The 57,671-nt window shown below is 34.5% G+C and carries 43 protein-coding genes (2 of these 43 cut by a window edge); 25 read left to right on the top strand and 18 right to left on the bottom strand.

The annotated features are described in order from the left end of the window. The 8 genes from PL77_RS04510 to PL77_RS04545 all read left to right on the top strand — a co-directional run. A protein-coding gene (locus PL77_RS04510) for a mechanosensitive ion channel family protein (RefSeq protein WP_044202207.1) crosses the window boundary here: on the top strand, positions 1–1,040 show its 3' portion. 571 nt of this gene lie to the left of the window's left edge; the window shows 1,040 of its 1,611 coding nt (coding positions 572–1,611); its start codon lies off the left edge, out of view; its stop codon occupies positions 1,038–1,040. A 105-nt stretch (positions 1,041–1,145) separates the two neighbouring features. After that, a complete protein-coding gene (locus PL77_RS04515) occupies positions 1,146–2,765 on the top strand; it encodes a mechanosensitive ion channel family protein (RefSeq protein ID WP_044202209.1) in 1,620 nt (539 codons plus the stop codon). A 2-nt stretch (positions 2,766–2,767) separates the two neighbouring features. Continuing rightward, entirely contained in the window at positions 2,768–6,430 is a 3,663-nt protein-coding gene (locus PL77_RS04520; protein ID WP_044202211.1) for a PAS domain-containing hybrid sensor histidine kinase/response regulator, read from the top strand. A 136-nt stretch (positions 6,431–6,566) separates the two neighbouring features. Next, entirely contained in the window at positions 6,567–6,986 is a 420-nt protein-coding gene (locus PL77_RS04525; protein ID WP_044202213.1) for a hypothetical protein, read from the top strand. A 40-nt stretch (positions 6,987–7,026) separates the two neighbouring features. Further along, a complete protein-coding gene (locus PL77_RS04530; protein WP_044202215.1) occupies positions 7,027–7,617 on the top strand; it encodes a penicillin-binding protein activator LpoB in 591 nt (196 codons plus the stop codon). 177 nt (positions 7,618–7,794) lie between these two features. After that, a complete protein-coding gene (locus tag PL77_RS04535) occupies positions 7,795–9,180 on the top strand; it encodes a COG3014 family protein (protein WP_044202217.1) in 1,386 nt (461 codons plus the stop codon). A gap of 186 nt (positions 9,181–9,366) precedes the next feature. Next, positions 9,367–10,827, top strand: coding sequence for a sodium:solute symporter (locus PL77_RS04540; RefSeq protein WP_052444168.1), 1,461 nt, complete (start codon positions 9,367–9,369; stop codon positions 10,825–10,827). Between the two features lie 195 nt (positions 10,828–11,022). Beyond that, the gene (locus tag PL77_RS04545; protein ID WP_044202218.1) at positions 11,023–11,529 is read left to right on the top strand and encodes a hypothetical protein; all 507 of its coding nucleotides are present in this window, start codon (positions 11,023–11,025) and stop codon (positions 11,527–11,529) included. 76 nt (positions 11,530–11,605) lie between these two features. On the opposite strand, the gene PL77_RS04550 is transcribed toward PL77_RS04545, so the two are convergent. Further along, positions 11,606–11,980, bottom strand: coding sequence for a hypothetical protein (locus PL77_RS04550; protein ID WP_044202219.1), 375 nt, complete (start codon positions 11,978–11,980; stop codon positions 11,606–11,608). Between the two features lie 65 nt (positions 11,981–12,045). After that, the gene (gene recO / locus PL77_RS04555) at positions 12,046–12,741 is read right to left on the bottom strand and encodes a DNA repair protein RecO (RefSeq protein WP_044202221.1); all 696 of its coding nucleotides are present in this window, start codon (positions 12,739–12,741) and stop codon (positions 12,046–12,048) included. A 102-nt stretch (positions 12,742–12,843) separates the two neighbouring features. Here recO and dnaG point away from each other — a divergent pair, with 102 nt between their 5' ends. The 6 genes from dnaG to PL77_RS04585 all read left to right on the top strand — a co-directional run bounded on the left by dnaG (position 12,844) and on the right by PL77_RS04585 (position 21,297). Further along, a complete protein-coding gene (dnaG, locus tag PL77_RS04560; protein WP_044202223.1) occupies positions 12,844–14,940 on the top strand; it encodes a DNA primase in 2,097 nt (698 codons plus the stop codon). A gap of 149 nt (positions 14,941–15,089) precedes the next feature. After that, positions 15,090–15,995 (top strand): sulfate adenylyltransferase subunit CysD, encoded by a 906-nt coding sequence (gene cysD / locus PL77_RS04565; protein ID WP_044202230.1) that lies wholly within the window; start codon positions 15,090–15,092, stop codon positions 15,993–15,995. 21 nt (positions 15,996–16,016) lie between these two features. Continuing rightward, on the top strand, positions 16,017–17,267 hold the full coding sequence (gene cysN / locus PL77_RS04570) for a sulfate adenylyltransferase subunit CysN (RefSeq protein ID WP_216595881.1): 1,251 nt from the start codon (positions 16,017–16,019) through the stop codon (positions 17,265–17,267). Positions 17,268–17,490: 223 nt separating this feature from the next. Further along, positions 17,491–18,228: a hypothetical protein gene (locus PL77_RS04575; RefSeq protein ID WP_044202233.1), complete on the top strand. Its 738-nt coding sequence runs from the start codon at positions 17,491–17,493 to the stop codon at positions 18,226–18,228. 237 nt (positions 18,229–18,465) lie between these two features. After that, positions 18,466–20,217, top strand: a complete 1,752-nt coding sequence (locus PL77_RS04580; protein WP_044202235.1) for a hypothetical protein — start codon at positions 18,466–18,468, stop codon at positions 20,215–20,217. 255 nt (positions 20,218–20,472) lie between these two features. Next, complete coding sequence (locus tag PL77_RS04585; RefSeq protein ID WP_156152239.1) at positions 20,473–21,297, top strand: hypothetical protein; 825 nt, start codon at positions 20,473–20,475, stop codon at positions 21,295–21,297. Between the two features lie 103 nt (positions 21,298–21,400). Here PL77_RS04585 and tyrS read toward each other — a convergent pair whose 3' ends face one another. From tyrS to PL77_RS04610, 5 genes are all read right to left on the bottom strand, one after another. Next, positions 21,401–22,702 (bottom strand): tyrosine--tRNA ligase, encoded by a 1,302-nt coding sequence (tyrS, locus tag PL77_RS04590; protein ID WP_044202239.1) that lies wholly within the window; start codon positions 22,700–22,702, stop codon positions 21,401–21,403. Positions 22,703–22,769: 67 nt separating this feature from the next. Then, on the bottom strand, positions 22,770–24,926 hold the full coding sequence (locus tag PL77_RS30235) for a LysM peptidoglycan-binding domain-containing protein (protein WP_052444169.1): 2,157 nt from the start codon (positions 24,924–24,926) through the stop codon (positions 22,770–22,772). Positions 24,927–25,430: 504 nt separating this feature from the next. After that, positions 25,431–26,855: an Asp-tRNA(Asn)/Glu-tRNA(Gln) amidotransferase subunit GatA gene (gatA, locus tag PL77_RS04600; RefSeq protein WP_044202240.1), complete on the bottom strand. Its 1,425-nt coding sequence runs from the start codon at positions 26,853–26,855 to the stop codon at positions 25,431–25,433. A gap of 205 nt (positions 26,856–27,060) precedes the next feature. Then, complete coding sequence (locus PL77_RS04605; protein ID WP_172665795.1) at positions 27,061–27,276, bottom strand: twin-arginine translocase TatA/TatE family subunit; 216 nt, start codon at positions 27,274–27,276, stop codon at positions 27,061–27,063. Positions 27,277–27,338: 62 nt separating this feature from the next. Beyond that, entirely contained in the window at positions 27,339–29,051 is a 1,713-nt protein-coding gene (locus PL77_RS04610) for an ABC transporter ATP-binding protein (protein WP_172665803.1), read from the bottom strand. Between the two features lie 560 nt (positions 29,052–29,611). On the opposite strand from PL77_RS04610, the gene PL77_RS04615 reads away from it, so the two are divergent. Then, the gene (locus PL77_RS04615) at positions 29,612–30,685 is read left to right on the top strand and encodes a Glu/Leu/Phe/Val dehydrogenase (protein ID WP_044202245.1); all 1,074 of its coding nucleotides are present in this window, start codon (positions 29,612–29,614) and stop codon (positions 30,683–30,685) included. Between the two features lie 311 nt (positions 30,686–30,996). Continuing rightward, a complete protein-coding gene (locus tag PL77_RS04620) occupies positions 30,997–31,884 on the top strand; it encodes a hypothetical protein (RefSeq protein WP_044202246.1) in 888 nt (295 codons plus the stop codon). A 111-nt stretch (positions 31,885–31,995) separates the two neighbouring features. Here the strand turns inward: PL77_RS04620 and PL77_RS04625 are convergent, their stop codons facing one another. The 9 genes from PL77_RS04625 to PL77_RS04665 form a co-directional block, all read right to left on the bottom strand. Then, positions 31,996–32,994 (bottom strand): hypothetical protein, encoded by a 999-nt coding sequence (locus PL77_RS04625; RefSeq protein WP_044202247.1) that lies wholly within the window; start codon positions 32,992–32,994, stop codon positions 31,996–31,998. 349 nt (positions 32,995–33,343) lie between these two features. Beyond that, the gene (locus tag PL77_RS04630; protein ID WP_172665796.1) at positions 33,344–34,471 is read right to left on the bottom strand and encodes a PepSY domain-containing protein; all 1,128 of its coding nucleotides are present in this window, start codon (positions 34,469–34,471) and stop codon (positions 33,344–33,346) included. A gap of 62 nt (positions 34,472–34,533) precedes the next feature. After that, complete coding sequence (locus PL77_RS04635; RefSeq protein WP_044202249.1) at positions 34,534–35,151, bottom strand: hypothetical protein; 618 nt, start codon at positions 35,149–35,151, stop codon at positions 34,534–34,536. Between the two features lie 50 nt (positions 35,152–35,201). Next, positions 35,202–36,443, bottom strand: a complete 1,242-nt coding sequence (locus PL77_RS04640) for a hypothetical protein (protein ID WP_044202250.1) — start codon at positions 36,441–36,443, stop codon at positions 35,202–35,204. A gap of 33 nt (positions 36,444–36,476) precedes the next feature. Further along, positions 36,477–38,861 (bottom strand): TonB-dependent receptor, encoded by a 2,385-nt coding sequence (locus tag PL77_RS04645; protein ID WP_044202251.1) that lies wholly within the window; start codon positions 38,859–38,861, stop codon positions 36,477–36,479. A 309-nt stretch (positions 38,862–39,170) separates the two neighbouring features. Beyond that, positions 39,171–40,301, bottom strand: coding sequence for a PepSY domain-containing protein (locus PL77_RS30240; RefSeq protein ID WP_172665797.1), 1,131 nt, complete (start codon positions 40,299–40,301; stop codon positions 39,171–39,173). Between the two features lie 62 nt (positions 40,302–40,363). Next, positions 40,364–40,981 (bottom strand): hypothetical protein, encoded by a 618-nt coding sequence (locus tag PL77_RS04655; RefSeq protein WP_044202252.1) that lies wholly within the window; start codon positions 40,979–40,981, stop codon positions 40,364–40,366. A gap of 124 nt (positions 40,982–41,105) precedes the next feature. Beyond that, complete coding sequence (locus tag PL77_RS04660) at positions 41,106–42,371, bottom strand: hypothetical protein (protein WP_044202253.1); 1,266 nt, start codon at positions 42,369–42,371, stop codon at positions 41,106–41,108. Between the two features lie 25 nt (positions 42,372–42,396). Next, on the bottom strand, positions 42,397–44,790 hold the full coding sequence (locus PL77_RS04665; RefSeq protein WP_052444172.1) for a TonB-dependent receptor: 2,394 nt from the start codon (positions 44,788–44,790) through the stop codon (positions 42,397–42,399). Positions 44,791–45,480: 690 nt separating this feature from the next. Here PL77_RS04665 and PL77_RS04670 point away from each other — a divergent pair. The 8 genes from PL77_RS04670 to PL77_RS31475 all read left to right on the top strand — a co-directional run bounded on the left by PL77_RS04670 (position 45,481) and on the right by PL77_RS31475 (position 53,656). Next, positions 45,481–46,080 (top strand): RNA polymerase sigma factor, encoded by a 600-nt coding sequence (locus PL77_RS04670; RefSeq protein ID WP_052444173.1) that lies wholly within the window; start codon positions 45,481–45,483, stop codon positions 46,078–46,080. Positions 46,081–46,130: 50 nt separating this feature from the next. Continuing rightward, positions 46,131–47,093, top strand: coding sequence for a FecR family protein (locus tag PL77_RS30245; RefSeq protein ID WP_052444174.1), 963 nt, complete (start codon positions 46,131–46,133; stop codon positions 47,091–47,093). A gap of 31 nt (positions 47,094–47,124) precedes the next feature. Continuing rightward, positions 47,125–49,686, top strand: a complete 2,562-nt coding sequence (locus PL77_RS04680) for a TonB-dependent receptor plug domain-containing protein (protein ID WP_044202254.1) — start codon at positions 47,125–47,127, stop codon at positions 49,684–49,686. 234 nt (positions 49,687–49,920) lie between these two features. Continuing rightward, positions 49,921–50,229, top strand: coding sequence for a hypothetical protein (locus tag PL77_RS04685; RefSeq protein ID WP_044202255.1), 309 nt, complete (start codon positions 49,921–49,923; stop codon positions 50,227–50,229). 221 nt (positions 50,230–50,450) lie between these two features. Beyond that, positions 50,451–52,631, top strand: a complete 2,181-nt coding sequence (locus tag PL77_RS04690; RefSeq protein WP_044202256.1) for a S9 family peptidase — start codon at positions 50,451–50,453, stop codon at positions 52,629–52,631. Between the two features lie 122 nt (positions 52,632–52,753). After that, positions 52,754–53,110 carry a helix-turn-helix domain-containing protein gene (locus tag PL77_RS04695; protein WP_052444175.1) on the top strand — a complete coding sequence of 119 codons (357 nt, stop codon included), beginning with the start codon at positions 52,754–52,756 and terminating at the stop codon, positions 53,108–53,110. Beyond that, positions 53,110–53,385, top strand: coding sequence for a hypothetical protein (locus PL77_RS31470; RefSeq protein WP_052444176.1), 276 nt, complete (start codon positions 53,110–53,112; stop codon positions 53,383–53,385). Before PL77_RS04695 ends, PL77_RS31470 begins: the two co-directional genes overlap by 1 nt. Further along, positions 53,366–53,656: a hypothetical protein gene (locus tag PL77_RS31475; protein ID WP_052444177.1), complete on the top strand. Its 291-nt coding sequence runs from the start codon at positions 53,366–53,368 to the stop codon at positions 53,654–53,656. The genes PL77_RS31470 and PL77_RS31475 overlap by 20 nt, the downstream gene beginning before the upstream one ends. Positions 53,657–53,701: 45 nt before the next feature. On the opposite strand, the gene PL77_RS04705 is transcribed toward PL77_RS31475, so the two are convergent. Next, positions 53,702–55,324, bottom strand: a complete 1,623-nt coding sequence (locus tag PL77_RS04705) for a sulfatase (RefSeq protein WP_044202257.1) — start codon at positions 55,322–55,324, stop codon at positions 53,702–53,704. A gap of 291 nt (positions 55,325–55,615) precedes the next feature. Next, positions 55,616–57,490: a beta-L-arabinofuranosidase domain-containing protein gene (locus PL77_RS04710; RefSeq protein ID WP_172665798.1), complete on the bottom strand. Its 1,875-nt coding sequence runs from the start codon at positions 57,488–57,490 to the stop codon at positions 55,616–55,618. A 139-nt stretch (positions 57,491–57,629) separates the two neighbouring features. Here PL77_RS04710 and PL77_RS04715 point away from each other — a divergent pair, with 139 nt between their 5' ends. After that, positions 57,630–57,671 carry the 5' end (the start) of an AraC family transcriptional regulator gene (locus tag PL77_RS04715; protein ID WP_044202258.1) on the top strand. 834 nt of this gene lie beyond the right edge of the window, so the window shows 42 of its 876 coding nt (coding positions 1–42); it begins with the start codon at positions 57,630–57,632; the stop codon falls past the right edge of the window.

The following is a 57,671-nucleotide window of genomic DNA, read 5'->3' on the forward strand; positions in this document are numbered from 1 at the left end:
AACTTTGGCAATGGGGTGCTTTACTGATCATTAATGCCCTAATGTATATTGTATATTTCATTGTAATTAGAGTGCTCGCTTTCTTGATTAAGCAATTTTTCTCAAAAGCAGGAAACCAATATTTTATCAGTACCGTAATTTTGAAGTTTAAAAGACCTATTACGATTGCGTTTCTTGACTTCTTATTTTACATGCTGATCCCATTATTGCTGCTGGATAGTACAATTGCATTTGGGTTAACCGTACTCTGTAAAATCATCTTTGGGTTTACATTAATCGTACTCATTTTTAGAACTGCGGATGTAATCGTCCTAAAAGTCATGGCCCCAAGCCCTCGAAAAAAGAGATGGAATATTGATGAGCATCTTACTCCAGTATTACGGTCTTCATTGAGAATTGTCGCTCTCATGGTTGGGTTTCTTTTGTTCTTAAAGATATTAGGGTATAACATCAACAACATTGTTACAGGAATTTCTTTCGGTGGTTTGATTATCGCCTTTGCTGCTCAAGATACCGTCAAAAACTTTATTGGCTCTATCATGCTTTTCACAGATAAACCATTTTCTGTTGGAGATTCAATAGTTGTCAAAGGGCAATCAGGAATCGTTGAAGAAATTGGTTTCCGTACCACCAAAATCAGAACATTCAATAATTCATTAGTAAGTCTACCCAATAATATAGCGGCAGACAATGAAGTAGACAATTTAGGCAAAAGAGCCTACAGAAGATTTAAAACGATGTTGAGTTTGGAATACGGAACAGATCGCAACAATGTTAAAGCATTTATTGAGGGCATTAGAAAAGCCATAGACGAACATCCTACCACAAGAAAAGAAGGTTATCAAGTTAGGCTTTATCAATTTGCGCCAAGTTCTATAGACATTCTTCTCAATGTTTTTTTTGAAACAGATGACTACAATATTGAGTTACAATCAAGAGAAGAATTAATGTTTACCATTATGGAAGTTGCGGATGAAACTAAGGTCAAATTTGCATTCCCAACTCAAACCATTCATTTGAATAATGAGGAAAAAGAATAGTAAATATCAATTGAAGTTTTATAATTTTACCCTCTAAGGAAAGTAAGTCAACCTTGCTATTGTTATATCAGGAAAATACCTACAAACTGTCTTTATTAAATGACAATGCGTTTATTTTTAATTCTAGTTCTTTTTTCAACTACAATCATCACAGCCATTGGTCAGGATGACGATAATGATGAAATATCAAGTTACCCTAATGATCATGTATTTTATAATTTCAAAGAGTTGAGTGGTGTGGAGTACTCATTAAGTTCTCCCTATCATACTATGCACACCCATTTAGAAAACCTTGAAGATGATAATTACCACGAAAATGTTTCGGCTCAAGCTTTTTCTCAGGAGCATTTTTCATTAAAAGAAAGAAAAAAACTAGCTGTCGAATTAAAATTAATCTACACTCAAAAAAGCATTTATCTTAACTCTCAAGACCTACCTTTAGAGAAAAATTACATTGATCCAAAAAGTAGAACAAAACGTTATAGTATTAGCCCAAGACTTCCAAATATTTACCTAGAAAAACAAAAAAATGGACAATGGAAATACTCGGTTTACTCTACGAATCAGATTCATGAATTATTTACTGAAACGTATCCTTCTTTTGCCAGAGAACTAGTGGTTTATACTTCATCCTTACAACAAAGTAAAGGACGTATTTTTGGTATAAAACTTTGGCAATGGATCACAATTTCAGGCGTTCTTTTGGTGAGTTATCTTTTTTATGTCCTTAGCTTTTGGTTCACCAAACAAATTCTCCAAAGGATATTATTAAAGTTCAAAAAAGAACAGTTTGCTAAGATTGTATTACCAAAACTAAGAAGGCCCATTGCTGTTGCTCTTCTCATGATAATATGGTATTACATTACTCCTTTTTTGTTGTTACCAAGTGATGTTGCTTATGTACTTACGATATTCATAAAAGCAATTTTCAGCTTTTACTTGACAATTTTATTTGTCCATGCTGCTGACTTATTGGTCATAAGGATAGGTTACTTTTCGAATAAAACGAAAGCCGTTGATGCCAATTTATTACCTATTCTAAGGGTTATCTTCAGAATTATTGCCCTTGCATTAGGTATTTTGGCCACTTTGTATTCTTATGGATTTGATATAACCCATCTGATCACAGGTATTTCTTTTGGTGGTGTTGCTTTAGCATTTGCTGCACAAGATACCATTAAGAATTTCATTGGTTCAGTAATGCTTTTTACTGACAAACCATTTGAAGTAGGTGATTGGATCGTTGTAAAAGGACAAGAAGGCATTGTGGAAGAAATCGGTTTTAGAACTACTCGCATTAGAACTTTTGCTAACTCTCTTGTCAACATTCCAAACGGGTCAATGTCAGACAGTGACATTGATAATTTAGGAAAAAGGCAGTATCGAAGATTTAAAACATATCTAACTATACCTTATGGAACACCTACGGAAAAAATAGAAATGTTTATCAAAGCCGTAAAAAAAGCTGTCGAAGACCATCCTACCACAAGAAAAGACTTCTATGAGGTACGATTAAACAACTTTGGTGCTAGTGCTTTGGAAATATTGTTGTATATTTTCTTTGAATGTAGGGATTGGAGTGAAGAACTTCAATCTCGTGAATACATCATGTTGAAGATTTTGCGTATATCAGAAAGTATGGGAATTGAATTTGCATTCCCTACGCAAACGATACACATTGCAAAAGATGACAATGATGAAGCAGACGCAACTGAGATAGATTAAAAATGAATAATTCAGACCAAAAACCCAAAGTATCAACTCATGAGAATAGTCACTTCAAAGTTTTTGAAGATGCCTATCAAGCTACTGATGCTCCAACTTTTGGATTAAATGACGCAGGGATCATTATCTTCTGGAATGATGCCATGCTTAATATAACTGATTATTACCCAGAAGAAACAGTCGGTCGACATTATTCTGAATTTGCAGAAATATTTTATTATGAAGACACCTTTTCATTAGAAGGGTTGCTTCAAAACCTCACGGGAAAACTCAGAGACCGTAAAGGAGTTGAGTTACAAGTGAGAACTGCAGGGGTTCCTGTCACCGCCAATGGTATACAGCACGTTTATCTTTCGGTACAAAACATCACAAAAGAAACGGTTCATGTTCAAGAACTGGTAAAAAACAATATTCTCATGAAAGAGCTTTTTAGTTCCTCAAGAGAAATGGTAGTGGTGTTTAATAGGAAGGGCAATATCAGCTTTGCAAGTGAGCCTTTTAAAAATTTGGTGAATATGACAGATCCTCAAATCAGGAGGACTACGTTTATTAACCTTATTCCAAATTCTCACCGTACAAGGCTTCTTATAGGTCTTAAAATGGCAGAAGAATCTCAGGATGAGCATAAAATGGAATTGACGATAGAAAGTGAATCTCAAAAAAGAATCACCGATTGTCATATTTCTTATAAAGCTGATTCTAAGGACTGTTATCGCCTACATCTTTTTGATATCACTGATAAAAAGAGAAAGGAGTTAGAGCAAGAGGTAAGTATTACATTCGCAAAGCTTTTGCAAGAAAACTTGAAAATCCAAGAGCTTTACGAAAAGGTCTACCTTGCCATGAAACTGGTGGTAGATATGGATAGCTTTCTTTTGCTTCGTCTGAAATTATCAGGACAAGGAATGTATATTCCTTTTTACAGTACCAAAACTTCTGACCTCGCTAAAAAGGAAGAAGTACCTGCTAGTGAATTTGCATTAGCGATGGCTAACGTACTTAACAGACCAATGTTTATGTACAAAGAGGTCATTCAGAAGTTAGCAAAGCAATATAACCTAAACCTTATCAATGTCCCTGAAATTTGGATGGGTCTTCCTTTGATTTCAAATAATCAGAAAATGGGAATGATCGTTGTCCAATCTTTTTCTGATAGAAAGGCCTTTAGTAAGCCTGACCTTAATCTTTTCGATTTAGCAACTGGTATCCTTGCCGCTGCCATTATCAGAGATCAGAGTCAATTAAAAGTAAGGGCACAATTAGAAGCAATTTTTGAAAGTGGAGAACAAGCTATATGGACTTTCAATAAATCTGGAATGGTAACAAGATACAATCAGCATTTTGCAGAGTACATCAAGCAATATTCCAATATTGAATTAATGCCAGGCATGATGCTCAACAGTATTATTCCATTTACTCCACGCTTTGAAGAACATTGGGATCAAATATTAAAAAGAGTTTTTGATGGTGAATCCATCAGTTTTGAATATAAGTTTAATACATTCTTAGGGACAGAACAATGGCACTCTATCTCTCTAAACCCTGTTAGAATGCAGAGTGGTGATGGGGAAATTATTCAGGAGATTGCCGGAGTAACACAAAACATTACACAGCGTAAGAAGATGGAAATTCATATTGCGGATAGTGAAGAACTTTTCCGTAATATCTTTGAAACACTACAAGATGTTTATTTCCGAACTGATTTAGATGGTAACTTCACGCTGATTTCTCCTTCTGTAAAAGATATGTTAGGTGTTAAGCCAGGAGAAATCATCGATAAACATGTCACTGAATATTACATTTCAGAATCAGACTTATCGAGACTAATGAAAATGTTGGCAGTAAAAGGAGCTGTCAAGAACCATGAAAGCATTGTTCGAAATAAAAATGGCGAAGTACGTTACATTCTTTCTAATTTCAGGCTGATTTATGATAAAAAACTCAAGCCTTCAGGTGTAGAAGGTTTAGCAAGAGATATTACCCCAATTAAGCAGTCTGAACATGAACTCAGAGAAGCAAAAGACCTTGCTGAGAAATCTTTAGAGGTCAAAAGACAATTCTTATCGAATATGTCACATGAAATTCGTACGCCTATGAATGGTGTGATTGGTATGGTGGACTTATTAAGTACAACAGTGCTTAGTCAAGAACAGAAAAAGTATGTTTCTACAATCAAACGTTCTTCTGAAATCTTACTTAATATCCTGAACGATATCCTTGACCTATCAAAGATTGAAGCAGGAAAAATGGAGCTACGTCCACTGCCAATAGATATTCGAGTTACAATCTCTAAGCTCATCGCGTTGTTCCATCAAAATGCTAAGAATAAAAATACACAATTAATCTCCAATGTTTCAGACAATGTACCAAACGTAATTCTTGCTGACGAGACTCGTTTGCTGCAAATTCTTTCTAACCTTACATCTAACGCTATTAAATTTACTGAAGATGGTACCGTTACGATCAATGTAAATGGTGTCCAGAAGTTTAATGGTATCTATACATTAATGTTTGATGTGATTGATACAGGTTGTGGGATCTCAAAAAATGGACAAGCACAGTTATTTAAACAGTTCAGTCAGGTAGAAGATTCTTATAAGCGTACCAAAGGTGGTACAGGTTTAGGACTCTCTATTTCTCAAGAATTATGTAACATGATGGATGGTGACATTGGTGTGGAGTCCGAATTAAATGTAGGAAGTACCTTCTGGTTTACCATTGAGGTAAAAGAGGTCAATCACTTACCTCCTACCAATAATAATTTAGAAAGTAAGGAGTTATTTTCTCAAAAAATCAGTAGCCTTCAACCTAATATTTTAGTGGTAGATGACAATAGTGTCAATATCATGGTGGCTGAAAGTATTCTGAAAAAAGCAGGTTGTAAAACCACTTCCGCTAATAGTGGCTTTAAGGCATTAGATTTGTTAGAAGCTGGAAATGAATACGATATCATCTTCATGGATATTCAAATGCCAAGAATGAATGGTATGGAAACCACTCAACGTATCCATGAAAGCTTTACTGATTTTAAGACGCCTATTATTGCCATGACAGCTTTTACATTAGTTGAAGAACAACAGGAGTTTTTGAAAGCAGGTATGGACGATTTCTTACCAAAACCGATCAAAGCCTTCGATTTACTTAACAAAGTGGAAGAAGTTATGAATGATACTTTTTCATCAAAAGTTGGTATAGATACCTCTGCTACAATTGAAGTGGATAAAGATAAAGAGCAAAGTACACCTCAACCTGTTGTGGAAGAAATCATGGAAGACATTCAAAATGATACACCAAGAACAGATCAAGTATTGGACGAACATGGTCATATTATTGTAGACTATGCGGTAACAGCAGAGTTGGCTAAATATGGTGGTATTGAGCTAATTCAGCTGTCATTTGAAGACTTTTTCAATGAAGGTGATGAGCTGATTCATGAGTTGATAGAAGCAAAAAGTAATAATTCAATTCAAGAAGTCAAATCCATTATGCATACTTTTAAGGGAACTGCCGCCACATTGGGAATCATTAAACTGTCAGAAAAAGCAAAACACTCTGAACAGAAGTTAAAGCACGATGATACAACCAATATGGATGAGGATATTGATGATGTATTTTCATTATATAATGAAATAAAAACTACTATTCTCAATAACCTAGGAGAATAATAGAATCTTGAATAAATTGAACTCGTAAATATTAATACTCAAAAATAAATCTTAAACGTTAATTAATGTTTCTAATGAAACCATTCTAACATTAATGACGTTTTCGATAGAACTTAATAACAACTACGTAATAATTATGAAAACAATTACAAAATTAATAGGTTTATTTTCGCTTTCTCTTGGATTTATGTTATTGCTGTCAAATGAATCAATGGCACAAGATCTTGAGAAAAGAAAATCGATCTTAATTAGTAAAGACTGGACTATTACAGAAGTAAAAAGAGAAAAACTTACTAAACAAGAAACTTACGCTTTAGACGAAGGCAACACCCTTCATTTCTCTATCGACAAAAAATTTGGTTTTAAGAATAACACCAATGAATATCTTGCGGGTAAGTGGATTATGGGAAGTAAAAAAGAGTTGCTTCTTACACATGGAAAAGGTGATGGTTCTAGTGATACTACCTCATCTAGATTTAAGATAGTTAGTATCTCTGAAACTAAAATTGTACTTAAAAAACTCGACAAGCCAAAAGGAAAGTTTGTATTACAGTAACAAAGAATTTAATCACAAAACAATATATCAATAATTCAAAATGAAATTTTCAAGAAGCTTTACATTCGCTATTACAATTATTTCTTTATTATTTGCTGGAGCTTGTTCAAGATCAGTAACGCGTGTTGATCCCAATACAACTATTGACCTTAGCGGTAGATGGAATGACTCTGACTCTAAGCAAGTTTCTAAAGACATGATTTCAGATGTTATGAGCCGTCCATGGTTACCTAACTTTGAAAATGCAAACAATAAAAGACCTGTCGTTATTGTTGGTGGTTTTATCAACAAATCTCATGAGCATATCGAAGCTGAAACTTTCATCAAAGATATCGAAAGAGAATTTATCAACTCTGGTAAAGTAAGAGTGGTTGAGAATGATCAGTTCCGTGAGCAAATCCGTGCTGAGCAACAGTCTCAACAGGCAAATGCTTCTGAAGAAACGCAAAAGAAAATTGCTCAAGAATTAGGTGCTGACTTCATCATGTTTGGTACTATTAATTCTACTGTTGACGAATTAGGTAAAGAAAAAGTAGTAAACTACAAAGTCAACCTAGAGTTAGCAGATCTTGAGTCAACTGAAAAAGTATGGATTGGCGATAAAGAGATCAAAAAATATATCAAAAATTAATTTGATGTAACACATACTCACCTCCCTAATGAAAGTTCATTTATTAGGGAGGTTATTTTTATTTTATAACCTCAGTATTTTATATTTTTGAGGAAGAGATTTCAAAAATCTCTTAGCTAGAGAAACTAGCTTATTAATTACGCATCTTACTCTATAATATTCAATTCACTCTCAAGTATGAATTACCGAATATACCTCTGTACTGTACTAGTTTTTGTTGTTTATGCTTGTGCTCCTACTTTTTACGAAAAAACGTATGAATTCAACAAGGCACTAGCTGAAGGCAATTATGACCAAGCTGCAGTGATGATGGAAGCAAGTGAAAAAATGGCCTCAGGTCGATTAGAGTTCTTGTATTATGTTAACTCCGGAATGGTGGCATCCCTTCAGGAAAAGTTTGATTATAGTAATCAAATGTTCCAAAAGGCCGATATTTTCATTGAAGATCATAAAAAGAATGTCCTGGAAGAAGGAGGTGCATTACTACTCAATCCCAACCTTTCTACTTACGGAGGGGAAGATCATGAGAAGTTAATGGTAAACTATTTCAAAGCACTTAACTATTTAGAATTAAAGCAATACAATGAAGCTATTGTTGAATGTAAGCGTATGAATCTTGCATTAAACAGGTTGAGTGAAAAGTATTCTTCTGAAAAGAAATACAAACGTGATGCTTTTATCCATGTTATGATGGGCATCATTTACGAAGCAAACAAAGATCCTAACAACGCCTTCATTGCCTATAGAAATGCATTGGAGATATATCAAAATGATTATGCTCGTTTGTTTAAAATGACAGTTCCACAACAATTGAAATACGACATTGTTAGAACTGCTCAAGAAACGGGACTATGGGACGATGCTAAAAAATATGCAAAAGAATTTGGGATTGAACTTCCGAAAGAAGATAACTATGCCAACTTAGTCCTACTTTGGAACAATGGAATGTCGCCAGTAAAGGCTGAATGGGGACTTAATTTCGCTATTATTGAAGGAAAGAATGGATGGGTTACTTTTGTGAATAAAGATTTCGGTTTAAGTTTCCCTTATTACGTTGGAAATGACAAACTCGCTGTCACTTGGATACGTGCCGTTTTCCCTAAATATGTAGAAAGAAAAAGCTTCTATACCAAAGCTACAGTTGATAATGGTGACAACCAGTATCTGTTATCTTTTGCTCAAGATATCAATGCCATTTCTTTTAAAGTATTAGAAGAAAGAATGCTATTAGAATTCAGTAAAACATTACTACGTGTAGCATTAAAACAAAGTGTCGCAGCTAAGGTCTCTCAAGAAAATCAAGGTTGGGGTACTGCTTTAAGTATCTTGGGATCGGCAACTGAATCAGCTGATACTCGTTCATGGCAATCACTCCCTAAAGACATTCTTTATACAAGAGTACCAATAAAAGAAGGACAGAAAACAATCGAACTTGAGTTGACGAATATTAAAGGTGGAAAAGAAAAGAGAACAATCGAACTTCCTCAAGTTTACAAGGGAGAAACAATTGTCTTGCCTTACTACACACTATCATCTTTTGATGCCGCTGCTCATCACTTCTAAAAAGAATAGATTTACAATCTAAAAATAGTCTTCATGGTCAATTGCACTATGAAGACTATTTTTTTTGCTATTTTTTTCTTATTTCGCATTAAAATCTACTTTTTAATGAATAAAGACTTTATCCAATCATTGAATTTCAATAACGATTGATTTAGTTAAATATTTAAGCCATTCAATTTTTTAGATATGAGCATTTCCGCCAATCAGAGTTTATTAATTTTTGTTTCTTATATACTATTACTGTTTTTGATATCCTACTGGACAAGCAAAAACAGTTCTGCCTTATCCTTTTTTAATGGTAATAAAAACTCACCTTGGTATGCTGTGATGTATGGTATGATTGGTACTACTTTATCTGGTATTACCTTTATTTCATTACCAGGTATGGTCAAAGGTGCGTCTTTCAGCTATTTACAAATGAGTTTGGGATACATTCTAGGTTACATAGGAGTTGCTTATATTCTAATGCCTATTTATTACCAAAACAACCTTATTTCAATTTATGGGTACCTAGACCGTCGTCTAGGAAATAGTGCTTATAAAACAGGAGCCTCTTTCTTTATTCTATCAAGAGGCCTACAGGCTGCAGGTAAGCTATTTATTATGGCCACTGTATTGCAGACTTTTATTTACACTCCTTTGGGAATACCCTACACTGTCAATGCCTTTATCCTTCTTCTTATTATCACCCTTTACACCTTAAAAGGGGGGATTAAAACTGTAGTTTGGACAGATACACTACAAACAACATTTATGATAGGTGCGGGTATTCTTACGCTTTACCTTATTGGTGATCAAATGGAAATGCCTCTGTCTGAGATTTATCAGAAAGCAGTAAATGAAACCAATCATACTCAAGCATTTTTCTGGGATGTAAAAGCTCCTAACTATTTCTGGAAACAGTTCATTACAGGAGCCTTTATTGTAATTGTCATGACGGGGCTTGATCAAGATATGATGCAAAAAAACTTAACGATAAAGACATTAAAGGAAGCTCAAAAAAACATGGTATTATTCAGTCTGATCTTATTTGGCACTATTGCCCTATTTTTAGTACTTGGGGTCTTCCTTTATCAATACGCTGACTTTTTAGCATTAGGTTTACCAAAAAAATCAGATCAATTGTTTCCGCTTATTGCACAACAAAAACTTGGCTTATTTGGAGCTTGTATTTTTCTTTTAGGTGTTACTGCTGCTGCATTTTCAAGTGCGGATTCTGCTATTACTTCTCTAACGACTAGTTTCTGTATTGATTTCCTACAACTTGATAAATCTGACCAAACCGAAGCCCAAAAGGCTAAAATTAGAAAAGTAACACATGTTGCTTTTGCTTTTGTATTATTTCTATTAGTAGTACTTTTCAATAGTATAAATAACACCAACGCGTTAGACACAATACTAAAGTTAGCTTCTTATACTTACGGACCTTTACTTGGGTTATTTGCTTTTAGTATTTTGATGAGTGACGAAAGGAAACCTCAATTTGTACCTATTATTTGTATTGCCTCTCCTGTAATTTGCTATTACTTACAGGCAAATTCAATGGCATGGCTCAATGGGTATAAGTTTGGATATGAACTATTATTACTCAATGGAATTCTAACATTTCTTGGTCTTTTAATGACTTCATTTCTCAAAAAAATATAAACAATACCACCAATAACATATATTTAGTGAAAGTAGTTTAAAAGAGTGTTATAAGATTGTCTACAAAATAAAATAAAACGTCTTATAGGTATAGTGTCTAATCATAACATTCAACTCAACAATGATTGGATAAGTACTAAACCTAATAAGTACCAAAACTATTAAATTTTGTTTTCTTCTAACTCTCAATGTATTATGAAGTCAATAACATTTCTAGCAACTACTTTTATTATTGGTCTCCTTTCTTTTAATGCTTATTTTATTGATTCAAATATTGATCAATTTCAGAAGCCTATTGAGAATTCAATCAATGATGTTGCCTATGTTGAGATTACAACTCAACCTAGACTTCAAGGAGTAAACGTAAACCTTTCAGAAACCATTATCGGTGCTCAAGGAGAATTTGATAATCTTTTCTTAAGAGTTCAAAGTGACGATTATCTAAAAATATTAGATATCAAGTGTAATAAAAAAGTAGTGAGAGCTGCTTTTGATGGTGAAACTTCCGAGAATATTAGTCTTATTGGACTCTATTTTCCAATTGATCATTCAAAATCAGTTATTCTCAATCTAAAAAAGATGATCAACTCTCAATTAGTTGAAAAAGGGGATTACACAATCGAAGTTCTCATGAGTAATCAAAATGATGACAATGGAAATCCATTAATTCAAAATAAAAAAATTCACGTTAAAGTCGTTTAGTAAAACGAATGATACTAAAATGAAAAAGCACCTTTCAATTTGAATTGAAAGGTGCTTTTTCTATAAGTAACTTTTCCTATTTTATATCTTTTAAAGGTGTATTTAATGCAGGATTATTTTGAAGGGCATTCACTACCTTTTTATATTCTTTGTTTGGCTTTTTAGACCCACACAATACTTTCACTTCTACTCCCTCAGCATTATTTTCTGTCACAATTACTGTTTTTTCGGCAGTATATATAGCCTTATTTTCATCTGAATAAGTAAGTCTGAATTTTACATTCGTATTGACTTCTAATTTTTGAATCATACTTGGCACCTCAGTCATTGTTGGGGCATTATCCAATACATAAACATTTTTTCCTTTGTCTAATGTTGATGCATTGATTGATAACGTAGATAAGCTGATTACTACAAAAGTAATGATGGCTTTGATTGTGGGCTTTTTCATAGTATTATTAATTTATTTCTAATTACTAATACGTTGTTACCACAATTACAATCAGCTACTTATAGTTAATTCTTATTAAAGGGATTGCCAACATTTCTTAATACCTCTAACGTCTTCATTTTTCCAAAACTCTGAATTTGAAGTTCATAAAAAGAAAGTATCTTATCCATCACTATTCTCCGTGTATGCAGATTAAAAGAAGGAGCCTCGTGGTAATCTTTTTCTATTAATTGATCGATAACTTGAACTAGTGCCGGATCAACATGTACCGTAACTTCAGTCTCTTCTAAAAGCATTTTTCCATCATGAATTCCTATTCCTAAGAAGTGGCTCATTCTAATCATAAACTGAAGCGTGAAGCAATTAAAATTTTCATTCATAGCATCCAAGCTTAACAAACTTTCAGTCAGAAATGAAAAAAGTTCTGGGTTTCCAATTTCATCATCTTTCAATACTTTCTCTAAAAATTCAGTCAGAAAAGTAAGAATCATACTCTTTTTAGGTTGAATTCTGAAAGATAACAAAGGGTGGTCTATCCTCACCTCTTTGATCATTTGAAGGTTTTTATTCGGCTGTTCATACACCTGCAATTCCAGAAGGTTCAATGGCTGGTAAAAAGAAGCCTTATTGCTTTTCTTACTGAATGCCCCTTTGATAATATAATCCCTTCGTCCAAACCTTTCGGTGTAGATATGGACAATAAGGGAAGATTCTTGAAATCTTACGCTACTTAATGTTAATGCTTTTGTCTGTTCAATCATCTTCTCTTCATTATGGATAGCGAAGTTAACTTAAACTCTTAACTTTGTGGTTTAATAGTAAGTACTAAAATACTTTTTTTAATCGAAAAGTAGTCAAAATATATGATCCCTCAGGAAACCGTAGATGAAATAAAACGAACCTTAGACATTGTTGAGGTTGTAGAAGACTTTGTCACCCTAAAGAAAAAGGGTAAATCTTGGATTGGATTATGTCCTTTCCACGTTGACAATACGCCTTCTATGTACGTGACTCCAAGCATGAACTTGTACAAGTGTTTTTCATGCGGCGCTTCTGGCGATGCGATCAAGTTTGTTCAGGAAAAAGAAGGACTTAATTATGTTGAAGCCTTAAAGTACCTTGCCAACAAATATGGGATCAAAATAGAAGAAAAAAAGAGATCTCCTGAGGAAGAAGAAAAGCATAAAAGAAGAGAAAGTATTTTCCTTACCATGAATTACGCAAAGGAGTTTTTCATGCGTGTGATGCAAACTTCTGATGAGGGAAAATCTTTAGGTCTTGGCTATTTCAAAAATAGAGGCTTTACAGGAGATACTATCAATAAGTTTGATCTTGGGTATAGTTTAGATTCTTGGGATGCATTAGAAAAAAGTGCCTTAGAAAAAGGCTATACTGAAGAGGCTCTTGAACTAGCCGGTCTCCGTTCTGCCAATGATAAAGGGAAAAAATACGACCGCTTCAGAGGCAGAGTCATGTTTCCTATTCATGACCTTTCGGGAAGGGTAATTGCCTTTGGTGCTCGTACCTTGAAAAAAGACGGCAAACCAAAATACCTCAACTCTCCTGAAACCGAAATTTACCATAAAAGTGATGCTTTATATGGTATTTACTACGCCAAAGATGCACTGAGAGTCAAAGACAGATGTTACCTAGTAGAAGGGTATACTGATGTGATTTCTCTACATCAATCAGGGATTGAAAACGTAGTAGCTTCTTCTGGTACAGCATTAACAGAAGGACAAATCAAACAGATCAAACGTTTTACAAATAATGTTACCGCACTTTTTGATGGTGACGCTGCGGGACTTAAAGCGGCAATCAGAGGTGTGGATATGCTGTTGGAACAAGGTCTGAATGTACGCGTAGTTCGTCTACCTGAGGGAGAAGACCCTGATAGCTATTGTTCAAAATTAGGTAGTGATAAATTTTCTCAGTTTTTAAAGGATGAAGAAACTGACTTTATTCTTTTTGCTGCAAAATTATATAACGAAGAGGCTAAAAATGATCCTCTAAATAAAGCTGAAAAAGTTAGAGAGGTGTTGAAGAGTATCGTGAAAATTCCTGATACTATTCAACAAGAAATCTTTATTAAAGAGTGTGCTTCTGTTTTTGATATTTCAATTGACGGTTTGATCAAGGAACTCAATGCGTTAAAGCAGAGAGAGATTGAGAGAATTGAGAAAGAGAAAAATAGAGCTAGAAGATCTTATGAGAATCCAAGTGGTGGTTCTGTAGGCAGTGGTTATGTAAGTACTCCGCCTAACGATTTACCACCTCCTCCCCCAGAATTTTATACAGACAATTCTAACTTTCAGGACGTACCTCCTCCAATAGAGGAAATCAATGGACTCCCCCCTCTAGGTGAGCCAATTCCGGTTGAAAAGGAACAACAACCCACTTCTACTCCTGAAAAAAGACTAGCAAAACTTGGTATTCATGAAGAAGAGTTTGTAAGAATTCTAGTTTTGTTCGGAGCGGAATATGTAGACGAAAATGTAGGATACATTTACGAATACCTCTTTGACGAATTAGGAGAAATGATGCTTGAAAATGAATTTTGCCAGCAGATTTTAGTCGATTATAAAAATGAAACGGCTATGGGTGAAATTCCTTCTTTCCATTATTTCACTGAAAAATACAGCAGTGATATGGACAGAAAGAAATTACAGCAAATCCTAAAGGTGGAAAATGAGAAAACACCTAGTGAGGAATGGTTCAAAAGACATAGAATCGTTATACCTAAAAAAGATGAAAACATTGGTAAGCTCGCTTATTCTACACTCTTACATTACAAGCTCACTTATATCGGTGATTTAATAGAACAGTGTAATGAGAGCTTACTAACAGCAGAAAAAGAGGCGAATGATGAAAAATTGATGGAAGCTTTTCAATTACTTTCTTTACTAAATCAACAAAGAAGTGAGATTGCTCAAATCCTTGGTATCACAATAAAAGTCTAAGAGTATGGGCTTTATAACATCTTTTTAGCACGATTTTTTCGTTTCCAAATAATAACATTTTATCTTTGCGGCTTGTATGTAGATATACTGTTCATTGCATTATATCTTCTCTATAACTTAGATACAAATAAATTACAAACATAGATCCAATGAGTAATTATCAACTTTCACACTTGGATGAGTTAGAAGCAGAAGCAATTTACGTTTTACGTGAAGTATTTTCTCAGTTTCAAAATCCAGCATTGCTTTTTTCAGGCGGTAAAGACTCTATAACTGTTGCTCACCTAGCAAAGAAAGCTTTTTATCCTGCCAAGATTCCTTTTACCTTTTTACACGTTGATACAGGACACAACTTCCCTGAAACAATTAAATTCCGTGACGATCTTATTGAAGATTTAGGAGTTCGTTTAGCGGTAGGTTCTGTACAAGACGCTATTGATGATGGTAGAGTAATGGAGGAAACTGGTGCAAACGCAAGTAGAAATAAACTGCAAATTACTGCTCTATTAGATACAATCGAAGATGAGAACTTTGATGTAGCAATTGGTGGTGGCCGTCGTGATGAAGAAAAGGCAAGAGCTAAAGAGCGCTTCTTCTCTCACCGTGATGAGTTTGGTCAATGGGATCCAAAACACCAACGCCCTGAGTTATGGAACTTATTCAATGGTAAGTATAACCCAGGTGAACACTTCAGAGCGTTCCCTATTTCTAACTGGACAGAGTTTGATGTTTGGCAATACATCATGAGAGAGAATATTGAAATTCCTTCTTTATACCTTGCTCATGAAAGAGATGTAATTTGGAGAGATAACACTTGGTTACCAATGTCAGAGCACATCGTATTACGTGACGGTGAAAAAGTGGAAAAGAAAAAAATCCGCTTCAGAACATTAGGTGACATTACTATTACGGGTGGTATTGAATCAGATGCTGATACGATCGAGAAAGTAGTAGAAGAAGTTTCTGCTATGCGTCAGACTGAGCGTGGTAACCGTTCAGATGACAAGCGTTCTGAAACTTCTATGGAAGACCGTAAAAAAGAAGGTTATTTCTAAACATTAAGTCAAAACATCAAAGTGGAAATATTAAGATTTACAACAGCAGGTTCAGTTGATGACGGAAAAAGTACGTTAATTGGACGTTTATTATATGATTCAAAATCAATTTTTGAAGATCAATTAGATCAGGTTTCTGAAACTTCTAAAAGAAAAGGTTTAGAGCATGTTGATCTTTCTTTATTGACAGATGGTTTGAGAGCTGAAAGAGAGCAAGGCATTACAATTGATGTAGCTTACAGATATTTTGCAACTCCAAAGCGTAAGTTTATCATTGCCGACACTCCAGGTCATATTCAATACACAAGAAATATGGTAACGGGTGCTTCTACAGCCGACCTTGCATTGATTTTGATCGATGCTCGTAAAGGTTTAGTAGAGCAAACTCACCGTCACGCTATCATTGCATCTCTTCTTCAAATTCCTCACATGATTGTTTGTGTGAACAAAATGGACCTTGTGGACTATGACGAGGCTATCTTTGAAAAAATTCAAGAGGAGTTTAAAGAGTTTGCAGCAAAGCTGAACCTAAAGGATATTCGTTTTGTGCCAATTTCAGCATTGAAAGGTGACAACGTTGTAAACAGATCGGAGCAAACTCCTTGGTATAGCGGTGAAACTTTATTGCATACTTTAGAAAACATCTATATCAGCAGTGATAATAACTACATTGACCCTCGTTTTGCGGTTCAAACTATTATCCGTCCTCACTCTGATAAATTCCATGACTTCAGAGGTTACGCAGGCCGTATAAGCTCAGGTGTATTCAGAAAAGGTGATGATATTGTAGCTTTACCTTCAGGTTTCACTTCAAAAGTAAAGAACATCTTCAACGGAATGGAAGAGGTAGAAGAGGCTTTCCCTCCTCAATCTGTAACGATCACGTTGGAAGATGATATTGATATTTCAAGAGGTGATATGTTGGTTCGCCCTGACAACCAACCACAACAAACACAAGATTTGGATGTGATGTTGTGCTGGATGGATGATCAACCTCCAAGACCTAGAGCTAAATATATCTTGAAACATACTACTAATGAAGCAAGATGTATGATCAAGGGTATCAAGTACAAGATGAACATCAATACTCTAAGCCGTATTGAAGGTGACAAGTCTTTACATATGAATGATATCGCAAGAGTTCAGTTAAGAACTACTAAAGCAATTCTTTGGGATCCTTACAAATCTAACAGAATTACAGGTTCTTTGATTCTTGTAGATGAGGCAACTAACAATACTGTTGCTGCAGGTATGATCAGAAGAAGTAAATAGTATTTAAAATATACTTTTAGAAACAAAAGCCTTTGCTCTTTATAGAGTGAAGGCTTTTTGTATTTTACAAAGAAATCCACTTAACATTTCCTCTAACTATCACTCTATATATAACTTAAATAACAGATAATGCGTATTTTATAATACAACCATATAGAAGAACAGTATTCATAATAATACAATACTTACCCTTCTCTGCTATTCACTTACTACTTAAAATACTATGAAAACAACGAATGTGGCTCTTATTGTTCCATTGTTTGATAAAATACCTGTTTACTTTGATTTATTTTTAAATCAGTTATCCTACCAAAGAAATATAGACATTCTCATTTTAAGTAATTTAGACCTAAAACATTACCAATTCTTACCTCATATTGAAGTTCATTCTATCAAAAAACTAGATCATTTAGAAAAATATATCGAACAAGACCTTGAATGGTTTACTTCAACAAGAACCTATTGGGGTATTGGAAATAGTAACTTTCTGTATGGCAATTTGTATAAATTCATCCACCAACTTACTAAAAATAAGCCAGTACAGTTCACACTATCAGGTATCAATTGTAAGATGACTTTTTTCAGAAGTATTCCCTTCAAAAATAAGGAGGAAATTTCATTAGAAAATATGGAGATAGAGTTAAGTTCTGAAAATATTATTTCTTTTAATCAAGGTCGAATATTTAATTATTTCAATAGAAAAAGCTTTGCCTTTATGAATATTGAAAAGGCTATTCGAAGTAACTTATTTTCTCTACCAAAATGGGATGAAACACCTAATAAGTTTTATTTATCAAAATCTGGGTTCTACAATGAAAAGGAATTTAGAAACTACAGTCGACTTCATTTTCAACAAAAAATTAAAACAAGAGGCTTAAGGTATTTCATTTCTCTCCGACATTTTATCAAAAAACAAGTAGATGATATTGACATTACTCCGCAAGAAAAGCATCATGCATAATATCATTCTTTCCCATGAAATCACTATTTAATAGCAATGAACTGATTTTTCATTGCCCCATTAAGAGTATATCGTTTTTACTCATTCTCCATTTAATTTATTGGCATACTTTATGAATTTCATACTGTTTGTTAAAAAAAAGTATATTTACAGGCTATTTAATCATCGTTAAAATAATTTGTTAACGTATTTTATCTATTTTTACAACTTGTAAATAGATTATCAAGCTCCATTACAATGAATAAAAAAACTACATTAGGTTACCTGTTTTTTTTCATCTTATTTTTAGAATCACTACAGGTTTTTGCACAATCTTCAAATGTTCCTTACGATCCAGAGTACTATCATCTTATTGATCGTTATGAGATCAAACAAAAGAACTTTGGTAAAGTTTTCACTACCATAAAACCTTACAGCAGACAAGAAATTGCTGAATTTTTAGAAGGGTTTGACTCTACTTACAATGGTACACTTTCTGAAGCAGACAAGTACAACCTTTCCTATTTAGCACTTGATAATTGGGAACACATGTCTGACTCAACACTTGCCGATGTAAAAAAGCCATTCTTAAAATATTTTTATAGAAGTAAGATTGATTTCCTCAACGTTCATCAGAAAGATTTTGACCTCCATATTAACCCCGTGATCCTTTTTAGTGGTGGAGATGATAACTTAAATGCATCACGTCCATATGTAAACCAAAGAGGAGTGATCATGAGAGGTTCAATTGCTGGTAAAGTTGGATTTTACCTTCAAGCATCAGATAACCAAGAGAGGTTACCTTTTTATGCTCAACAATATTCTGCTTCACACAATGGAACTTTCCCTGGACAACAATGGAACAAATCAGAGGGTGATGTTGGAGACTATTTCAATGCACAAGGTTATATTACTTTCCAATTATTGAAAGACTATATAGGAACTGAATTTGGTAGAGGGAGAAACTTCATTGGTAACGGTTACCGTTCTTTGGCACTTTCTACTTTTGCTAATGACTATACCTATCTCAAATTAAATACTAGAGTTTGGCATTTAGAGTATACTAATATTTTTGCTCAAATGAACACTAGTAATACCAACCCAGCAGGTGGACATTTGCCTAAAAAATATATGGCAATGCATCACTTAGGATGGAATGTTACTAAAAACTTAAACGTAGGTCTTTTTGAGCAAGTAATTTTTAGTAGAACGGATTCAATTGGTAATAATACTTTTGATATCTCTTACTTAAACCCTTTCATTTTCTACCGTTCATTAGAGCATGGCTTGGGTGATGTTGATAATGTACAGGTGGGACTAGATGTAAAATGGAACATCTGGAATAAAGTACAGCTATACAGTCAAATCATCATGGATGATTTAAGTGTTAGTAATTTAGGCAAAGGTTATTTTGGTAATAAGTTCGCTTACCAATTTGGAGCTAAATATATTGATGCCTTTGGAGTATCTAATCTTGATCTTCACGGAGAAGTTAACGTAGTTGATCCTTATACTTACTCCCACAAGAATACCACTGGATCAAGTAATATACCTAATGGTTACCTTTATACAAACCAAGCGCATTATTATCAAGAATTAGCCCACCCTAATGGAGCTAACTTTTATGAACTCATCGGTATTGTAAGATATAGACCAAACTTCTTCCCTAAAATTTCTGCCGTGATCAAAGGTATGTATAGAGAACAAGGCATGAATGAACTTGATGACAAAGGAAATGTAGTCACAAATTATGGTTCTAATATCTTCTTAGATTACAATACTGCACCAGGTGCACCAGATGCTTATGGTGTAGAATTTCTTCAAGGCACAAAAGTAAGAACGATGTATGTTGATGCAACACTTACTTACTCACCTTTCCACAATGTATTTGTTGATTTGAGAGGCGTATTTAGAAATACATCAAGTGATGATGAAAGATATACTCAAAATGAAAATTATATAAGTGCAGCCGTTAGGTGGAATATCGGTCAAAGGTTATACGAGTTCTAGAACTCCGTTTATTCCCTTTGTATCACTATGTAATATCTCATTGGAATAATAATATTTTTCAGAGGAATGGTTCAAAATCATTCCTCTTTTTTTGTATTCAAATTTTAATCAAAATTCTAAAAATGGCTCATTTTGATTGTATTTTCTTTATATATTAATAAAATATTACATGAAAATCCTCTAATATGAATTTAATGTTAACTAAAAGTTACATAATTACGTATATTGTAATAACAACAAAGCTGTTACAAGTACATGAAATTCATCAAAAGCATATATCACCTTACCTTTACACTCATCATTTCGATGACTGTAAACGTATATGCTCAAGAAAATGATGTTACTTTATCTAAATACCAATCACATTCCATGTTGGAATATTATACCCTAAATCATTCAAATCAAGCATGGGAAAAAGATCAGTTTTACCTTTACTTTTCTCCACAAGAAAATATTTCTGGAGAGGAATTTAACACCATGAAAAATGAGGTAAACGATTGGGTAAATCATTGGAAAGCTCTTGAGCAAAAAAATAACCGATCAATCACAAAAAAATTATTTACTAAAACACGCCAAAAATTCTTGAAACGCTACAAAGAATGTAGTACGTTTTCTACACTTTTAGAAGATGGCAAATATGACTGCCTGAGTGGTACATTATTGTATGCTCACATTTTTCAAGAATTAGGCTATGACTATTCAATCCATCAAAATAATAGTCATGTATACATTATCGTTGAAGACCCTTATTTAGGAACAACTTTAATTGAGTCTACGGATGTATATGGCTATGTCATTGGAAAGAATAACATCAAGAAACGTATTGAGGGCTATGAAAAGAGATTAGAAAACTCACTTTTATATAGCAGGTACGGAATGAATTTAACGGAAACGTTAAGCATTAAAGATGTCGCTGGGTTACAATACTATAACTTAGCTGTTGCTTCATACAGAGCAAATGACCTTTATGAAGCTAAATTGTCATTGTACAAAGCGTCTATTATTACAGATTCTCCAAGAATCGAATATTTTAATTTCTATTTAGAAGAGAGCAACAATCTAGTCAGTGCAATGCGTTAGTCATTAAGCAGTTGTACAATTAAAATAGTTAGTTAATTTGAAAAAAGAATACCCTTCCACTTTTTAAGCAGAAGGGTATTTTTTATATCCTTTAAAGAAGGAATTATACTACTTTAATCAAGCAGTAATTTTTCTTTCCTTTCTGAGCAAGAATGTATTTCCCTTGAAGCAATTCTACATCTTTTGGAAGTTCACTTCCTTGTAATTTTGCTTTATTGATAGAAATACCTCCGCCTTTAATCATTCTTTTTGCTTCACCTTTAGAAGAGAATAATTGGTTGTCAGTACCTGTTGATACTAAATCAGCCATTTCTGCCATTCCTTCTAAATCGGCTTTAGAAATCTCTGACTGCATTACACCTTCGAATACTTGTAATAAAGTACGCTCGTCTAAAGATTTCAATTGATCCGTTACGTTCTTTCCGAATAAGATATTTGAAGCAGCAATAGCTGTATCTAATTCAGCTTGACCGTGAACTGCACGAGTAACTTCCTCTGCTAAACGCTTCTGAAGAATACGCGTATGAGGAGCCTCGTCATGATCAGCGATTAATTGATCAATCTCTTCTTTACCAATGAAAGTAAAGATTTTGATGTATTTCTTTGCATCATCATCCGCTACATTTAACCAGAATTGGTAGAATTGGTAAGGAGATGTTTTCTCAGGGTCTAACCAAACTGCACCACTCTCCGTTTTACCGAATTTAGTACCATCAGCTTTTGTGATCAATGGACAAGTAGCAGCATAAGCAGTACCTTGAGCCTTACGGCGAACTAGTTCAGTACCTGTTACAATATTACCCCACTGATCTGAACCACCAAATTGTAGTTTACAGTTCTTTGTTTTGTATAAATGGTAAAAATCCCAACCTTGTAATAATTGGTAAGTAAATTCAGTAAAAGAGATACCATTACCAGTAGCTAAACGTTTCTTTACAGAATCTTTAGCCATCATATAATTTACTGTAAGGTGCTTTCCTGCTTCACGAGCAAAATCGATGAAACTGAAATCCTTGAACCAATCATAGTTGTTTAAGATCTCCGCAGAGTTTTCACCACAATCAAAGTCCAAGAACTTTTCTAATTGTGCTTTCATTCCATCGATGTTCTTTTGGATTGTATCATCATCCAATAGAGATCTCTCAGCATCTTTAAAAGAAGGGTCGCCAATCATACCTGTTGCTCCACCTACAATCGCTAACGGCTTGTGCCCTGCTTTTTGTAAATGTCTCAATAACATTACAGATACCATATGACCAATATGCAATGAATCTGCTGTTGGATCAAAACCAACGTAAGCAGTTGTCATTTCTTTGTTCAATTGATCTTCAGTACCCGGCATCATGTCGTGCAGCATTCCTCTCCACTGCAACTCTTCAATAAGGTTTGTTTTTATATCTGCCATTTCTAATGTATTTCTAATTTGAATGCGCAATTTAACAGTAAAAGATCAAATGACCATTTAATGTTACCTAAGATTTTATTTTTAAGCGCTGTCCAACCTTCAAATTATTACTTTTCATATTATTTAAGCGTTTGATTTCTGAAACGCTAACACCATTATCCTGAGCAATCTGCCATAAGGTATCACCATTTTTCACTGTATAATACCCATCTTCGGATGTTGATGGTTTTGATGAAGTAGTTGTTTTCCCTTCATTTAATACACTAGCAGGCGATGGTGGAATCGTTAATTTCTGTCCCACTTTAATCGAAGAACCTGATAAATTATTTACCCTCTTTAAGTCTTTTACGTATACTCTATACCACTTTGCTATTTCAGTGATGCTATCTCCACTTTTCACAGTATGGTACCTTGTCTTTGCTGAAGGTCCATAACCGTTGCTCTTAGATGTGGAAGTAGTTGCAGTCACTGTATTGGAAGCTGAACTTGGTGATGTTGAGTATACTTTCAATTTCTGACCTTTGTAGATAGTAGAACCTCTCATACCATTCCAAGATCTTAACTTAGAAGCTGAAGTATTGTATTTTTCTGCAATTCCTCCTAGAGTCTCACCACTTCTAACCGTATGATATACTAATGTTCCACTAGCAGATGTTGTTTTCGTTTGTGCCTTTGGGGCTGCCGTTGTCTTCTGAACTGTAGCTTCAGGAGCTTTATATTTGCCTTCCTTGATCAATAATTTCTGACCTACATTAATTCTTGTACCTCTAAGGTTATTCAACTTTTGAATATCAGCCACATACACTCTGTACTTTTTGGCAATAATACCTAAAGTTTCTCCACTTCTTACTGTATGGTAGATACTTGCTCCACTTGTTTTTTTAGGCGTTGATGTCGTTGTTTTTTTAGCCTTTGGAGTAGATTTCTTTGAAGGGCCTGGGCTATAAGCATTTCCATAAATTTTCAATTTCTGACCAGGGTAAATGGTGTTACCACGGATATTATTCCATGCTCTTAAATTAGAAGTTTTCACTCTATGACGACTTGCAATAAGTCCTAAAGATTCTCCTCTTCTCACATAGTGATAGTAATATCCATCTCCAATATTTGCTCCTTCACCGGTGTATTTTACATTCGCTAAAATCTCATCTTGATTTTCTAGATAATACTCAAAACGGGCTTCGGGTATTCTGATTCTAAAGTTCTTTACATAGTTTGGTGCAAAACCAAAACGCAACGAAGCATTCATTAATTGAAGATCTTCTCGACAAACATTCAATTCATCTGCTAGTTTTCCAAGATCAATGGATTGACTTACAAAAATATCTTCAGCAGGAATCTCGTACATCGGCAAATCCTGAATCAAATTATGTTCTTCTGCATACGTCAGCACATAAGCCATTGCAACATATTGAGGTAAATACGACCTTGTTTCTCTTGGTAATTTTCTATAAATATCCCAGAATTTCTTTTTACCTGACCTTCTTTGTGCCTTTCTAATATTCCCAGGTCCACAGTTGTAAGCTGCAATTGCCAATTCCCAATCCCCATGATATTTATGTAAAAATTTCAAGTATCTTGCTGCCGCTCTTGTTGCTTTTTCAGGGTCCATTCTGTCATCAATCTGATAGGTCTGTTTCAACCCATAAGCCCTACCAGTTCTGGGCATAAATTGCCAAAGTCCTTTTGCTCCTACTCTTGATAATGCAACAGGCTTTAAAGCTGACTCAATAACTGCCAAATATTTTAATTCTGTTGGAACTCCTTCTTCTTCAAAAATACGTTCGAACATGGGAAAATACATCTGCTTTCTCTGGATGATCGAGAGTGTATAATCTCTTCTTCTTACTGAAAAGTAGTCGATAAATAACCGAACTCTATCATGATATGTAAGTGGAATTTCATTTTGCATTGCACTCAAACGCTCTCTGACCAAACTATCAGATACGTTGGGAACATAGTCATAAGTCTGGTCTGAAATATCAACTAAAATTGCTTCAGTTGTATCAAATTCATCAAAGTTTTCAAACCAAGGGGCATAAGGGGCTGCTTCCACAATTTCTAAAGTATCTGAAGGCATTAAATACCCTTCAGGTAATGCTACAGTATACAAACTATCTTGCCAAGTGGGTAAAACATTACCTTCATCTTGTGCAGATGCAATTGTAAATGATAAAGAAAATATGAATGCAAATGTATATTTAAAAATGCGTCTAAAAAGCATCACTTTATAACGTAAGTATTAGTATTTAATAATGAAATGAGATGATTATAAGCTTCACTTACTTTCTGACCAATATAGATTTAGGTTACTAAAATGAATCTTCCCTACTTCCTGTTTAGCAAATATAATCTATTAGGTAGCAAAAGAAGAATCTATTAAGATTTTACTGCTTTACAAATGATAAAAATATAGGCTGTTCTATTGAGATTACTATTTCCTATACCTTTAAACAGTTGTACAATTAAAATCGGAAGTTTTGAATTTTCTTTTTTAGCCTACTCTGCGTTAGAATATCATCACGTAGCTTCGGCTATGCTCTTCTATTCTGCCTTGATTAGACTAAAAAAATAATAATCCAACTTCTACCAATTTCAAATGTGCAAATGCTTAAAGTTCAACTGATAGGTTTCCAAACAATTGATTCATTAGAAAGCAGGATTCATAATAAAAAAGCCTCTACAAAAATGACATTCTGTAGAGGCTCTTCCTATTTTATATTTAAGACTAAAGCTCTTGCAAATAATGCGAGAACTGAAGCATTTTTTCTTCTTCAAAACGATTCGCCATGACTTGTAAACCAATCGTCAACCCATCTTTATCTTCTCCGTTTGGAATAGAAATCGCTGGTAACCCTGCCAATGAAGCATGTACGGTATATAAATCTCCTAAATACAATTCGAGAAGGTTATTTTCACCGTATTTACCAATTTCAAATGATGGAGTTGAAGTCGTTGGCATCAAGATAAAATCATACTCTGAAAGTATTTTCTCAGTGGTTTCCTTGATCAAACGTCTTACTTTTTGAGCTTTTGAGAAGTACGCGTCATAGTAACTAGCTGAAAGTACGAATGTACCCAACATGATTCTTCTCTTCACTTCATCGCCAAATCCTTCAGAACGTGATTTTTTATATAAACCTTCTAAGTCTACTTTGTCCTCGGTTCTATATCCATAACGTACACCATCAAAACGCTCTAAGTTCGTACTTGCTTCAGCCGTTGTAAGGATGTAGTATGTTGGAAGCAGGTAATCTAATAATGGGAACTCAATGGCTTCCACTTCATGACCTTCTGCTCTTAATTTTTCAATTTTCGCAAATGTCTTCTCTGAAATATCTTTATTTAAATGCTCACTCTCAACCGTTTCTTTGATATAAGCAATTTTCAATTTCTTTGTGGGCTTCTCTTCCACTGTTGCACTATATGAAGGTACAGGTTCTTGTGCAACTGTTGCGTCTTGATCATCCTCCCCAGCTATAATTTCTAATACTAATGAAGCATCAGGAACGTTGTTGGCAATCACGCCAATTGTATCAAAAGAAGATGCGTAAGCAATCAAACCCCATCTTGAAATACGAGAGTAGGTTGGTTTTAAACCTACAGTACCGGTAAATGCTGCTGGCTGACGAACTGATCCACCTGTATCAGAACCTAAAGATACCAAACAATGATCATCTGAAACGGCTACCGCTGATGCCCCCGAAGAACCACCCGGTACTCTTGTTTCATCAATATTGTTTTTTACTGGACCAAAAGCAGAGTTTTCATTTGATGATCCCATAGCAAACTCATCACAACTTTGTCTACCAATGATTATAGCATCCTCTGCTAATAATCGTTCCGTAGCTGTTGCTGAAAAAGGAGAAACATAACCATCCAACATATTGGAAGAGGCTTGAAGACCATGATCTTTGAAAGCAATAACGTCTTTTAGACCGACAACCATACCTGCCAATCTTCCTGCATTTCCTTCTTTGATTTTCTGATCCACTTTTGCAGCCTGTTGAAGTGCTTCTTCATTATACACTTCATTCCAAACATTAAGGTGTTTCTTTTCCTCAATTTTTGCTAAGTAATCTTCTACCAAAGCCACACAAGTCGTTTTCCCTTCGCTGAGTGCTTTCTTTATATCATCAAATGCTTTATACATAAGCTTGTGTTCGTTTTATTAGACTGCTTTTTTAAGTACCAAGACAAAAGTACTTACACTAAAGCTTTTAGTTTACCTGAAAAACTTCATAAAAAAAGAGAAGTTTATCCTTTCTAATGACAAAGATAAACTTCTCTTGGTTATTACGAAATATTTAACGAAAAATAGATTTCATTAAAAATATATCAAGATATATGACAATTGGTTATTTTTCTTCCTTCTTGTCTTCTTCTTTGATGCCTTTTTCAATCTCATCCGAGATTTGGTTTTTAGCGTCTTTGAACTCTCTGATACCACTACCGATTCCACGAGCTAACTCAGGGATACGCTTAGCACCAAATAGTAAAAGAACAACCAAACCGATGATTACCCACTCGAAACCACCTGGCATACCAAATAATAAAACTGAACTCAATTCCATGGTCGTATTTATTTTGTTTGTTACGTACCTTGCAAAGATACGATACTATATTCAAATATCAATTAAAGTTCTTCAACTTCTTTGTACTGCATTTCATATAAACGAGAATAGAACCCTTTGTGTTTCAGTAACTCTTCATGACTTCCACTCTCTTTGATCTCTCCTTTATCTAATACTATAATGTTATCTGCATTTCGAATCGTGGCCAAGCGGTGAGCAATCGCAATACTCGTTCTTCCTTTCATCATTGACTTGATTGCATCTTGAATCAATACCTCCGTTTCTGAATCCACTGAAGAAGTAGCTTCATCTAAAATAATAATTTTAGGATCATATACCATTGTTCTGACAAAAGACAATAATTGTCGTTGTCCTACAGAAAGTGTGGCTCCTCTTTCCATTACTTCATAATCCAAACCTCCAGGAAGCTTATCAATAAAAGATTTAGCTCCTACTAATTCCGCAGCTTCTAAAATCTGTTGGTCAGTGATTGATTTATCACCCAAAGTGATATTCTCTCTGATTGAACTAGAAAAAAGGAAAACGTCTTGTAATACAACACCAATATGCTTTCTGAGATTATAAAGATCATAAGATTTTACATCTCTTTTATTGACACAAATGCTTCCTTTATTGATTTCATAAAATCTCGATATCAAATTAATGATAGAAGATTTACCAGCACCTGTTGCACCCACTAAAGCCACCGTTTCTCCATTGTTTACTTTAAATGAAATATCTTTTAATACATAATCTTCATTCTTATAAGCAAACCAAACATTTTTGAATTCAATATCTCCATCAATATGATCTGTAGTATAAGTCCCTTCATTTGAAATCATGCTTTTATCATCCAGCAACTTTAATATTCTATCTGAAGAAACAATTCCCATCTGTAGTGTATTGAATCGATCGGCAATCATACGGATAGGTCTAAAGAAAAGGTTGATGTACATGATAAAGGCAATCAAAGTACCCAGTGTTGCATATCCATCCAAGACACTGTGTGCTCCCCACCATACCAATAAACCTGTACCTGACGCGGCAATAACTTCTGCAACCGGATAATAAATAGAGTAATATAAAACGGTACTTATATTGGCATCTCTGTGTTCCTTATTGATTTTTTTGAACTCCTCTTGTTCTCTTTTTTCAGCACTGAAAAGCTGCACCACATTCATACCTGTAATATGTTCTTGAACGAAGGTATTCAAGTTTGATACCGCATTTCTCACATCACCAAAAGCTACTTTAATTTTCTCTTTGAAAACGTAAGTTGAGAAAAGAAGAAGTGGTAAAACTGATAAACTAATGAGTGTTAATCGCCAATCAGTGTACAGCATAACTACAAAAATAAAGAACAACTGAAGAATATCTCCCAGCATTGCTGCTACTCCATTTGTAAATACTTCTGATAAAGTCTCTATATCCGATACTGCTCTCGTAACAAGGCGTCCAATGGGTGTATTGTCATAAAACTTCAACTTCAGTTTCAAGATATGATCATACAACTGCACACGCATATCTTTGACCACATGCTGTCCCAACCACCCCGATAAATAAGTATGGCAAAACTGCACTAAAGCCTGTAATAACTGTACGGCAATAAGTATAATGACCATTTGATTTAACCCTGGCATATCATTGTCCACGATATAATTATCAATGGTGTACTGTATTAGGTAGGGTCTTGTTGGGGCTAAAACACCCAACGATATGGTTAAGAAAACGAGTAGGATAAAATATTTGAAGTGAGGCTTCAAGAAAATCATCATTCTTGACAAGACTCTACCGTCAAATATCTGACCTGTTTTTTGTTCTTTTTTCACTGATAAATGAGTTATTGCTTGCAATCTGTCTTTCCGGTGATCACAATTTTATGTCTTATGTTCGAGTTGACTTAATTATTAATTCAATAAAGATACGGGAAGCACTCTATTGAAATACAAAAATGCATTGAATGTTTTAATTTTTTTGATATTCCTTCCTATAAATTTCCCAAAATGTAAAGAAGAATTAATGACATGCGTAAAACCCCAAGCATTAGAAATCGTAATTAAAGGCTTTTTTTCTAAAAAAAAGAGGAAATTTAAAATTCAATAGATTATTCTAAAAAATAAATGGATTTATTCCATAATAATTCATATAAATTGAAAATATTCAAATTATAAGTATAATATTTTGCAAACTCTTATAATATGATTTGCTTTAATGCGACTTGCAATACTATTTTGAAAATGTAAATTGCCATCACATTTAAATTTCCAAGCACAATTTCACGGATTGTGAAGTGCTGTTTATCAAGAATTAATCAAAGCAACAACAAAGTATAGTAATGGAAGATATCTCAATATTTGAAGAGGTCTCTAGCATGGGACATGAGCAGGTAGTTTATTGCCATGAGAAATCAACTGGCTTAAAAGCTATTATTGCTATTCATAATACAGTTTTAGGGCCAGCTTTAGGCGGTACTAGAATGTGGATGTACGACAATGAAGCACAAGCTACGAATGATGCCTTACGTTTATCAAGAGGTATGACGTTCAAAAATTCTATTGCTGGACTTAATCTTGGTGGAGGTAAAGCCGTAATCATTGGTGACGCAAGAAAACACAAGTCAGAAGCGATGTTGAGAGCTTATGGCCGTTTCTTGAAAAACCTTAATGGAAAATATATTACTGCAGAGGACGTAGGAATGAATGCAGGCGATATGGAACATATTGCAGCAGAAACTTCTTATGTAAGTGGTATGCCTGAGACGCGTGGCGGTTTGGGTGATCCATCTCCTTTTACTGCTTATACTACTTATATGGGTATGAAAGCAGCTGCTAAAAAACAATTTGGTACTGACAGCCTTGCTGGAAAGAAAGTTTCTATCCAAGGTGCAGGACACGTTGGAGAATACATCATCCAACACCTTGTTAAGGAAGGATGCGAAATTTATGTATCTGACTTCTATGAGGATCGTGTGAAAGATGTAGTGAATAAATATGGTATCAAAGGAGTGGCATTAGATGAAATCTATGACCTCGATGTAGATATTTATTCTCCGTGTGCATTAGGTGCTACTGTTAATGATGAGACATTGGAACGTTTGAAATGTTCGATCATTGCAGGTTGTGCCAACAATCAATTGGCTAACGAAAAAATCCATGGTGATTTAGCCAAGCAAAAAGGTATTCTTTATGCACCAGATTTCTTGATCAACTCAGGTGGCGTAATCAACGTATATGCTGAAGTGATCAAAACTTCTAAAGAATGGTCTTGGAACAAATGTGAGTTTGTGTATGATCAGACTTTAAAAGTATTCGAGCAATCGGAAGTTACGGGCAAAAATGCTCAGGAAGTAGCGATCGATATTGCCCAGCAACGTATCAATGAAGTTGCTGCAATCAAGAGCACATATTAATTTACCAATTCAAGGTTATCATATAAACAACCATCAAAAGCGTTCCCGAAAGGGAATGCTTTTTTTATTTCCAATAAACAGTGATTTTCATTATTGAAAGGCTTAAATTCAAACGACTGAGTAGTTTTATTCACTCTTAAAACTTATCTTGTTCATGTGCGAAGACAAGAGACTTTTTGTGATTACTCTTCAAGAAAAAAAATACTAAACTACCATAACTACTACACCTTACTGGAAGGTACTCATAAGAAGTAAAATTACTTTTTGACTTGGTACACTAATCAATTCTAACATTTTTTTAAGCTGACGCTATGCAACCTAATGACAAAATCACAAAGTGGAAAAGACAAAATAAGCTGATTCTAACAGGAATGATTCTTTTCACTTTTGCAATTATCCTTCTTCAATTAAGTTTTACTTCAACATTGAAAGGGCCTTTTGGTATTTTAATCACATTTATACTACTTGTCGGTTCTTATGCCCTTGTGATCTACCCTAAACATAAACTCAGATGGTTTTTATGGGCTTTTAAAAATGAAAACAATAAAGGGGAATTATTTCGATTAGCAGTGGATCAAAAAATCATCCATGAACATAACAATAGTTTTGCTTTTGCAAATAGCGAAGAAAAAGAACTAATCAAAAAGTACTACGATTTAGCAAAAGATGAAACTCTTTCAGCACAAAAAAATATTGAGATAGAGGAAGAACTCCTATTTTATAATGATAAGAGTAAAATAATTGGTTACTCATTTTATGCCTCAATTTCATTTATTCTATTTATGATCTTTCTGTTATTAGGACTTTCTAAAGAATTTGAAGGTTTTAATACATTCGGTAATATCATTATAGGACTCATTCCATTACTTGCCATTTTTGGTACACTAGGATTGATAAATACAATAAGAAACGTTTTTGACAATTCTATTAAACTAAGAATCAATACAAAAGGTATTCAAATTAAAAAAAATCATTTCCACTTGTGGAATGACATCCGACACTTTGATGTAAAAGAATCATCCATTCGTACAGGAAAAAGTACAACATATGTCCCTATGCTTCACCTAAAAATTAGAGGTATCGAAGAAAGGTTAGATATTTCATACTTGCCTGTCTCAATGGATGAACTGAGGGACTTAATTACTGAATATAAGATAAATGCAGGAAAGGAGAAGTCATTGGAACAGTTGGAGAACTAAACATAACATCAAAAAAATAAGGATACCACATGGTGGTACCCCTATTATAAAAATTTCGTGATTGAAACTTTTACCATTCTATGTTACTGTGATCTTTACTGTAAGCTATACTTACTTTTTTCTCCTTTTTAATTTCTTTACACCTTTAAAACCATACTCATCATAAGCTTCTTTTAAGTCAACTGTTTCTGTTGTACCGTCAGCTAATGTAATGTCTACAAGGTAGTCACAAGTACCGTCACCGTAGTTTACAGTGATTGTTGTTTCACCTTTTGTCATTACTTCAACACCTGAAACTGGTGCAAGTACTGGTTTATCTCCACCACAATCTTTTACATATGATAATGGTTCTGTAATCTCTGTTGAGAAGCTTTCTCCTTCTAAAGAACTTGTTACTGTTAATGAACCTGTTACAGTTTTAGTACCGTCGATTCTTTCAACATTTACATTTCTAACAATTTGTTCTGTATAAGCTTCTGTTGTATCTGTAGCAGCAAATGATAATGATAAGTTCACTGCTTTTGTGATGTCTGATGAAACTGGTGTTGGCTTTTCTTCCTCTTCAGTTCCTTCTTCAAATACCATTGTACCTTCCATTGAAACTGTACCACTTACTACTCTACCATTTTCTGTGAAGTCTTCAAACGTAGTCAAGTGACTTACTTCTCCTTCTGCTCTAGTGTGAACTTCAGTTACTTTACCAGAAACTGTTTCTCCTTCTTTGCTTTCGCAAGCACCGTTACTGAAATCAAAAACAACTGTTTTAGTATCTCCTTCCTCTGTTTTTGTAACATCAGCACATTCTACATAATGTCTAAGGTGGAAACGTTTACCGCATTCTCCTTTTCCTTTTTTAGGCTTATTGGCTTCTCCTCCAACTGATCTTGCATTAGATGCAGTGCTCGCTGAAAGGCCTCTATCCATTGCATCATCTGCAAGGTTATCTGTATAATCTTGAACTTCAAGGTTTGTAGAAAGTTCTGATGCCTCTGTAGATGCTTCTTCTAATACTGTAAACTGAGCGTCTACTGAAGAGCCATCATTTGAGTCATTACAAGCAACCATTACAGATAAAAGAGCGATTCCGATTCCAATGTTTCTTAATTTCATTTCCTTAGATATTTAAAGAGTTAAATAGATTTTTTATGTTTTGGTGAACTGCTTTATTGCAGTGTCATTCATAGAAAGAGAGACACCTCATTTTTGTACTCAAAAAAAAATATCTTTTTTCAAAAAAAAATCAAAAACCCTTTAAACAGCTCAAAATCGAAGGTTTTTTCTATAAAAAATATTTTACTTTTTTTTCAAAACTAGATTTAGGGTCTGAAAATCTTGTGATATAGTCTGACTTTTTAAAAATAAAAAACCTGATTTGGCTCTATCAAATCTATAAAATTGATAAGATGAGGAGTCAAATCAGGTTTAGGATAATTTTGAATTCATCGAGTTCCTGTCAAAATCAAAGTTTTCTTACCCAAATCAATATACCTGTTACAGGCATTGAGCAAGCGATCATGGTCACTATGAAATAAAGTATAATTCCACTTAAGCCAAGTATTTCACCAGTGTGCAATGGAAGAGATACTTCCATAAACTGATCGGCAATACTTTGATCTGAAAATAAGATCAGCTTTTTGAACTGCCCATCTTTTCCATATTTCACATGATCAGGCACTACAGCTGAAAAAATACTTTCCTGCTTAATTTTAGTGATTTGATAGTTGGGATTATCTTCTGTTGGGAAATGAATGGTAGTAATTCCTTTATAAGGCAATCTTTGGTTACTATCTTCTAATAACTGATTCAATGAGACGGATGCTTCTTTTTTCTTCTCTTCTTGATTGTCAATTGATTCTTCTAAAAAAGAGGCAAATACATTAGACAATTCACTTTTCATAGCCTCCGCATTGGCTTCGTTTAGTACAGGTTGCCCTCCTAATGAAACCACCACAGCACTTTTGACCCAAGCATAAGAAACGTACAAGCCAGTAATAGAAATAAATAACAACAGGAGAAAAGTGTAGAAACCCAGTGTATTGTGAAGGTCATAAATGATTCTTGGCAATTTGGCGGACCATTTAATAGTAAATCCTTGTTTCCACTGTTTTTTATTTTTAGGAAACCATAAAACCAAACCAGAGACTAGCAGTACTACAAATATTAAAATAGAAACTCCAACAATATGATTTCCTACTTTACCTAATAATAGGTTCTTATGTATACTTTTCATCAAATCGAAAAAGTGACCGATGGATCGGCTACTACTTCCTATAATTTTACCAGATGTGGGGTGTATATAAAAGTGACCATCATAATCCTCTTCTACATCATGATAAGCTACTAAGATATTTCTTGAAAAGTCACTGGGGTAAATAATAGTGGTGACTTGTCGATTTTCTTCTAGAAAGTTGGTTTTAATTTTATCTGGTTGAATCCAATTCGCATCTGTTTCTTGTGAATTAAATACGACCTCATAATTGAGCAGCTCTGCTATTTGTGTTTTAAAGGAATACATGGCTCCTGAAAAACAGACAATAAAAACTACTACACTTGATAAAAGTCCGAGCCACAAATGTGACACGGACATAATATATTTGAAAAGGGATTCCTTTTTTCTTCTTTTTCTGAATAAGGATTGTTTCAGACGCATTATCCTTTTTCGTTTTGACCTCTATAACTTTCCTTTTTGATTAACTCTAAATATTGAGCATACTGATCATCAGAAAAGATTTTTTGAAGCGCTACTTTGCGGTCTTCATTGAATTGATTCCAATACATTGTTGCCGCTTCTCCATTACCATGATAATGGTCGTGGGCATCTCTAAATGCTTTAGTAAAAGCTTCGTTTACCGCTTTATATTGTACTGCTTGTGTAGAATCCAATGCTAGTGTCTGAACAATTTCTGTTTTTAATTCGTCTGAATAATCCGACTGCCCTGGCATATATCTTTTCACAAACTCATGCGTCAACTCTTTTTGCTCCTCATTCATCAATGCTTTTAGAGCCTCTTCTTGTTTAGTATAAGAAGTCTTCATTATTTTCATGTACCCCTTACGGCTCATTTTGCCCGATGCCTTTAATTCTTCAAGCTGCGTTTGTCTGTTTTCTTCATATGAAGTGACAATTGCATCATATTTTTCTTCTTGGTCTGCTGAAAGGTTCAATTCAGCTTTTAGCTTAGTGAAGTCTATACCTCTTCTCTTTTTTTCATTTCCACAAGAAAACAAAACAGAGACTGTTGCTAGTATTAAAAGAAACTTTTTCATTTCGATAAAATCTAAAAAGGGAAAGGAAAAGCCTCTCCCTATAAAACATATTATTTATAAATACCTTGTACGAAGATGTTACCACCATCTAATTGAGCACCTTTTTCAGTAGTAGTACCTTCAAACTGCCAGATATATGCATTTTCGGTTGATGGGCTCACTGCAATGTTGAATACACCTTCTTCCATTGCACCACTTTGGTAATAGAACATATTGGACTTTGGCACTTCTGATAAAATCTCAATTGATTTTGTATTGACATCGAAATAAGCCATTTCATATCTATCCTCTACTTCAGCACCTAAAGAAATATCTTCCAAAGCGATATACCCTTTTCCTTCACCTACATGATGGAAATGAACAGAGCCTACACTTCTACCTAAAACATTTCTAATGTTGAATTCATAGTTTAAATCATAATTACCATCAGCATCTAACCTTGTAATTACAGCATCAGAACCATCAGTGGTCATATTCACTTGATATACGTAGTTCTCGTGTACAAACATAGCTGTACCTCTGTAACCATATGTATCACCAATTGAAGCTGGAGTAGTAGTTACTTGTGGATTATCTAAAGAAGGCCAATCCAATACTAAAGTTGCCAACTCATCAGGGCGAGGTGTATCTTCTACATCAGGCTCACCTACTTTTCTATATGCTGTTCCATAATATACCTTGTTACCGTACACAACAGGAGCATCTACACGAAATACATAATCCTCACCCACAGTAAATGTACCTAGTTCATACTGTACAAAGTCTGTTTCAGAATTGAAAACTAAACCAGGTATGCCCACCTTAGCTACCTGTAAAAAAACTGTAATGCTTCTCTCGTCATCAGATGCAGTATTAACAACATTGTGTGCTAATAGATATTCATCACTAACTGCTCCAAATCTTGGATACTCTCCTAACCAAGTACTCAGATTGACCGTCTGAATTTTGTTGTAGCTTCTGTTGTCATCATACTCCAATTCATGAATCTGGCCTGTACCATAGTTTAGATTATAAATTCTTCCACCTGCTGCTAAAACTCTCGCCGAACGAACACCTTCCATCTGATATCCATTGTTGATAAAAGTTAAGGTCGTATCCACAATATTTTTTGTTGGTTGCATAAATACTGTAGCATCACCATCAGGGTCTGCCACATCAGCTGCTACGTGAAATACTGTTCTACCATCTTCACCACCGGTAGAAGGTTCATCATTTTTATCACAAGCTGTCAATCCAAATAGAGCTGAAGCCACAAAAAGCCCCGCTAACTTTGAAGTAGTTGATAATTTCATATTTATACTATGTATGCTTTGAAAATTAGGTTTTTAAAAAACGGAATAGCTTACTTTAAAGTAAAAGCCTCTTCCAGGTTGTTGAATGGCAAAGTTGTCGAACACTTGTTCGTTAAAGATATTTTTGATGTCTAAGCTAATTGCCAGTTTATTTTGAGGAAAGCGATAGGACGCTCCAATATCATTTACAAATTGAGTAGGAATCACATCTTTGTTATCGCTTCCAATATGGTACCAGTATCTGTAATATTCGTGTACATACCTCATATTCCAATACACCTGTAGTTGTCCTTTTGATTTGATCAACTCTGTCATATCATAACGCATATTGGTGTTGAACTGTAGGTAGGGAAGGTTTTTCAAACGAGCTCTATAAAGGTGGTCTATTTCTCCTTTTGAGGTATACTTGTTGTTATACCTTGTGTCATTATAGGAACCAGAGAATGTAAAGTAAAACTTCCTATTGTAATCATAATCAATTTGAAGATCGACTCCTTTGGATAGTACTTTAGAGAAGTTTTCATAAAAGAAATACTCCCCTTTCGTATCGACACTTCTTTGAATCATATTATTGACGTTTCTATGGAAAAAAGTAGTAGAAAAAGTCAATGCATGATCTCCCATGTAAATTTCTCCATATCTTAAACCTAAGTTTAAGTTATTACTGACTTCAGGGTTTAAATCCAGATTAGAAATACCATTTTCGGCTCCGTTACCAAAAATCTCATCCGGCATTGGTAATCTTACTGCTTGCTCTGCAGATAACTGTACAGTAAATTTTTCAGTTACATCATAACTTGAAGCAACCCCATAACCGTAATTTGTATCATTCGATTGCTTTGGTAAAGGGTGGTATTCTCCACCACTGTAGGTATGATAAAGTGCATTTACAGTATATGAATATTGTTTCGCAAATACATTGGTTCTTAATTTCCCATCCCATGCAGTATTAGAATAAGAAAGTCCCATTACACTCTTAAAGATATTTTGATAATCATTACTTGTGTCTTCACCTAAACCTGCTTCACGATTAAAACCAGTTCTTCTATAGTCAGTGATGATTCCACTTAAGTTGAAGATATTGTTATCATTAATGGTATAAGAAGCACTAAAACGATTGATAAAAGTTCCTTCATCAGTAGTGGAATGAACTGGATCTCCCATCTCTCCTCCAACAGGTCTTTGGGTTTCAACATCCCCATGCCAATTGTATTTGTTTTTTGTAGTATCTACCAGTATTCTTGTATTCATCGCATACGAAGAGAACAAGCTAACATCCAACCCTTTGGTTACAAAATCTTTCTTTTGATAGCTAATACTAGGCACCAAATTACCTTGTGTATAATATCTTTCACCAAAAGGAACATTCATTGTGGCACCATGTTGTACCTCCTTGTACATATCTGAATATACCATACTGATGAAAAACTGATCTGCCCATTTTACATCCGTAAAACCAATATCCATTTTGGTACCATAAGCTTTATACCCATCATTAAAACGTCTTGCTTTAACTTCTGATTCTCTGCCATTGTTGGGGTCCGAAACCGTCACATCTTTTCCCCAAACCTCATAATTATTGTCAGCATAATTATAAAACATGGAACCTCTAAAAGTAAATCCGTTCTTTTTATTTCTGTGAGAACCATTTAATGCCACTTGATGTGTATTGAACGAACCCACCGAATAAGATAAGTCTAATGAATTTTTCTTTGCATTTTTTGTTTTGATGTTGATGGCTCCACCCAAGGCGTCAGAGCCTAAAGTTACAGGAACAACTCCTTTGTAGACTTCCATTGATTCAATCAGATTTACAGGAAGAGAGTTGATAGAATACGAAGCTCCATAATACTCCATTGGCACACCATCAATAAAAATTCTTACTGCATTTCCTCCCAAACCATTAATACTGTATTTGGTTCTAGAGCCTAAACCTCCTTCTTGTCTAACATTAATGCCTGATGTTTGATCCAATAATGTATTTAATTCTACAGATTGAATGGCTACTTTTTCAGTATCGATTCTCTTCGATGCAAAACCTTGCTTCTCCATTTGAGTCTTTTCAGACTCACCTACTACCAATACTTCATCTAGCTTCACCTCACTTTCAGATAAAGAGATAACTATATTATTTATGCCACTTTCAGATACATTAATTTTTTTTGAATAGGAAGAATGTCCAGTATGAGTCACAACTAGTTCGTAATCGCCTACCGGTACCTTAGGTAAGGTAAAATGGCCGTTTTCATCCGTATAGCCTCCTTTTTTCAAGTCTTTCAAAAGGATAGTACAAAATGGAATTCCTTTGTTTGATTGGGAATCTATTACCCTTCCGGAAACATTGGTTTTATTTTGTGCGTTGGCTAGTGAAGTCGATAAAATTAGGATATTTATTAAAAGTAAGATACGAGGTATCATACATTAAATTAGGTTTTTATTTAGATCAATTTTAAATAACAATACAAGAATACTATTTAGAAAAATTCCAAACAATGTTATTCTCACTTATTAACAAAGGCTGTAAGAACTCAAACAACCTAACCAAAACAATCCCAATGCTTTATCTATTTCCTAAAAATAAAAGAAACCCAACTTCATTGATTTGAAGAAGGGTTTTCCAAAAAATATTGTCAATTAAAAGTTTTTAAATATCAGCTAACACCGCGTACATCATTCTTTAGTTGACAGTTGTAGAAAGTACTCAATGTCTTTTCAGAAGGTGTTTATTTATAATTTTCTAACCCAAATCAAAATTCCTGTAACAGGCATTGAACATGCAATCATTGTTACCACGAAATAAAGAATAATGCCACTTAGACCAAGAATTTCACCTGTATGCAGTGGTAAAGAAACTTCCATGAATTGATCTGCAATACTTTGATCAGAAAACAAAATAAGTTTCTTGAATTGACCATCTTTTCCATATTTTACATGGTCTGGTACAACTGCCGAAAAAATACTTTCTTGTTTGACTTTAGTAATTTGGTAATGGGGATTATCATCCGTTGGCAGTTGAATTGTCGTGATCGCTTTGTAAGGCAATCTTCGATTACTGTCCTCGATCAGTTGGTTTAAAGAAACATCTACCTGCTGCTTTTCTTTTTCAACTTGATTATCCATTGATTCTTCCAAAAAAGATGCAAACACATTGGACAGTTCACTTTTCATGGCATCAGCATTTGAAGCATTCAATACGGGTTGTCCCCCCAAAGAAACGACTACCGCACTCTTTACCCATGCGTAAGAAACATATAACCCCGTAATGGAAATAAATAATAGTAATAGAAAAGTATAAAAACCTAATGTATTGTGAAGGTCATAAATTACTCTCGGTAGTTTAGCAGACCATTTGATCTGAAAGCCTTTTTTCCATTGCTTTTTATTCGAAGGAAACCACAATATCAACCCAGAAATCAGTAGTACTACAAAAATCAATATCGATATACCCACCAGATGATTTCCAATTTTACCCAGTAATAGATTTTTATGAATACTTCTCATTAAATCAAAAAATGCTCCTGTTGATTGAGCATTGCTTCCCACAATATCTCCGGTAGAAGGGTGTACATAATAGTGCCCATCAAAGTCTTCTTCAAGATCATGGAAAAAGACCATTACATTTCTTGAGAAATCACTGGGGTAGATCATCCTTGTGACTTGCTTTTTTTCTTTTAGAAAATTTATTTTAATCGTCTCCGGTTTTACCCAATTTGAGTGATTTGCTTCAGTATTGAAGACCACGTCATAGTTTAACAGTTCTGAAATTTGTGTTTTGAAGGAATACATTGCTCCAGAAAGACAAACGACAAACACTACTATACTTGATAAAAGTCCGAGCCACAAATGTGACACGGACATGATGTATTTAAAAAGAGATTCCTTTTTTCTTCTTTTTCTGAATAAGGATTTTTTCAGGCGCATTATCCTCTCTCGTTTTGACCTCTGTAGCTTTCCTTTTTGATCAACTCCAAATATTGAGCGTATTGCTCTACCGTAAAGATTTTTTGAAGAGCAGCCTTACGGTCTTCGTTGAATTGATTCCAGTACATATTAGCAGCTTCACCATTGCCATGGTAGTGGTCATGTGCATCTCTGTAGGCTTTTGTAAAAGCTTGATTTACTGCTTTGTATTTTACTGTTTGAGCTGAATCTAATGCCAATGTTTGAATCACTTCAGCCTTCAACTCATCAGAATAATCAGATTGTCCTGGCATATTTCTTTTCATAAACTCATGGACCAACACTTGTTGCTCTTCGCTTAAGAAAGCTTGTAATTCTTCTTCTTGTTTTTTGAATGAAGTCTTCATGATTTTCATAAAACCTTTACGGTTCATTTTACCTGAAGCTTTCATCTCTTCAAATTGTTGTTTTCTCTCTTCTTCACTTTTAGTGACAATTGCATCATATTTTGCTACTTGATCTTCTGTCAACTGCAATTGACCTTTCAATTTATCGAAGTCTATTCCTCTTCTTCCTTTTTCTTCTGAACAAGAAAAAAAGAGTGTTGTTGCCATTAATAATATTACTAGCTTTTTCATCTTATTATTTTAAGTTTAAAAAAGAATAAGGAGGTCTAAAAATCAAAAGACCTTTACCCTCCCCATTTTCTCATATATTCCGAACGACTTTTAACATGATGAACTGATCATCAACTTAAAAACCTTATTTATAAATACCTTGAACGAAGATATTACCGCCATCAAGTTGAGCAGCTTTAGTTGCTTCTGCACCGTCAAACTCCCAGATGTAAGCATCTTCACCAATTGGGCTGATTGCCATATAGAATTTATCACCTTCAACAACACCTGATTGGTAGTACCACATATCAGATTTAGGAACGTCCATTACTTCTACAGTTTTAGCCACTACATCAATGTAAGCGATTTCATATGAGTTATCGTCTTCGATAGTTGTATTATCTAGAGCAACATATCCTTTACCATTTCCAACGTGGTGCCAGTTGATTGCACCAATACTACCTTTACCTCTTCCTAATTTATCAGTGATGTTGAATACATAAGCATCATCATACACACCTTCTTTTGTTAATCTTGTAATAACAACGTCAGAACCTTGAGTAGTCATGTTGATTTGGTATGCGTAATCTTCGTAAACGTGGATAGATTTTGCTCTGTAACCGTAAGTATCACCAATTGATGCATCAGAAGTAACAATGGTAGGGTTGCTTAAATCAGCCCAATCTAAAGCAATAGTAGCTAATGCTTCTGGCTCACGACCTCCACGAGGTTCGCCTACTACGCTATATCCAGTACCATAGAATAATTTACCACCTAATATTGCAGGAGCATCCACTCTGAATACATAATCTTCACCTACAGCAAAAGTACCTAAATCATGCTCTACAAAATCAGTTTCTCTGTTGAATGTCAAACCAGGAACCGCTAATCTCATTACTTGAAGTGTTACTTGCTTACTATCTGTCGCTTCATCAGTAACAGACACTACATTATGAACAAGGATAAAGTCATTAGTACCATCATTTACAGCTGCAAATCTTGGGTATAAACCTAATAATGACTCTACACTGATCTCTTTACCTTTTGTATAACTGTTTTCACCATTATACTCTAATTCGTAAATCATACCCCCACCGTAATCAAGGTTATAAACATAACCGCCGGCAGTTGTAATTCTTGCAGAACGCGTACCATCCATTTCATAGCCATTGCCAAAGAAAGAAAGAGAAGTATCTGCTGAAATATTTGTAGTTGGTTGCATATACACTACCACACTTTCGTCAGGATCAGTAACATCAGCAGCAACGTGAAATACTGTTGGATTATCCTCAATTGGATTTTCTGGAATTAGATTAGATACTTCATCATTTACATCACATGATGACGTTGCAACCATTAAAGAGAATGCTGACATCACTGCAGCAACTTTTGAAAAGTTTGAAAGTTTCATTAGTACGAAAAGTTGATTGTTATTATTATAAGATCGTGTAGTTTACCTTAAAGAAGATACTACGACCAGGTTGTTGAATTGCAAAGTTGTCAAAGACTTGTTCATTGAATATATTCTTCAAGTCCATGCTAACTGCTAATTTATTCTTAGGAAAACGGCAAGACACTCCAATATCATTGACAAATTGTGTAGGGATCATATCCTTATTCGCATCTCCGAAGGTTTCCCAATGACGGTAATACTCATGAATGTATCTCATGTTGTAATACATTGTGAGGTCTCCTTTATTTTTGATCAGTTTACTCAGATTATATCTAACACTTGAATTGAACTGTAGGTATGGCATATTTTTTAATCTTGCACCCTTATAATGATTAATATTACCCTTTATGTCATAGTCAGACCAATAGCGAGTGTCATTATAAGATCCAGCAAAAGAAATTTCTAGATTAGTTCCGTATTCATAATTTGCTTGAAAATCCACCCCTTTTGAAAGTATTTCACCAAAGTTGGAATATATAAACATATCTTGATTTCCTTGTGGCTGTGTTTCACGTTGGATTAGATTTTCAACATCTCTCACGAAAAAATTCGTTGAAAGTGTTAAGCTATTCTGTCCAAAATAGACTTCTCCATAGCGTAATCCTACATTGATATTTTTACTGATCTCAGGTAGTAGATCTAAATTCGCTTTTCCGTTTTGTGCACCATTACCAAATAATTCATCTGGCTCAGGTAATCTTACCGCTTGTTCAGCAGAGAATTGAATAGTCAGCTTCTTCAATAGATCAAAGCTTGTCGCTAATCCATAACTGTATTTTACATCAGAAGTACTGTTATATTCAGGTGTGTATGAATTATTTTCATATTTATGGATCAATATATTTACATCATTGCCATAAGATTTTACGAATATATTTGATCTCAAGCGTGAATTTATTGCTGTGTTAGAATATGATAGGCCTAGTATTGATTTCATGACCTTATAATAATCATTGCTTTTATCATTTTCAGGATCATAAAATTCACTATATCCAGTTCTTTTATAATCTGAAACAACAGCATTGAAATTGAGCACGTTATTATCATTCAATGAATAGGAAACATTCGCTCTATTAATCCATGTACCTTCATTCGTAATATTATGAACAGGAGTATCACCCGCTTCTCCACCTGTAGTTTTTCGTCGAGTAATTTCTCCAAACCAATTATAGACATTCTTGGTGGTATCAACTGTCACTCTATTATTTTTAACATACGAAGTATACAAACTCACCTCTAATCCTTTTGTTAAAAGATTCTTTTTCTGATAGCTTATACTAGGTGCCAAGTTTGATTGTTTAAAATGCCTTTCTCCATAGGCTTTTATCATTGTAGCAGCATGTTGTACTTCTTTATACATATCAGAATAGACCATACTAACAAAAAACTGATCCGCCCATTTCACATCTGTAAATCCTAGATCTAACTTTGCTCCATGTGCTTCGTAAGCATCATTAAAACGTTTTGCTACTACTCGAATCGGCTCTAAAGTTTCTGGATCTTCAACAAATACTTCATTGCCCCACACTTTGTAGTTATTGTCAGAATAATTGTAGTAAACCGACCCTCGAGCTGTTATTCCTGTTTTTTTATTGCGGTAGCTACCATTCAATGAAGCTTGATGTGTATTAAAAGAACCAAAAGAATAAGATCCTGTTAAGGTAGTTTTATTAGTTGCTTTCGTTTTAATATTAACTGCACCTCCCAAAGCATCAGATCCTAATTCTACAGGTACGACACCTTTATAAACCTCTATTTCTTCAATTAAATTGACAGGCAATGAATTTAATGAATAAGATGAACCAAAGTATTCCATTGGAACTCCATCAATAAATATTCTCACTGCATTACCACTCAATCCATTGATACTGTACTTCGCATTAGAACCTAATCCCCCTTCTCTTCTTACAGTAATACCTGCAGACTGATCTAAAAGACTATTCAATTCTACAGATTGTACTGCTATTTCCTCTGTTGTGATCTTTTCAGCAGCAAAACCCTGTTTCTCCATTTTAGTCTTTTCAGACTCCCCAATCACCATGACTTCATCTAACTTTACTTCACTTTCTGACAATGAAATAACTATATTAGATATACCTGAATTTGTGACATTGATATTTTGTGAATAGGTTGTGTACCCTGTACGAGTTACTACTAATTCATGTGGTCCAAGTGGTACCTTAGGCAATCTAAAATGACCATTTGCGTCTGTATAGCCTCCTTTTCTTAGGTCTTTTAACTGGACCGTACAAAAGGGAATACCTTTGTTTGTTTGAGTGTCAATTACTTTTCCAGAAACGATTACTTTATCTTGGCTATAGATTGAAGAGACAGATAGGAGTAGTGAACAGAAAAGAAGTAAGATACGTTGTATCATACAGCTTATATTATATTTGCTTTATTTAGACTAATTTTAAATAACAACGCAAGTATACTATTAAGAATAACTCTAAACAATGTTATTTTCCGATTTCAATAAAATAGCTACATTTTTTTCCGATTTCGATATAACGAACCTGTTTTAAGTATTACAAATAACTAAAATGAATACTCACTCACTTACAATGCTTTTAAATAATTAAAAGAATTGCACTTTTTCAATTCAAAATATGTCATATCTTTGAGGCTTTATCAAACGAATAGATAAATTAGATACGATTACCCCCTATCTTCACATGAGGATAGGAGGTTTATCTCATCTACCCTTTACTAAGTTCTAATGGTCAATAAGGCTACTTTCTTTACATTAGAAATCATCTTTTATTGTTTATAGATAAAAGATTTGATTAACTTAGAGCATGTTTGGAACTGCTCTTTTGTTGAAAATTCATCATTTCAGAACTTGAGTTTATTCATTTAGTAGAAGGTGACACTATAATTTTCTATTCAATAAATGTTCTCTTGATGCTATTATGAGCTATTTTCACTCTTCAAATCTAGTGCGTCTAAACATACTCTTAGCTTTAAGTTCTTTTAGTGTAGAATTATTTTTTAGTAAGCAAACACAACTCTTACAGCATTTTATACTTCAAGTATTTTTTACTCTATCTTAGTTCCATTTCACTAAATGTCACAGGATCTTCAATATTGGAAAAAATTAAAGGAAAACAATGATGCATCAGCCATCAAATATTTTTATGATCAATACATAAAATTATTGTACAAATACGGCTATCATTTTTGTCAGGACGCAAGTCTAGTAGAAGACTGCGTTCAAGATTTATTCCTTAGAATTTGGGAAAAACGTTCTTCTTTGGGTGATACAGACAATGTAAAACTCTATTTGATGGTCTCTCTAAAAAGGAGTATTTATGAAAAAGTAAAAAAGAACTCCAAAACTACCGTCACTGAAGAAGTACCAGAAGATACTTTTGATGTTACTTTCACAATGGAAGAACAAATCATCTCTTCTGAAACAGATCAAATTACAAAAGATAAGCTTTTAGAGTGTCTAGAGACACTTTCTGGAAGACAAAAAGAAGTGATCTACCTCCGATTTTATAATGGTTTCTCTCCGGAAGAAGTCAGTGAAATCATGCAAATCAGTAATCAATCCGTCAGAAATGTTCAAGCTTCAGCGTTGAAGAAAATGAGAAATAACATGGATGACCCTCTACTTTTATTAGTCGTTGGAAAATTAATTGAAAGTTTTTTCAACGAAATATAGTACAAATCAATTTTATAGCTCTTTACTGAATATACCTCACTGATAATAAGATGTCTGCAATTGATAAATATATAGAGAACAAAGATTTCGTCACCTGGGTGTTAGGAGATGTATCTAAAGAGGATTATTGGAATAATTACCTTAAAGATAATCCTGAAGAGAAAGAAAATATTGATAAAGCGAAAGATTGGGTAAAACAAGTAAAAGTCAAAGACCCTTATTTCTCTGCTCAAAGGGAGCGAGAACTATGGGTAGAAATCGATCAGAAAATTTCGAAGACAAAGACACCTACTAAAACCATATCTTTCAAAACTACTTGGTGGAAATATGGTGCAGCCGTCATCGTATTAGGGCTCATTGTGAATTTCTATTTTAGAAACTTTGTCCCACAGCACCATGTTGATACAGCACGCAATGGTTTTACCAACAATATTACCTTACCTGATGGTTCTACTGTAGATCTTAATGCAGGTAGTTCTATTTCTTATGACAAAAAGAGTTTTAACGCCGGCCGTTATATCTCTCTGAAAGGGGAAGCCTACTTCAAAGTAGAAAAGGGGCAGACTTTCCAAGTCAATACCGAAATGGGTACGGTAACTGTATTAGGAACCAGTTTTAATATTTTAGCGAGAAAACAGCAGTGGGTCGTAAGCTGCTATACCGGAAAAGTGGCTGTAAAAGACAATGAAGGAAATCAGGTGATATTAACCAAAGGACAAGAAGCTGAATATAAAAACGGTGGCTTCGTCACCAATGCTCATGCTAAAAAGCAACCCAACTGGCAAAAAGGGTTGTTCAAATACTCTAATGCTACTCTTGAAAGTGTTTTTGAAGAAATTCAAAGACAGTTTGATATTCGCATTATTTATAAAAATTCAGATATACAGAAATTACGCTTTTCAGGTACTATTTCAAATAAATCGTTGGAAAAGGCACTTGATATTATATCCAAATCCATGGATATTAATTACAAGATAGACAATCAGAAAAAAGAAGTTGAAATCTCTTACTAGACATAGTTACGTTTTACTCCTACTTGTCATCTTGAGTCCATTATTACTATGGGCCCAAGGTCCACTTTTTACTGCTCAATATCACGAAGAACCACTGAAAAAAGTGCTCAAAGAAATTGAACATCACTTTGGTGTGTACTTTTCTTTCAATGATAAATTACTCGAAGATAAAAAAGTGGATATTGCTTTTAATGAAGCTACCTTAGAAAAGTCTTTAGTACAAGCACTAGCAGGAAGTGATCTGGAATATGAAGTACTAGATGATCAGTTTATTGTCATCCGAAAAAAAATAGTCCAAAAAATTAATATTAAAGGGATTGTCAGTGACACAAATAATAACACACTTCCTTACACTACAATAGAATCATTAGTAACTCGTAAATACGCTGTTTCTGATGAAAACGGAATGTTTAATGTCTCTGTCCCTGCCAATGATACCTTACTCATCAAATTTCTTGGTTTTGAAGACTTGGCTATACCTGTAGCTGATTTGGATCTTTCTAAGCCATTAGATATTGCACTTAGAGTCAAAAAGCAAAGTCTGCCAGAATTGGTCTACGAAACACAATTAGACTCTATCACATCCTTAATAGATCAACAAAGTAGAGGTAAAAATGTCAAAAATGCAGGCATTGGTAATCTCCCTACTTCTGATCAAGAGGATGTTTTTTATGCTTTAAAACTTTTACCTGGTGTTAGTACAACGGGGTTGTCTTCTGCATTGGAAGTGAGAGGTGGTGAAACGGATCAGAACCTTACACTTATTGATAAATATCCGATGTATCAATTGGATCATTATTTTGGTCTACAAAGCGTTATCAATCCGGATATTACGAACTCCGCGATCCTTTACCCTGGCGGCTATGATTGTCTTTATGGAGCGAGAGTATCGAGTATTTTAGATATTGGTCTCAAAGATCCTCCGCTTTATCATACTGAAGGTAATGTGGGTCTTAGCCTATTAGGATATAAAGCTTATTTATCCACTCCTATTGTTAGAGGAAAGTTAGCGGTACTGGGTACATTTAGAAAGTATCACGGGGCAATAGAAAGGTTGTTATATGATCGGAATTTAGAAACAGGTGAAAGTAAAGAGTTTGCCGATGAGGAACAAAGCGTCAGTATTTACAATCAAAGTGTGAAACCTGATATCGACTATCATGACGCGAACGCTAAAGTCATTTATCAAGTCAATAAAGACCATAGTTTATCATTCAGCTATCTTTTTTCTCAAGACAATTACTTCTCTTCTTTTGATATTCCACTACCACTCAGAGAATCACCAAGAAAAAAGGCACCTAAGCAATCACCTACAAAAACGAATTCAGACACAAGAGAATGGAGCAATAATGCCATGTCTCTAGAATGGAAATCACATTACAACAAAGTGAATTCCAGCGTGTACTTTACATACTCAGATAATACACGAAAAAATGATAGAATTTTCTACCGAAAAGATACCACCAGTAACCGCCCTTTAAAAAAGGTCACTACTTTTGGCTATCAGAAAATGCAAGACATCAGTTTTCATTCTGATCAGCAAATTTTCTTTAAAAATGGCCGTTTAGATGTTGGTGGTATATACACCTATTATTCTGTAGTCAAGGATCTAAAACCTAACGGCTTTTTATTAAAAGAATACGATAGCCTCACTTCGTCCCAATCTGCCGGACTCTATACACAATACAGCTTCTTTCTCAACAAACTATCATTAACGGTAGGGAGTAGAGTATGGTATTACCAACCAAGTCAAAAAGCTTATTTAGCACCAAGAGTTCAAGGGACTTTACCGATTGGTCATGATAATATATTTAGTTTGAAATTCTCTGCAGGAAGGTATTATCAATTTGTCCGAGAGTTATCTGATGAGCTTACCTATGATTCTTATTGGATCATTTCTGACGACGAAAATATACCTGTTATCACTTCCAATCACTTTATTGGTGGAGGTACTTTTAAATGGTTAAAACACGCTTTGGATGTGGAAGGTTACTACAAGCAAAGTACCGGCGAGATGTCTGACCTAACGTTTAGAAATCCAGTTTACTTTAAGAAGTATATTGGTGATGGAGAATCTTACGGAGTAGATGTAATGTATGAGTACAATGCAAGACGTTGGTACTTCTATATGAGCTATGGCTACAATCAATATAACAAACAATACACCCCTAGAGAAGCCGAAAAGAAAAGAACAAGTATACTTCAGTTAGCCAGTATGTATAAAAGAAAAAGATGGAAAGCTGGACTGACATGGGTAGTAAAAAATACTTCTTATGATTTCAATGATCTTCTTAATACTCCGAACCCAATTCCTGGAAATAATAACGAACAACCTAAGACTTCTGATATAGAACCCTATGACATACCTCTGTATCATCGCTTGGACTTTTCTTCTGAATACAACTTTAGAATCGGTAAAAGGATGAAAGGTGAAATAGTACTGACCATTTACGATTTATACAATCAGCAAAATACGGAAGAACGTCAAGTTACACAGGTAGGTCCTGAAAATACCAACAATTATGAATATGTGCTAACGGATATCTCACAACTCGGAATCACCCCAAACCTTTCATTCAACCTGATTTTTTAAGAAAATTCACACAATGTTAAAATAAATTAATAGAAATCTCTTTAATTATTTGTATAAATAATATAACATTTTAAATTTGTGATATAAATCCAGTACGTGAATTACTTAATCTATTCAAAAATCAAATTAACTAAGCAATTGATTTGTCCAATGATTGCTTAATCATTTACACGTCTATAACTACTTATTTTTGCGTGTAGATATGATTTTTTACTACTTATAAATTCTAAATTAATGATGAAAAAGCAGAGTATTAACTATCCGAAGAACTCGCCTCAGGCAGATTTAAACAAAAGAAAAGTAACGTTACTTGAACAGGGATGGAATGAATCCGATCGACTTTACATGGATCGTCTAAAGAAAATGTTGATCGACAGTCAAGGGTACATCGACAAACTACACAAAACTGTCTACGACAAGAACCGCCGAATTAATGACATGCAGAATCACATCTACTTTTTAGAGGATGAACTACATGCATTAAGTCAAGAGAACAATGCTACAGAACTAAATACGACAGTAGTCTACGACGAAGCCGTATAAATTTCTAACAGCATGAACTAAAAATCTTACAATGTAATTAAGCGTTGTAAGATTTTTTTATGCCTTGATTTTTTACCAATCGCTTACTTTCTATATATTTAGGCTGGTAATTTAATTGAGAGTAAACTCATCACTTTTAAGAAAAGGTAAATTGTATACTCTTAGCTCAATTCAAGCATCAATAATTATCTAATTTTTACTTCCATCAACAATCTTTTAATATGAAAAAACGATTATCATTATTAATCGGATTCCTATGTGTGCTTTTCCTATCAGCACATGCACAAAACAAGCAAATAACACTTGAAGATATTTGGAGGGACTATAAGTTCTACCCTAAATCTGTCAATGCTGTTCGCTGGATGAAAGCGGGACAGTTTTACACAAAGTTGAAAGACAACAAAATCATTAAAAATGATGTGACTACTGGACAAGAAGTAGCAACTATTCTTGACGGAAGTTCATTATCTCCTGAAATTAAAATTGGAGGTTATTCTTTTTCTTCTGATGAGCGTCAAATTTTATTAATGACTGAGAGAGAATCGATCTACCGTCGTTCTTATAAAGCAGAATATTTCGTTTACAATTTTGAAACGAAGGCAGTCACTAAGTTATCTCCTAATGGAAAACAATCTTACGCAACTTTCTCTCCTGACGGTAAAAAAGTCGCTTTTGTAAGAGAGAATAACCTTTTTGTAGTGGACCTTGCAGATATGAAAGAAACGCAATTGACTACAGACGGTAAGTTCAATCATATCATCAATGGTTCAGCAGACTGGGTATATGAAGAGGAGTTTTCTTTCGCTAAAGCATTTTTCTGGTCTCCTGACAGCCGTAAAATTGCTTATCAGATCTTTAATGAAACAGAAGTTCCTGAATACAATATGCAACTTTGGGGAGGCCTTTACCCTAATGACTACCGCTTCAAATACCCTAAAGCAGGGGAAAAAAATTCAGTTGTAGCTGTAGCAGTAGTTGACCTTGAAAACGGAAACAAGCATACGAAATTAGATATCGGAACGGAGACAGACATCTATATTCCAAGAGTAAAATGGACAACGGATGCGAATACTGTTTCTATCATCAGAATGAACCGTCTGCAAAATAAATTGGAAATTCTACATGCTGATGCTTCTACAGGTGACAGCAAAGTGATTTTAACAGAAGAAAGTAAGACGTATGTTGACATAGATTACTGTGACAACCTTACTTATTTGAAAGACGGAAAACACTTCATCTACACTTCAGAGATGAGTGGCTATAAGCACATTTATTTATATAATATTGATGGGTCTCAAGTTCGTCAAATCACTTCTGGAGAATGGGAAGTTAGCGAGCTTGTAGGTATTAATGAAAACAGTAAGAAAGCGGTTCTTTATTATGTTTCCAATGAAGTAGCTCCATTAGACAGAGACTTCTACTCTATCGATATTTATGGAAAAAAGAAAATAAAACTTTCTACTAAAAGTGGTCAGACTCATGTCAATATGAGCAATGACTTCAGCTATTATATTGCGAAGCACAGCAACTCAGAAGAGGTATCAACGACTTCTTTATTTAAAACAAAGAAAAATCAATTGGTAAAAGTATTGGAGGATAATGCTGATTTCAAAAAGCTAATTGATAGTTATGGTTTTGTGAAAAAAGAGCACTTTACTTTCACTACTGAAGACAATGTAGAACTTTTCGGTTATATGCTGAAGCCTGCTGATTTTGATGAAAACAAAAAATACCCTGTTTTAATGTTCCAATACTCAGGTCCAGGTTCCAATCAAGTCGCAAATGCATGGGGCGGTGGCAACTTCGCTTGGCATCAAATGTTGACTCAAAAAGGATATATTGTGGCTGTAGTTGACCCTCGTGGTACAGGTTCGAGAGGTAGAGATTTCAAACATGCTACGTACGCTCAATTGGGTAAATTGGAAGCCATTGATCAAATCCAAACTGCAAAATGGTTAGGAAAACAAAACTACGTGGACGCTGGTAGAATTGGTATCTGGGGATGGAGTTTTGGTGGTTATATGTCATCGTTATGTTTATTTACAGGTGCAGATCAATTCAAAATGGCCATCGCCGTGGCTCCTGTTACAACATGGAGATACTATGACACTATTTACACAGAACGTTTCTTGAAAACACCTCAATTAAACCCTTCTGGATACGATGACAACTCTCCTATTAAGCACGTGAACAAACTAAAAGGTAAATTCTTTTTGATTCACGGTACGGGTGATGACAACGTACATGTTCAAAACTCATTCGACTTATCAAATGCATTAATTCAAGCTGGAAAACAATTCAGTGAGTTCTTCTACCCAAATAGAAACCACGGTATCTATGGTGGAAATACAAGACTTCACTTATACCAACAAATGACAGAATTTGTTGAAAATAATCTATAAGTCATTCTTTGACTAAGGCTAGAAATCCCATTGAAATACGTTTTTTCAATGGGATTTTTTAGCAATCAAAATTTTCGAATATTTCAAATAATTTATATATTTGAAATATAAAAGTAAATATTATGATAAACGATAACATCCATAAAATACAACAGATCGAAGTGATTATCAACGGCACCAAGATGATCATAGAAGATCAAGAGAAAATTGAATCCATTACTGCGATTATTATGTCGGATACATTGGCTGAAAAGCCATCAGTTCTCATCACTTCTCAAAAGGCGGCTGATTTATTAGGAATGTCTCGCCCTACTTTAATCAAACTTTCTGAAAATGGTAAAATTCCATTTACGAAAAATGGTAATCGCAGAATGTATTATGAGCAGGACATCAAAAACTATATGTTGAAAAGAGAAAAGAGATCAAAAAGTTTGGAAGGTTTAGCTGATTTATCCGAAGACCTAAATATGGAATTATAATGATTAATTGTGTCTTAGATGCCAATATTTTATATCCTGTATTATTGAGAGATTTATTTCTTTGCCTACATAACAATGACGCAATAAATGCCTTTTGGTCTGAAATAATTCAAGATGAGTGGACTAGAAATTTAGCTTTAAAGAGAAATGAAAATCAACAAAAATATCAGAAAGTTGCCCAAAGAATGAATGCTATTTTTCCTGAATCATGCATTCCTTCAGCATTAATACAATCAAGAATAGATGAAGTAAAAAATGTCAAGAGATTTAGATGATAGACATGTTGTGGCATGTGCTATTGAAAGTAAATCTCGCTTGATTATTACTTATAATATTAAAGATTTTCCAACTGAGGAGTTAGAAAAATGGCATATTACAGCCATACATCCAGACCAATTTATCAGTCAATTCATCGATAAAGAGTTACTTTATATCGCCTTTCAACAGCAACTCAAAATGTATAAAAATCCACCTTATACCAGAGATGAATTATTAGTCTTAATGAAAAATAGAGGATTAATAGAAACCGCTAAATTATTATCTTGAGTAAAAAAATAGGTCATCCCATTTAATGGAATAACCTGTTCAACTTTAATTCAACCCCAATTCCTCCAACCGCTTTAAATCTGCTTTCAACATTTCTTGAGTCAATTGATCAGAGTCTCCGTATTGCTTTCTTAAATCCTTCAATTTCTGATGCAATGCATCTCTTACCTCAGCATAAGAAGGATCAGAATATACATTTTGCATTTCATCAGGGTCCTTTTCTAAATCATACAATTCCCATTCATCAATATCATAATAGAAATGGATCAATTTATAACGTTTTGTTTTGATGCCGTAATGACGCTTAACGCCGTGAATGCCCGGATATTCATAATAATGATAATATAAAGCATCTCTCCAATCTGTAGTCTTTTGCTCCATCAATGGAATTAAAGATGCACCTTGCATATCATTTGGTACTTCCACACCTGCCACTTCTAAGAAACTTGGAGCATAATCAATATTCTGCACTAAATCTTTATTGACTGATCCTGCTTTAATATGTCCTGGCCATCTTACCATCAATGGTGTTCTGAAAGACTGCTCGTACATAAATCTTTTGTCAAACCAACCATGTTCACCTAAATAAAAACCTTGATCAGAGGTATAGACTACAATTGTGTTTTCAGCTAAACCCGTTTTATCTAAATAATCCAACAGACGGCCTACATTTTCATCTACACTCACCAATGTCCCCAAATAATCTTCCATATAACGTTGGTATTTCCAAGCCGTCAATTCTTTTCCTTTTAAATCACTGTTTTTAAAATCTTCATTGATAGGACCATACACTTCCTCCCATTTTGCCTTTTCTTCAGGTGTCATTCTTTTCAAGTTCTTGGAATAGGCAAAATCATACCATCCCATAAAAGGCTTAAAACCTTTGGCATCTCTTATTTCGGGTTCAACTTTAGTATCGTTGGTCAATCCCATATGATCAGAGATTCTCATTTCTGCCTCCTTGGACGCTTTTCCCCTGCCCTTATAATCATCAAACAAAGTGGCAGGCTGTTTTATTTTCTGATCTTTAAAAGCTTGAAGGTGCTCCATGGCTACCATCCATTCACGGTGAGGTGCTTTATGATGCACCATCAACATAAACGGCTCATCGTTCTCTTTTCTTTTCTCTAAATAATCAATGGCTTTATCCGTGATAATATCCGTTACATAACCTTTTTCATTGATCATACCGTTTGGCGTTCTGAAGTCAGGTTGATAATAATCTCCTTGATCTGGCAATACTTCCCAATAATCAAAACCTGTTGGCTGAGATTTCAAGTGCCATTTCCCCACAATAGCAGTTTCGTAACCCGCATTCTGTAAGATTTTCGGATAGGTGATTTGTGTAGAATCAAATACATCCAAATTGTCTTTCACCGAATTCAAATGGCTCATTTTCCCAGTCAAAGTCACCGCCCTACTTGGTGAACAAATAGAATTAGAAACATAAGCATGATCAAAACGCATTCCTTCATGGGCCAATCTATCAATGTTGGGTGTCTGAATTAAAGATGTATCATAAGCGCTGATGGCTTGATAGGCGTGATCATCAGACATGATATAAATGATATTGGGTCGTTTCGTTTTCTCTTCCATTTTCTTTTCCTGACAAGAAAACAGCAGGGTACTCAATGCAAGAGTGATGATAAGGGTCGTAATATTTTTCATTTCTTATTTTGTATTTAGCAAACTAAATTACCGTAAATTTTCAATCGACATTTCTGCAACCTTTTGAGGTCCTACTTTCAAGGTCAGGGAAGTACTACCAAATGAATTAGGTAGAAAGCCTACTGGCGCGAATGTTAAACGTTAGTGTCATTCGTGTCCTACAGATCATTAGAAATCTCCTGATTTCTAAACGCTATAAATAACGAAAACTTAGTTTACATTGTATTTAACAGTTATATGTTGAGCATGCTTGACAAAATACCAAACATGCTCTCTCTATTCATTTCAATTCTAAAATACTGATTTTCTTAATACGGTTGCCCCTAAAGGCTTCATCGTTGAAGTTACTTTTTTACCTTCTGTATTCTTAAAACCCATTTCCAACGTCACACTTTCAAAAGGATTTTCGCCATCAATCTGCTGAACTTTCATACGCGAGTTAGTTGCTAATGTGTAAGTCGCTTTTTCATCCTGACTGTAAGCGTATTTCTGATCTTTGAAATCACCTTTCCATACTTTCACCTCTTCAGCAACTCCTTCTAAAGGCAGTGCAAACAATAATGGACCATAAGAAACATACGTTCCTTGTTTTTCTTGATGGATTTCTGGTGAGAATCCCATTTTAATGGTTATGGAAGACTTATCCACATCACTTGGTACAATCACATATCCTTTATTGTTCGCTGAAAATTCTTTTCCATTGATTTCAAACTTTTCAGCCCATTGTGGTACTCTTAGTACTAAATCAAATACCGTATTTCCTGAGATTTTTAATTCTACTTGATCAGAAGCCGGATAATTGGTCACCTGTTCTACGGTTACTTTTTTTCCATTGACTCTTGATGTAAAACTGGAAGGACCATATAAATCTAAATAAAGGGCATTTCCTTCAGCCTGCCACATATTTTGAATATAATAAGGATAGATTCTTCCGGCATTCGGTGCACAACAAACCGCTATATCTTTGTGTACGGGAGAATATTTAAAACGATTTTCTTTTGATTCTTTACACTCATGATCATTGATATGACCGCACATCGAATACGAATTATCACTCTTACAATACGCAATAGAAGATTGATGCGGATGTCTAGCTCCTTGAGCGGCATTGAAAAGCAACCACTCTATTTTATCTGCCCAAGCACTGTTATGATCAAATTTATTCAACACGGCATAGCTGTCTAGTAATTCCTGTAATGAGCAATATTCATAACCTGTGCTATCTGCATCAGCATGTCTACCGAAAATCCATTCATCACCAATCGGACCTCCGCTAACACTGACTACATCTTCCAGCTTTTCTAAATAATGCTGTAAACCTTCTTTGTACTTAGGATCATCTGATGTGTAAGCCGCTAAAGTCAAACTTCTCAAATGTTCATAAGTATGCACTCCGTGTCCTTTGAACTTATAATTTTTGTCCGCTAAGTTTTTCAACAAAATATCCTCTTCTGCCATTTGATGAAGATTATAATCGTCCAACAAGAATTTGGCAAAGTCTAAATATTTCTGTTCTCCAGTGATATCATACAGTTGGTCACAAACATCCGTAAACGTCAATCCATGTCCTACTCCTGCAAAAGGCTTTACAGTTTTAAAAGGAGTCGATTGCCCAATTGGATAAGCTTCCATTGTCACCTCAACTGCTTTGATAACGGCATCCAATACTTTCTGATCGTTGGTAGATTCATAGTATGCGAGCAAACCTCTAAATAAAGACGCTTGTGCCCATAATTCCCCATTTTCGGTGGTATGATCATAACGTAAATCATCGGCGTAAACACCTATGTATCCATCAGGATCTTGAGTAGCCAACTTATCATTGACATACTTCACTACTTTAGCTATCGCTTCTTTGTCACCAGTTAGTAAAGCATTTCTGATATAGCCGTCCCACCAATTCGATTGGGTTTCTGAGTTCCACCATAAGAACTGCACATTCCACTCTCCTTCAGAATTGACTGCTCCAACATCTTTTGATTTTACTTTTTTGGTTAATCGATCTTTGCCATAAATATCATCTTCAATGATCAAGTCGGGAACGAGCTCATCCAAGTGTCCCACAAAACCCTCTTTGAGATCATATTCCATTTGTTCTTTGATCCAACCTTCCGGCTGAATGTCTCCAAATTGAACTGGCGGTATAGGTGCATTCGCTTTTTTCATTTCATTACATGCATTTAAAAGAAATACTAGAATGGGAAGTATTAGGTATAAGTTCTTCATTTTGTACATCTTATGGTGAATCAATACTCAAAAGTAATGTACAAAAAGGCATTAAACTTTGTGTATTTTTTCAAACACTATGCATATATTGTCTTTATTATTTAATTCAATAAATTTTAAG

Source organism: Flammeovirga sp. OC4 (assembly GCF_000812565.1).
GTDB lineage: Bacteria > Bacteroidota > Bacteroidia > Cytophagales > Flammeovirgaceae > Flammeovirga.

Excerpts from the sequence above, each read along its gene's own strand:
- PL77_RS04705 (WP_044202257.1), bottom strand. The coding sequence starts at position 55,324 with ATGAAAAATATTACGACCCTTATCATCACTCTTGCATTGAGTACCCTG.
- dnaG (WP_044202223.1), top strand. The coding sequence starts at position 12,844 with ATGATCCCTCAGGAAACCGTAGATGAAATAAAACGAACCTTAGACATT.
- PL77_RS31475 (WP_052444177.1), top strand. The coding sequence starts at position 53,366 with ATGTCAAGAGATTTAGATGATAGACATGTTGTGGCATGTGCTATTGAA.
- PL77_RS04645 (WP_044202251.1), bottom strand. The coding sequence starts at position 38,861 with ATGATACCTCGTATCTTACTTTTAATAAATATCCTAATTTTATCGACT.
- PL77_RS04515 (WP_044202209.1), top strand. The coding sequence starts at position 1,146 with ATGCGTTTATTTTTAATTCTAGTTCTTTTTTCAACTACAATCATCACA.
- PL77_RS04550 (WP_044202219.1), bottom strand. The coding sequence starts at position 11,980 with ATGAAAAAGCCCACAATCAAAGCCATCATTACTTTTGTAGTAATCAGC.
- PL77_RS04685 (WP_044202255.1), top strand. The coding sequence starts at position 49,921 with ATGATGAAAAAGCAGAGTATTAACTATCCGAAGAACTCGCCTCAGGCA.
- PL77_RS04530 (WP_044202215.1), top strand. The coding sequence starts at position 7,027 with ATGAAATTTTCAAGAAGCTTTACATTCGCTATTACAATTATTTCTTTA.
- PL77_RS04660 (WP_044202253.1), bottom strand. The coding sequence starts at position 42,371 with ATGAAACTTTCAAACTTTTCAAAAGTTGCTGCAGTGATGTCAGCATTC.
- PL77_RS04670 (WP_052444173.1), top strand. The coding sequence starts at position 45,481 with ATGTCACAGGATCTTCAATATTGGAAAAAATTAAAGGAAAACAATGAT.
- PL77_RS04610 (WP_172665803.1), bottom strand. The coding sequence starts at position 29,051 with ATGATGATTTTCTTGAAGCCTCACTTCAAATATTTTATCCTACTCGTT.
- PL77_RS04635 (WP_044202249.1), bottom strand. The coding sequence starts at position 35,151 with ATGAAAAAGTTTCTTTTAATACTAGCAACAGTCTCTGTTTTGTTTTCT.
- PL77_RS04540 (WP_052444168.1), top strand. The coding sequence starts at position 9,367 with ATGAGCATTTCCGCCAATCAGAGTTTATTAATTTTTGTTTCTTATATA.
- PL77_RS04615 (WP_044202245.1), top strand. The coding sequence starts at position 29,612 with ATGGAAGATATCTCAATATTTGAAGAGGTCTCTAGCATGGGACATGAG.
- PL77_RS04695 (WP_052444175.1), top strand. The coding sequence starts at position 52,754 with ATGATAAACGATAACATCCATAAAATACAACAGATCGAAGTGATTATC.
- PL77_RS04580 (WP_044202235.1), top strand. The coding sequence starts at position 18,466 with ATGAATAAAAAAACTACATTAGGTTACCTGTTTTTTTTCATCTTATTT.
- PL77_RS04525 (WP_044202213.1), top strand. The coding sequence starts at position 6,567 with ATGAAAACAATTACAAAATTAATAGGTTTATTTTCGCTTTCTCTTGGA.
- PL77_RS04585 (WP_156152239.1), top strand. The coding sequence starts at position 20,473 with ATGAAATTCATCAAAAGCATATATCACCTTACCTTTACACTCATCATT.
- PL77_RS04655 (WP_044202252.1), bottom strand. The coding sequence starts at position 40,981 with ATGAAAAAGCTAGTAATATTATTAATGGCAACAACACTCTTTTTTTCT.
- PL77_RS04625 (WP_044202247.1), bottom strand. The coding sequence starts at position 32,994 with ATGAAATTAAGAAACATTGGAATCGGAATCGCTCTTTTATCTGTAATG.
- gatA (WP_044202240.1), bottom strand. The coding sequence starts at position 26,855 with ATGTATAAAGCATTTGATGATATAAAGAAAGCACTCAGCGAAGGGAAA.
- PL77_RS04665 (WP_052444172.1), bottom strand. The coding sequence starts at position 44,790 with ATGATACAACGTATCTTACTTCTTTTCTGTTCACTACTCCTATCTGTC.
- PL77_RS30240 (WP_172665797.1), bottom strand. The coding sequence starts at position 40,301 with ATGTCCGTGTCACATTTGTGGCTCGGACTTTTATCAAGTATAGTAGTG.
- PL77_RS30245 (WP_052444174.1), top strand. The coding sequence starts at position 46,131 with ATGTCTGCAATTGATAAATATATAGAGAACAAAGATTTCGTCACCTGG.
- PL77_RS04710 (WP_172665798.1), bottom strand. The coding sequence starts at position 57,490 with ATGAAAAAAGCGAATGCACCTATACCGCCAGTTCAATTTGGAGACATT.
- PL77_RS04690 (WP_044202256.1), top strand. The coding sequence starts at position 50,451 with ATGAAAAAACGATTATCATTATTAATCGGATTCCTATGTGTGCTTTTC.
- PL77_RS31470 (WP_052444176.1), top strand. The coding sequence starts at position 53,110 with ATGATTAATTGTGTCTTAGATGCCAATATTTTATATCCTGTATTATTG.
- PL77_RS04535 (WP_044202217.1), top strand. The coding sequence starts at position 7,795 with ATGAATTACCGAATATACCTCTGTACTGTACTAGTTTTTGTTGTTTAT.
- PL77_RS04545 (WP_044202218.1), top strand. The coding sequence starts at position 11,023 with ATGAAGTCAATAACATTTCTAGCAACTACTTTTATTATTGGTCTCCTT.
- PL77_RS04575 (WP_044202233.1), top strand. The coding sequence starts at position 17,491 with ATGAAAACAACGAATGTGGCTCTTATTGTTCCATTGTTTGATAAAATA.
- PL77_RS04520 (WP_044202211.1), top strand. The coding sequence starts at position 2,768 with ATGAATAATTCAGACCAAAAACCCAAAGTATCAACTCATGAGAATAGT.
- PL77_RS30235 (WP_052444169.1), bottom strand. The coding sequence starts at position 24,926 with ATGCTTTTTAGACGCATTTTTAAATATACATTTGCATTCATATTTTCT.
- PL77_RS04620 (WP_044202246.1), top strand. The coding sequence starts at position 30,997 with ATGCAACCTAATGACAAAATCACAAAGTGGAAAAGACAAAATAAGCTG.
- recO (WP_044202221.1), bottom strand. The coding sequence starts at position 12,741 with ATGATTGAACAGACAAAAGCATTAACATTAAGTAGCGTAAGATTTCAA.
- PL77_RS04605 (WP_172665795.1), bottom strand. The coding sequence starts at position 27,276 with ATGGAATTGAGTTCAGTTTTATTATTTGGTATGCCAGGTGGTTTCGAG.
- cysD (WP_044202230.1), top strand. The coding sequence starts at position 15,090 with ATGAGTAATTATCAACTTTCACACTTGGATGAGTTAGAAGCAGAAGCA.
- tyrS (WP_044202239.1), bottom strand. The coding sequence starts at position 22,702 with ATGGCAGATATAAAAACAAACCTTATTGAAGAGTTGCAGTGGAGAGGA.
- PL77_RS04640 (WP_044202250.1), bottom strand. The coding sequence starts at position 36,443 with ATGAAATTATCAACTACTTCAAAGTTAGCGGGGCTTTTTGTGGCTTCA.
- PL77_RS04630 (WP_172665796.1), bottom strand. The coding sequence starts at position 34,471 with ATGTCCGTGTCACATTTGTGGCTCGGACTTTTATCAAGTGTAGTAGTT.